The sequence below is a fragment of the Streptomyces sp. NBC_01283 genome, from assembly GCF_041435335.1.
Classification (GTDB): domain Bacteria; phylum Actinomycetota; class Actinomycetes; order Streptomycetales; family Streptomycetaceae; genus Streptomyces.
The window spans coordinates 8,979,699-9,036,850 of record NZ_CP108430.1 but is presented as its reverse complement, the minus strand read 5'-3'; the positions used below and the strand labels follow the sequence as shown (position 1 = coordinate 9,036,850).

Sequence of the window (57,152 nt, the reverse complement as noted above, 5' to 3'; positions counted from 1 at the left end):
TTCACCTCCGCCTGGCGGCAGCTGGTGGCCGTCGGCAACGGCACCGGGCTGCGTGCCCACACCCTGCTGCTCGGGACCACCGCTACCCTCTTCGCCCTGATCATCGGCAGCGGCAGCGGCCTGTTCGGTTCCGTGCCCGCGCCCAGCGCAGGGCCGATCGGAGTGGCGCTGCTCATCGGCGCGTTCCTCTTCGCCGTCGGCATGCAGCTCGGCGGCGCCTGCGCCTCGGGGACCCTCTTCGCCGTCGGCTCCGGCCAGGGCACCATCGTGCTCACCCTCTTCGGCTTCATCACCGGCTCCACCCTCGCCGCCTGGCAGTTCGGCCTCTGGAACAAGCTGCCCGCGCTCGACCCTTACGTGATGTCCGACCACATCGGCTGGTTCGGTTCCTGGGCGGTGACGATCGTGGCGCTCGCCGCGATCTGGTTCATCGCCCGTGCCGTGCAGGCTCGCCGCACTCCCCCGCCGGTCGGTAACCCGCCATCCGCGCGCGGCGCCCTGCGCCGTACGGTGCGGGGTTCTTGGCCGCTGGCCGCGGGAGCCGTCGTGCTGGCCCTGCTCGGCGCGGGTGTACTGCTCGTCTCGGGCGGCGCCTGGGGCATCACCAGCGCGTTCGCCCTGTGGGGCTCGAAGGTCGTGAGCGCGCTCGGCGGCTCGCCGGAGACCTGGGCGTTCTGGCAGCAGCCCGGCAGCGCCGCCCAGCTGTCGGGGCCGGTGCTTGCCGACAAGAACAGCCTCACCGACATCGGCATCATGGTCGGCGCGGCCGTCGCCGCGGCCGCCGGTGGCGTGTGGCAGCTGCACCGCAACATCCCCGCCCGCACGGCGCTCGCCGCTGTCATCGGCGGCATCCTGATGGGCGTCGGTGCCCGCCTCGCGGGCGGCTGCAACATCGGTGCCTACCTTGCCGGTATCGCCTCCGGGTCCCTTCACGGGTGGATCTGGGCCATCGTGGCCATCCTCGGCACCTGGGCCGGCTTGCGCCTTCGCCCGTTGTTCGGCCTGGGCAACCCGAAGCCGACGGACGGCGTCTGCTGACCTGACGACCTGCACCACCACCCCCAACTACCCGACGTCGGCGCGCTGTTCTTGCGCAGGCATCCGCCGATCCAGGCCGCAAGCGCGCCTCCAGGGGGCTCGGTGTCTGATTTCCGCCAGCACGTCGCCCCTCGGCACTCCTACGCTGCGGCTATGTCATCCCCCTTCGCCGGCATCATCGACCGCTATCTGCTCGCCAGTTCCGAGTTCACGCGCAGGTTGCACGCGGTAGGGCCCGAGGAATGGACGGCGCCGACCCCTTGCGCAGAGTGGGACGTACACCACCTCGTCAACCACATGACCCGGGGAAACCTCAACTACGTCTCCCTGCTGGACGGCGGCTCGGCCGCCGAATTCATCCGGCTCCGAGACAGCGACGCCCTGGGCGGCGATCCGCTGGGCGCCTACGTGCGGTCGGTGCGGGAGTGCGCCGCGGCGTTCCGCAGGCCCGGTGCCCTCGATCAGATCCTGGATTACCCCCTTGGCCCGGTGACCGGAAAACAGGCCCTCGCCGTCCGCACCACGGACGCGACCATTCACACGTGGGACCTGGCCCAGGCCATCAACGCCCCCGAGGAACTCGACCCCGGGCTCGTCGCCTGGATCGTGGACCACCTCACCGACATCTACGCCGGCTTGGCGGAGTCACCTGTCTCCGCCAACACCGCTCACCGCTTCTTCGCCGCCCCAGAGGCCCCGCCCCTTGCTCCGGAGTCCCGGCAGGCCCGCTTGTTGCGGCTCATGGGCCGCTGAGCGGCTCCGCCAGTCGTAAGTCACCCGACCCGTATTGCGTCTGCCGGAACCTCGAAGACGATTGTGAGTCCGTCGCGCTCGTTCCCCTGCTCTCCGACGCGCGTGAAGCCGAAGCCCTCGATGGAGGCCAGGGAGGCGATGTTGTCGGATCCGATCCTGGCGCGCACGGTCCTGACACAGGGGTCAGCGGCGGCCCTGACGAGCAGTTCCCTCAGCATGGCGCGGGCATAGCCCTGGCGCCGGTACCCGGGCACGACGGTGTAGCCGACCTCGACCAGGCCGGCCTCGTCCGGCGGCCCGTGAAACCCCGCGTCGCCGACGACGACCCCGTCCGGTACGGATACCGCGGCCCGCGTGATCCAGGGCGCGGCAGAGGGGTCCTTGGCCAGCTGGTCGGCGCGGTAACCGAAGATCCAGCGAGCCCGGTCACCAACGAAGTGTTCGTCGAGGGCGACCCCGGCCTCGGCGCTGCCGCCGGCGAGGTCACCGTCGGCGAGCGCCCGCAGCGCCTGTGCGCTGAGTTCGACGAAGCGGACGCGTTTGGGGAGGGAGAGAGGTTCGTTGTTCATCGCGGCGATGGTCACCCAGCACGGGAGGACTGTCCACTGCTTTACTGCTTCGGCGGACTTGGTGATCCGTGATCGGGGATCTGTGATCGGCGCGGCCAAGCCATGGCTCAAGGCTCCCGGCGGGCCCGGTCGCTGGGGTCAGGTTTCCTTCCGCCGGGCGCGGGCCGCTTCCATGCTGGCCATGGGCCCGCCCCCTTCCCCCGCCTCCGGCCCGTAGAAGCGGACGCCGCAGGCGCCCCCGCGCCGTCGGCGGCGTTCTCGCTCGGGGCGATGCGACGCAGCAGGAAGCCGGCGGTCAGGGCCATGGGGAACATCACCACCGCGTACACCGCCGAGGGAATCGCCATCCGGGTGCTGTCCAGCAGCGAGGGACTGAGGGCGATGGCCATCGACAGCGTGGTGTTGTGCATGCCGATCTCGAAACAGGTGGCGACCGACTGGCGGTGGTCGCCCCGGCCCAGCCGAGTCGCACCGTAGCCGAGGATCAGGGAGATCGCGCCGAAGAGGAACACGACGATCCCGATGTCGGCGAGATAGCCGAGCACGTTCTCCCGCTCGGCAGCGACCGCGGCGATGACAATGCCGACGAGCGCGGTGACCGCCGTCACCTTGACCACCTGAGTGGAACGCTCCGCAAGATCTGGATTGCGGTGTCGGACCCCCATTCCCGCAGCGACCGGAACCAGCACGACGAGGAAGACCTGCAGCGTCTTGTCGAAGCGCAGTCCTAGCGCGTCGTCCGTTCCGGTCATGAAGTGATCGAGCGAGAGATTCACGACGATCGGCAGCGTGACGACGGCAATCACCGAATTGATGGCGGTCAACGTGACGTTGAGGGCGACGTCACCGCCGAAGAGATGGCTGAAGATATTGGCCATCGTGCCGCCGGGAGAGGCCGCGAGCAGCATCATGCCGACGGCCAGCGCGGGGCCCAGGTCGAAGGCCATGACCAGGCCCAGACAGGCGGCGGGCAGCAGCACCAGCTGGCAGGTGAGCGCGACGGCCACAGTCCGCGGGTACGCCGCGACCCTGCGGAAGTCGACTACGGACAGGCCGAGTCCGAGACCGAACATGATCACGGCGAGGACGGCAGGCAGCAGATAGGTGGTCAGCGGCGAGTCCACGTGAACAGCCTCCGTGAGGCTGCTTGAAAAGTCCACGGCCGTGCAGCCGGTGCCCGCGCACCGCAGCGGGCGCGGTGCGCAGTGTGGTCAAGACGCCGCCTTGCGCCATTGGTCCTACGCGGATTCCAGCAGCCCCTTGAGCCGCGTCAGGTCGGCGACGACCGTGCTTGCGTCGAGCTCGAATTCCGCGTCGCTCGCCTCCGGCTGCCGGCGGATGGTGAACACCACCTCGCACGCCTTGCCATCAGCGATCACGCGGACCGGGTTGTACACCGTCTGCCCCGACGGCAGTGTCACATTGTGGTCGAGCACGCCCAGGTCGTTGCGGGGCACGAAGCTGACCACGACCCGACCCATCGGGGACGACTCCGCTACCCACTCACCTCCCCGCTGTTCGACGCTGTCTCCCAGGCCGTGGGCCCAGGCGGGGAGGTTGGCGGGGTCCGACGCGAAGGCGTAGACGTCCGCGGCGGTGCGGTCGATGCGGACACTGAGGTGCCGTGATTCCTTGTCGGTACTGATCATGACGATGACGTTAGCGGCCGGTGCCATCGCGGTCTTGAACGAATCGGACCGTGCGGTGCACCCTCCAGGCCCGCCCGATTTCATAGCGCCCGGTACCTGAAGTACCACGCCCCGGCGCCGTGTCGCGCCGCAGATCCTCATCCCTCCGCCTTGCGTTCGACGAGATACCGGCCGTCGCGGGTGAACCCGGTGACGGCCGCGCCCTCGGCGAGGAGCCCGCCGAGGGTACTGCGCAACGCCGCCCGCCATGCGTAGGCGGCCTCCGGTCGCTCCCCGCGCAGTGCCTCGATGTCGGAGGGGATTTTTACGGTGACGCAGGGGCCGCCGAGGGAACCAAGCACCGGCAGCCCCTCGGCATCCGCATCAAGGCCTAACGCAGCATCCGGAGGTACAGCCGCCTGGTCCCGCGGTCGGACGCAGGCCTCGGCGACGGCCGGGTCGGCCAGGTGCCAGGCGACGAGTAACCGGTCGGATCCCTGGCCCTTGTTCATGCCGTCGTCCATCACGCCGTAGAAATCCGGCAGGTACTGCCCGGCGACCGCGCCCAGCTTGGCGAGGTTGAAGTAGGCGTTGCGGCTGACCAACGGGTCGTACGTCCACGTCACTTTGGTGATGGAGCGTTCCAGCGCCCAGGCCCGCTGGTGGACCTTCAACGCGAACCCGATGTTCCGGCCACGGGCCCGCGCGTCGACGCCCGCGATGTGCGAGTGCAGCCCGGCCTCCGCGAGGAAGCCGACGCACACACCGGTCAGCCGGTCGGTCTCGTAGGCGCCTGCCACATAGCTGCCCGAGTGCTGGAAGGCCCGCAGCAGCGCCGTGGTGATCAGCGGGTTGCCCGCCGGAGGGCGCCAGACTCTGTCGAGCAGGACGCAGGCGGCCCGGAACTCCACCTCCTGCGACAGCTCCCTGATGACCACGCCGGACCGTCGCTGAGCCAGGTCGGACGCCGTCACGGACGCCTCGATGAGTTCACTCACGCCTGCTCTCCGATCAACTCTCCTACGAGAAAGGCGAGTAGCGTGGTCCGGCAGGTCTCGGACCGGGTCAGGGTGCGGAAGGTGTGCGAGCCGTGCTCGTCGCCGGCGGCGAGGGTTGTCTCCTGCCTGATGTGCTCAATCACGGTCGCCTCGCCGATGTTCGGTGGCGCGGGCGACGCTGGAACTCCCACGAACTCATCCCGTCGACTCCTCGGTGGTGGTGATCAGTGGTGGTGCTCCCGAACGCCGGCATCGGGAGCCGTTGCGTGCACGCCGCCCGCGCCCGACTCCGCCCGGGGCGATCCGATCTCCGGATGCTCCGGGCAGAGGCGGGGCGGGGGCTCACTGCGGGGCGGGTCAGAACAGTTGCAGGGGACGAGCCGTCGGGCGTGCGGTCGTGCCCTCGGGATCGCCACCGGAAGCGGAGCCAGAGTCGGGGCAGAAGACCGCCTGCATCACGTCGACCGAGATGCCGCCCTGGTCGACCCAGTCACCGTTCATGTGAGTGCTGGCGAACTTCGAGCCGTCGCGCAGGCCCATCGACCACGACAGCGAGCCGTGGATCGTGCCGCCGTGTCCCCATACCTGCACTCCGCATGACAGCTTCTGGGTGATCATGCCGAGGCCGTACCCGGTGTTCGGGATCCAGTTCACGGTCGGTACGGCGGTGAACATGGCCTTCTGTTCGGCGGGACGCAGCAACTTGCCGCTGAGCAGGGCCGTGTAGAACCGGGTGATGTCGCCGGACGTGGAGATCATGTCCCCGGCCGAGCCGGCCCACGAGGCGTTCAGTTCGGTCACGTCATGGACCGGGGCCGTGGGGTCGGGGAGCAGGAGCTTGGAGTAGGCCTTGCCGTGCGGCCCGTAGATGCTGGTGCTCTGACCCGGCAGATACGTGTTGGCCAGGCCGAGCGGCGCGATGATCCTCCGGGTCACCTCACTCGCGAGCGGGCGCCCCGTCACCTTCTCCGCGATCATCCCGGCGAGGATGAAGTTGGTGTTGGAGTAGGCCCACGAGGTGCCCGGTGCGAAGTCCGGCGCATGGCTCATCGCCGTCTTGACGAGTTGCTCGGGTCGGACGCTGTCGAAGCGGTGCTCGAGGAAACCCGGACCGACCAGTTTGGCCACGACCTCCGGATCGTTCGTGTAGTTGAAGATGCCGCTGGTGTGGTTGAGCAGCTGCCGTACGGTGATCTTGCTGCCGTCGTGCCCGTTGCCCTGCACCACGCCCGGCAGCCACTTCTCGACGCTGTCGTCGAGGCGAAGCCGTCCCTCCCCCACCAGCTGCAGCAGCACGGTGGCGGTGAACGTCTTGGTCGTGCTGCCGATCCGGAACCGGTTCACGGCCTGTGGCTTGCGGCCGGTCGCGGTGTCGGCGACGCCGGCGGATCCGAACCACTTGCTCTTGCCGTCCTGGACCTCGGCGAGAATGCCGGGAGCCCCTCCCTCGCGCACCGCTCGGTCGAGCGCACGCTGGACGGCGTCGTTCCCCTGGGCGGGCTCCGCGGACGCGGATGCGGACTCGGCCACTGACACAGCCGGTACAGCGGCCATGACCATTGCCGCGATGCTCGCGATGAGGACAGCTCTGGAACGACGGAACATGGGGGCTTCCTTTCGTAGCGAGGCTGGCAGATACGTACTCCCGGGCAATGCCTCCCGGGAGCCGACATCGTCCCCAGCTCCGGCACCCCCTGGCTAAGGGCTGCAGGCCCAAATCCCGTGCACCGAATGGTGCCGCAGCACAAACCAACCGGGGCACAGCCGCATCCGCACCCGCATCCGCACCCGCACCCGCACCCGCACCCGCCAAATGACCTTTGTCCGACGGCACATACGAGTGCACTCCCGTTCGTGCAGCGGTCCGAAGAGGCGTCCCCGCAGCTGCCCTACCGTTCGCTGTCACCCCGACACGACCTGCGCGACCCGCACTGCCTGCACTACCCCCACCCCCACGACCTCGACTGCCTCGCGCTGCCGTACGACCTGGAGGTCCATTCATGACGCCCCGCACGCATTTGACGGCCCTGCTGCTCGCGTCCGCATTCGCCCTGACCGCCTGCTCCGGCGGCGGATCGCGCACACCGGCCGCCGGTGACCGGACTCTGGTCATCGACACGTCCTTCGACCTCAAGACGGCCGACCCGGGACGGATGTACGAGGCGACCGGCCTCTTCATCGGGAAGGCGGTGTACGACACGCTGCTCACCTTCGAGGGCGGCGATGTGACGAAGCCGGTACCGGCTCTGGCCAGGTCGTTCAAGCTCTCGGACGACGGCAAGGTCCTGACACTCAAGCTCCGTTCGGGGGCCAAGTTCAGCGACGGCTCCCCGCTCACCGCCGACGACGTGGTCTTCTCGCTGACCCGCTTGCGCGACATGAAGGGCAACCCGTCGTTCCTCCTCGACGGGGTGAAGGTGGCCAAGACCGATGATTCCACCGTCACGCTGACGTCGAAGAAGCCCAACCCCGCACTGCCGTACATCCTGCCCAACCCCGTGCTCGGGATCCTCAACAGCAAGGTCGCCCAGGCGCACGGCGCGACGACCGATGCCAAGGACAAGGCGGAGCAGTACCTCAACTCCGCGTCGGCCGGGTCGGGCCCGTACGTGATCGACTCCTTCAACGTCAGCAACCAGGTGGTGCTGCGGGCCAACAAGAAGTACTACGGCTCCCCACCCGCGTACGACAAGGTCGTCATACGCAACGTCGAAGCAGCGACGCAGAAGCTCAACGTGCAGCGCGGTGACAGCCAGGTGGCCCTGAACCTCTCCGGCGACCAGGCCAAGAGCATGCCCGCCAATCTGCGGGTGACGCGGACCGCGTCGGCCAACGTGATCTTCCTGCTCGCCACGCGGAACAAGGCGATCAGCAAGACGACCTCGAATCCGAAGTTCGTCGAAGCGGTACGCAAGGGCGTCGACTACCAGGGGCTCCTCGAACTGGCCGGTGAGGGATCGGAGCAGGCGCCGGGCATCATCCCGTCGCAACTGCTCGGCGCATTCCCGCCGGAGCAGGCACCCGAGCGGGACGTGGCGGGCGCCAAGGCGGCGCTTGCGGCGAGCGGGCTGAAGAACCCGACGGTCAAGCTGGAGTATCCGAGCGAACTCACCGTCAACGGCCTGTCCCTCAAGCCACTGGCCGAGCGCGTCCAGGCCAACCTCAAGGAGGTCGGCATCACCGTCGACCTCGCGCCCGCTCCCCTCTCCACCGCGGCGGACAACTACCGCAACGGCAAGGAGGAGATGGGCCTTTGGTACTGGGGGCCCGATCACCCGGACCCCAGCGGCTACCTGGTGTTCCTGCCCGGCAAGCTCGTGGGTCTGCGCCTCGGCTGGAAGGCGGGTGCGGACAAGAAGCTTGAGGCAGCCGGCGAGAAGGCGGCCACCGAGATCGGCGATGACGCGCGCGAGAAGGCCTACGCCGACGTACAGAACAAGCTGAACGCATCGGGCCCGTACGTCCCGCTCCTTCAGCCCAGCCAGAACATCGTGACGGCCACCTCGGTGACCGGTCTCAAGTACCACCCGGTGTGGACCGTCGACGTCGCCGACCTGGGCGTGAAGTGACATGACCACCCTTCACGATCGCGTGCGGCGCCGAAACCGGCCGCTCGCCAGGTTCCTCGTCCGCAGGATCCTCATCGCGCTCCTGCTCGCCTGGGGCATCACGCTCGTGACGTTCGTGCTGACGAACATGGTTCCGGGCGACCCGGCCGCCGCGAATCTGGGGCAGCAGGCGCTCGGCGACCCGACAGCCGTGGCGCAGTGGCGGGCCGACCACGGACTCGACAAGTCACTCCCGCAGCAGTACTTGCTGTTCCTTCAGGGGCTGCTCCACGGCGACCTGGGCACGAGTCAGCAGTCCCACCGACCGGTCAGCGAGGACCTCGCGGAGTTCGTGCCCGCGACGCTGGAGCTGGCAGGCGCGGCCATCATGGTGTCGCTGGTGCTCGGCGTGGCCTTCGGCCTGATCGCGGCGCTGCGCCGGGACCGCACGGCGGATCACGTCCTGCGGATGCTGAGCCTGATCGGCGTCTCGGTACCGACCTTCTGGCTGGCACTCCTCGCGTTCTACGTCTTCTTCTACCGTCTGCGGCTCACCCCCGGCAGCGGCCGCGTCGATCCCGCTCTCGGCGCCCCGCAACACCTCACCGGCCTGCATACGCTGGACGCCGCCCTGTCCGGCCGATGGGACATCTTCGGCAGCGCACTCGGCCACCTGATCATGCCCGCACTGGTGCTCTCGCTCTACACCATCGGGCTGCTGACCCGCTTCACCCGCAGCGCCGTCCTGGAGGTGCTCGGCCAGGACTACGTGCGTGCGGGCCGGGCCAAGGGGCTGCCGGGGCGGGTGATCCTCTTCCGGTACGTACTGCGCTCCGCGCTGGTGCCGATCATCACGGTGGCGGGCCTCGCGTTCGGCAGCCTCCTGTCGGGCACCGTCCTGGTCGAGGCGATCTTCGCCTGGCAGGGGGTCGGCCAGTACGCCTACAAGAGCGCCACCGCCCTGGACCTGCCGGCCATCATGGGCGTCGGCCTGGTGGTGAGCGGCGTCTACCTGGCCATCAACCTGATCGTGGACGTCCTGTACGGCGTGATCGACCCCCGGGTGAGGCTGCGATGAGCCGACCGACCGCTGTACTGACTGCCGTACCGACCGCTGTACTGAGCACCCTCAGGCGACTGCCCGACGCGTGGCGGCGACCGCAGGCCGTCATAGGAGCCGCGGTGGTGCTCGCCTGGCTGGTGATCGCCGCCGCCGCGCCCCTCCTCGCACCGCACGACCCCCTCGCCCAGGAGCTGCCCCGCCTCACCGGACCGGGCCCCGGGCACTGGTTCGGCACCGACCAGCTCGGCCGCGACATCCTCAGCCGGGTCCTGTACGGCGCACGCGTGTCGATCACGCTCACCCTGCTCCTGGTCGCCCTCTCCGTCCTGATCGGCGGGTTCCTCGGTGCCGTCGCCGGCTATTTCGGCAGGTGGGCGGACGAAGCGATCATGCGCCTTGCCGACCTCGTCTTCGCCTTCCCGACGATCATCCTGGCCATGGTGGTGGCGGCCGCGCTCGGCGCCAGCCTCACCAACGCGGTCCTTGCCGTGCTCGTCGTGGCCTGGGCGACGTACGCACGCGTCAGCCGCGGCCTGGTGCTTGCCGTGCGCGAGCAGGAGTACGTGCTCAGCGGGCGGCTGCTCGGCTTCTCGGTGTGGCGCTCGCTGCGGGTGGACGTACTGCCCAACGTGGTCGGACCGGTCCTGGTGCTCGCCACGCTCGACATCGGTACGGCGCTGCTGCTGCTCTCCGGTCTGTCGTTCCTCGGCCTGGGCGCCAAGCCGCCGTCCGCGGAATGGGGGGCGATGGTGGCGTCGGGCGTGGAGGTGTTCGATAGCTGGTGGGTGGCAACGTTCCCGGGCCTCGCGATCCTGACGGTGGTCCTCGCGTTCAACTTCCTCGGTGACACGCTGCGCGACGCCCTGGACCCCCGAACTGCCCGCAAGGTCAAGGAGCGTGCCCTGTGACCCTCACGATCACCGAGCTGCGGGTGACGATCCGTGGGACACAGATCCTGTCCGGTGTCGACCTCGCCCTGCACAAGGGAAAGGTGCACGGCCTTGCGGGCGAGAGCGGGTCGGGCAAGACCATGACGGGCTTCGCCGTGCTGGGACTCCTGCCGCCCGGGGCTAGGGCGAGCGGCCGGATCGAGCTTGCGGGGCGCGACCTGCTCGGGCTCCCGGACAAGGAGCTCAACCGGGTACGCGGCAACGACATCGCGATGGTCTTCCAGGATCCGTCCACCAGCCTGCACCCCATGCTGAGCGTGGGCAGGCAACTGACCGAGCACATGCGCCTGCACCTGGGCATCGGCCGGGCCGAAGCTCGCGAGCGCGCCATGGAGCTCCTCGCCAAGGTCCGCATCCCCGCCCCCGAGCAGGCGTTCACGCGCTACCCGCACCAGTTCTCGGGCGGCATGCGCCAGCGCATCGCCGTCGCGGTGGCGCTGGCCTGCGATCCGCAGGTACTCATCGCCGACGAGCCCACCACCGCCCTCGACGTGACCGTGCAGGCCGGGATCCTGCGACTGCTGCGCGGTCTGTGCGACGAACTCGGCCTAGCCGTCCTGCTCATCACCCACGACCTCGGCGTCATGTCGGCGATCGCAGACGAGGTGAGCGTGCTGCGTGACGGCCTCGTCGTGGAATCGGGCCCGCGGGACTCCGTACTGCGCAAGCCCTCGCACCCCTACACCCGCTCCCTGCTGGAGGCCCTGCCGTGACCCTGCTCAGCATCACCGACCTCGTCGTCGAGCACCGCTCCCCCGGCCGGCCCGCCGTCCGAGCCGTCGCCGGGGCCGGCCTCACGGTCGCCAAGGGCGAAGTCGTGGGCCTGGTGGGCGAGTCGGGGTGCGGCAAGTCGACGCTGGCCCGCGCCGTCTGCGGGCTGCACGCGGCGGCGGGCGGCTCCATCACGTTCGACGGCCGGCCGGTCACCCCGCTCGGCCTGCGGCGCAGGGAGCTGACCGGCATCCAGATGGTCTTCCAGGATCCCTACGCCTCCCTGAACCCGCGGCGCCGTGCCGGAGACCAGATCGCCGACGGCCTGCGCGTCCGCGGCGACTCCGACACCCCGGCCGACCTGCTCGAACGCGTCGGCCTGCCCCGCTCGTTCGCCACCCGCCATCCGCACGAGCTCTCCGGCGGGCAACGCCAGCGCGTCGCCATCGCCCGTGCCCTGGCCGCCCGCCCCCGCCTGCTCATCGGCGACGAACCCATCTCCGCCCTCGACGCCTCCGCCCAGTCCCAGGTCGCCGCTCTCATGCGCGACCTGGCCGTGGAGGCGGGCGCCGGCCTGCTCTTCATCAGCCATGACCTGTCAGTGGTCCGGTTGATAGCCGACCGGATCGCGGTCATGTACCTCGGCAGGATCGTCGAGGTCGGCGAGACCGCCTCCGTCTGGAACTCCCCCCAACACCCCTACACTCAGGCCCTTTTGCGCGCCATTCCGCACCCCGATGGCCTCGGGACCCTGCCGGCCGAGCTCGCAGGCGACGTCCCCGACCCGGCCGACCCGCCTCCGGGGTGCCGCTTCCACCCCCGCTGCCCGCACGCGATGGACATCTGCCGGGTGCGGGAGCCTGACTTCGGCCCGGCCGCGTGCTGGCTGCATGCCGCCTCGTGAACCGGGCCGCTCGGCGGGCGGTCAAGCGGCGGGTCAAGCTCTCCTCGCCGCCGATACTCCCGCCAGCGCGCGCACCGACTTCTGCTGGCCCCGGGTTCCGTGATCGTGCAAGGGTGGATCACATGACAACAGAGCGATTCGAAGTGCAGCGCCAGATTGCCGCGTCCCCGGACAAAATCTTCGCCTTGCTGTGCGACCCGGCCGGACATGTGGCCATCGACAGCTCAGGAATGCTGCAGTCCGCCGAGGGCAAGCCTGCCCGCGGGGTCGGCGACACATTTGTCGTCCACATGGACCGTGAGGCGTTGAACGACTACCCGATGGGCAAGTACGACGTCACCGTGATCATCACGAAGTTTGAGCAGGACGCCCTGATCGAATGGACGATCTCCGGCCAGGTGCAGCCTCCCATCCGACACCTCTACGGATACCGGCTCCAGGCCCGCGAGGGCGGCACTCTGGCCACGTCGTACTACGACTGGAGCGAGGTCGAGGAACGGTACCGGGACGCGGGCATCTTCCCCGTGATCCCCGAGGCGGCCCTTCGCGCGACCCTCGGGATTCTGGCGCGGAACGTCGAGTAGCGAAAACACTCGGCGTCCTACTTCCTCGACCGTTCCCGCCCCCATCGCGTCACCCACCGCCGGATTGCGTACCGGCACCCTGGGCACGGGGTACTGACACGCAGGAACGTTCTGTCTGCGTACAGCCGACGGATCGGGGCGGGGTATGGGCACGGCGACGACGGTTCCACAGACGCGGGACATGAAGGGCGAGGAGCTCTCCGGCGATGAGGGTTTCGTGGCGTTGCGTCACTACGGAGGCTGGCGGCTGCTGCGCGACGCCTTCATGCGGTTCCGCTACGCCGACGGGTTCAGCCACTCTCGGGCGCTGGCCCTGCAGACGGTCCTCGCGGTCATCCCGCTCGCGATCGTGTTCGTCGGCCTGTCGAGCGTGCTGCACACGCAGGACGTCGGCCGTTTCGCGGAGGTGGTCATCCACCGTATGGCACGAGGGCCGAGCGCGGATGTCGTCGACGAGGCGCTGACCCGCAGCCGCCGGACAGCGGGCGGTGGCACGCAGGTCGCTCTCTGGTTCGGCCTCGCCTTCTCGCTGGCCAACGTCACGACGGCGATGTGCCAGATCGAACGCGGCGCCAACCGGATCTACGGCAACGAACGTGACCGCCCCTTCCACCGGAAGTACCTGCGTGGCCTGGCCATGGCCGTCACCGCGGGCCTGCCCCTGGGACTGGGCTTCGTCATCATGGTGGCGGGCCGTGACTTGGCGGCAGCGGCGGTGACGGTCTTCGGCGTCGGGCACCAGGTGAGCACCGTGTTCGGGGTGGTTCGCTGGCCTTTGGGCTTCGTGCTGGCACTCGTCTCGGCGAGCATCATCTTCCGGCGCGCGCCCCGACGGCGCCAGCCCGGTTACACATGGCTGGCTTTCGGTGCGGCGGTCTACCTCATCCTGTGGACGGGCCTGACCGGCCTCCTGAGCCTGTACCTCTCGGTCAGCGGCTCCTTCGACACTGTCTACGGCCCGCTCAGCGCCTTCATGTCCTTGCTGCTGTGGGCCTATCTGACCTCGATCGCCCTGTTCCTGGGTCTGTCCTTCGCGGCCCAGCTGGAGGCGGCGCGGGCCCTGAAGCCCGGGCCGGTCGAGGCGGATCCAGGGGTGTGACACCACATCAGGGCCACTTCCTCCCCGTGAAGGCCCAGCGCACCTGACGCCACTCGGGTCCCTGCTGCCGGTCGACGAAGCGGAGCCGAACACTACAAGTTTCACGAGGCGTTGAGTGGCAACACGGACTGCATGGCTGAAGAGAGAAGAAGATCTGATGACGGCGCCGGAAACTCTCGGCACAGCACGAGGACCACGGCCGCCAAGGGGCGGTCCACTACGAGTACAGGGGCGCGCAAGGTGAACACCACCGCACAGAAGGCCAAGCAGGAATCCGCTGAGGCTGCCGAGAAGGCGAAGGGGTCCGCCGGGGAGGCCGCCGACGCCGCCAGCTCTGGTGCGCATGCACTCGGCCACGCGACGCAGCGTGCGAAGCAGGTGGCAGCCGCGGGCATCGAGACTGGCAGCAAGACAGTCGCATCGGCCACCGGCAAGGTCACCTCGACGGCAGTCGCCGGCTGGACGCTGGTGAAGAACCGCAAGGCCATTGCCGCAGGTGCCGCCGCAGGTCTGGTCAGTGTGGTCGGTGTTTCCTTCACCGCCGGGCGCCGGACAGCGAAGATCCAGGGCGGACCGCTGACTCGGCTGACGCATGGACGCATCTGACTTCTTGCTCATAAACCAACCACTTCAGGCGTCAGGGTGGAGACGGCTCAGCCGTCTCCACCCTGACGCCTGAAACCGTATAAGGCACTACCTCTCATCACCTCCCATCGACCCGGGCGCCAGGTTGTCGTGAGGCGCATGTGTAAGCCGTGAAGAGTTCGCGCATGATTCTCAGGATTCAGTCACAGGCGCAGAAAACTCGGAGGCTTCACTCGGCGCTTCCGAACAACCCGGCGCCGACCACACGATGGGAGACCGATCAACGATGTTCACTCTGGTACGGAGCAGAGTGCGGGTGGCCGCGCTCGCGCTCTCGGCCGTCGCGGCCCTCGCCTTCGGCACGACCGCCACGACCGGCGCGGCAGCGGCCCCCGCTGCCACCCCCGCTCCCGCTCCCGCCGCGAAACAGGGGCCAACCTCGGTGGCGTACGTCGAGGTGAACAACAACAGCATGCGGAATGTCGGCAAGTACACCCTCGCCAACGGCGGTGGCAACGTCTTCGACGTCGCGGTGATCTTCGCGGCGAACATCAACTACGACACGAGCAAGAAGGCGGCGTATCTGCACTTCAACGAGAACGTGCAGCGCGTCCTCGACAACGCTGTCACGGAGATACGGCCCTTGCAGCAGAAGGGCATCAAGGTCGTCCTCTCGGTGCTCGGCAACCACCAGGGCGCCGGGTTCGCCAACTTCCCGTCCCAGCAGGCGTCCGCGGCGTTCGCGAAGCAGCTGTCGGACACCGTGACCAAGTACGGACTCGACGGCATCGACTTCGACGACGAATACGCCGAGTACGGCAACAACGGCACCGGCCAGCCCAACGCCAGCTCGTTCGTGTACCTGGTGACGGCACTGCGCGCGAACATGCCGAACAAGATCATCAGCCTCTACAACATCGGCCCGGCCGCGTCACGCCTTTCCTACGGCGGCGTCGACATCTCCTCCAAGTTCAACTACGCCTGGAACCCGTACTACGGCACCTGGCAGGTCCCCCGCATCGCACTGCCCAAGTCGAAGCTGTCGCCGGCGGCCGTCGAGATCGGCGGGACCTCGCAGAGCACGTCCGCCAGCCTCGCCCGTCGTACCGTCAGCGAGGGATACGGCGTCTATCTGACGTACAACCTCGACGGCACCGATCGCAGCGCCGACGTCTCCGCGTTCACCAGGGAGCTGTACGGCAGTGGCGCCGTCTACACGCCGTAAGGCAGCGGTAGGTCCCGTCGCACGCCGTTCCCCCGGGGTCTGCCGCATCCCGTAGGGCCGCGAACCGTGCAGGCCGCGCCTTCGACAACGATGTCGGAGGCGCGGTCGCGCGGGTGCCCGCACCATGACGCAGATGTGCGGGCACCGGCTGTCGATGACCTGCTTTCACTTCACGAGGACGGCACCGTGTCCTCGAAGGCGGTGCCCGCGCTGCGGTACGCGGCCAGCTTGGCGGCAACCTGCGCGGGGGTCAGGACCTGGTCCTTGACGTGCAGGACGTAGTCCACCTGCTGGTCGTACGCGCGCGGGCTGGTGCTGGTCTGTCCGGCGAGGTCGATCAGCCACTGGTTGAAGTTGATCGACATGGGCCGCTCCGGCAGATATGCGGCGTCGTGCGTGCCGAACTGCTGCCCGTCGACGTAGTAGCGGATGGAGTTGTTGTCGATCGTGACGATCAGGTCGTGCCATCCCGCGTAGCTCTGCCGGCTCTCGGTGTGCTGGTTGACAGCCTGCCAGGGGTCTGGGTTGTAGGTCTCCCAGGACGTCGTGTAGAGGATGTTCGACGGCTCGCCCCAGCCGCCGTTGGGCAGGTACTCGAAGTCGTACTCGGCGTAGTCGTCCGCCATCGGCGCCTTGAGGTCGTTGATGGTGAAGAACGTCTGCACCAGGTGGTCCCCGTCCGGTCCGCTCTTCGGGGCGTCGCTGAACTTCACGCGCGCCGCGTACGTCCCGTTCTTGAACTTCAGGGCCTTGGTGAGCACTTCGGTCTGCTTGGTGCTCTCGCCCGTGCCCGCTGTCGACGTCTCCAGGTTCATCACGGAGTTACCGCCGGAGGAGGAGAACGTCACGTTCTGCGGCGCCCAGGTCGCACCCGGCACTCCGGGACCGCCGGAGTTGGAGCGCACGTTCCAGCCGTGTGCGGAGATGGCCGGGTCGTCGTACTTGGTGTAGGTGAAGTCGTCGAAGAGGGTCCCGCCGGGGCCTGGCGGATCGGTCGGGTCGGTGGGATCGGTCGGATCTGTGGGGTCGTTGCCCTCGGGGGCGGTGCCCCAGACCGTCGCTCCGTCCAGTTGGGCGGTGACCTTCGACCAGTTCGCGTAGGAGCTCTGCGCGGCGCTGAAGGAGTAGTCGTCCCGCTGGTTCAGGGACTGCCAGTCGGAGCGGTAGAAGCGGAGCTGGAGGTCGCCGCTGTCGGCTCCGGCGGGGAGGGAACCGGCGCCCGAGGTGAAGCCGATCTCCAGGTAGCGGTCGGCGTTGGCGGTCGGGTGGGCGAGCGTGCCGAAGGTACCGGTGATGTTGCCGCAGCCCTTCACGGCCCATGAACAGGCGAAGCGGTAGGTGGCGCTCGCCGAGTCGGCCTTGAAGTAGTAGCGCAGCTTCACGCCGCTCAGTGCCACGGAGGACGTGCCGGTGTTCTTCACCTTCAGCCACGGTTCGGCCTGGTCGCTGCCGGTGGAGCCGGTGTGGTGCTGCACCGACACGCTACCCGCGGCGGCGCCGGCCTCGGTGGCGGGCAGCGCGGCCAGGCTGGTGCAGCCCATCAGGGCGACGAGGGCTAAGCGTGCCGATCTCGTGAGTGCGAGGCGGGAGGGCTTTCGTGCTGGACTCATGTCGATTCCTCTCCGAAACGGTGGGGGACGGGGACGTACGGGTCGAACGGTCCGTGCCGCACGCCAAGTGCGGCGAGTCTGTCGCCGTGCGCGATCAGGCGTGCGCGCGCCAGGGGCCAGGGGGAGGCGCCGTGCCAGGCCCGGTCGGCGAACGCGGCGAGCCGGGGGAAGGCCAGGTAGTCGATGTGGACCGCGGTGGGGGCGAACTCGGTCCACAACTGGGCCTGTACGCCGATGAGTTCACCTCCCGAGGCGGGGCTCTCGGGAGGGTCGTGGTCGTGAACGCTGCGGAGATCGACCACGATGCCGGGCTGGGCGGGTGGTTCGGCCGGGGAGGCGGACTGGGCGTAGTCGAGGTAGGCGGCGCTGTGCTGGCTGCTGACCACGTTGTGGCCGCGTTTGAGGGCGATGCGGGTGTGCTCGGGATCGCGCCAGGTCATGACGGTGAACTCGGGCGGCAGGCCCTCCCCCGTCTCGGCCCACGCGGTCGGGATCCGGCCGCGCCCAAGGAGGTGGTTGCCGACCTGGCCGAGGAACCATCCGCGTAACTCGCCCGGCCCTGACAGACCTTCGGCCTTGATGCGCTCGTGTGCGGCGGGGCTTGCGGCCCACTCGGTCGTGGGGCATTCGTCTCCGCCGACGTGCACGTGCGGGGAGGGAAAGATGTCCAGCACGGTGTCGAGGACGGCGCGGCAGAAGTCGAGGACGGGCTCGTGGACGCCGAGGACCGTGTCGCACACGCCCCAGCGGGTCCATACGTCGAGCCGGCGGCCCGGGACGGTGCCGAGTTCGGGATAGGCGGCCAGGGCCGCGCGGGCGTGGCCGGGCATCTCCACTTCGGGCACGATCGTGACGCCGCGGGCGGTGGCGTAGGTGACGAGGTCGCGCAATTCCCTTTCTGTGTAGGCCCCTTCGTGCGGTATGCCGTCGAGGACGTCGGACCCGGCGGGGCCCACCATCGACTGGGCACGCCGTCCGCCCACCTCGGTCAGCAGCGGATAGTCGGCGACCGGCAGCCGCCAGCCCTGGTCGTCGGTGAGGTGCAGATGCAGCACGTTCAGTTTGTGCAACGCGAGCAGATCGACGTAGCGGCGCAGGAATGCCACCGGCTGGAAGTGGCGTGCAACGTCGAGCATGAACCCACGCCACGCGTGCCGTGGTACGTCCGTGATCTCGACGCAGGGCAGGTGCCAGGGCACGCCCGGCCGGGCCCGGTTCGCCAGGGCTTGGGTGGGGAGCAGCTGACGTATCGTCTGGATGCCGCGCAGCAGACCGGTGAGGTGGGCGGCTCGCAGCAGCACGGCGTCGGACGAGATCGTCAGGCCGTAGCCTTCCGCGCCCAGTCCGCCGAGTCCTGGGTCGAGTGCGAGGACGAACGGACCGTCGGGGGCGGGGCTCAGCGGTAGTCCGGTGGCGGGTGCGATGAGGGTGCGCAGCAGGGTGGCGGCGGGTTCGGCGCCTGGCGTGACGCGCAGTGTGGTGTCGGGGTTGAGCGTGAAGTGGCCCGGTCGGTGGGTCAGTTGGGTGGGCGCGGGTACGAGTGCGGGGCGGGACGCGGGCACGGCGGACCTCCGGTGCGGGCGGGAGGGATGCGGGACGGGCGCTGTAGCGGGTCACACACGGTGGAGGGGCGGGCGCGGTGGAGGGGTCAGCCCTTGACGGCGCCGGCGGCGAACCCGGATGTCACGTGTCGCTGCAACAGCAGGAAGATCGCCAGCGCGGGCAGCGCGAACAGGGTCGAGGCGGCCATGGTGGCGCCCCAGTCGGTGCCGAAGGTGTTGTGGAACGAGGACAGCCACACCGGCAGCGTCCGGTGGTCCTGCTGCTTGATGATCAGGAAGTTGGCGTAGGCGAATTCGTTCCACGCCGTGATGTAGCCGAACAGCGACGTGGCCATCAGGCCGGGCGCGAGCAGCGGGAGCGCCACGTGCCGGAACGCGCCGAGCCGGGTGCAGCCGTCGACCTGCGCCGACTCCTCGAGCTCCGCCGGGATCGTCGCGATGAATCCGCGCAGCACGACGACGGTGAAGGGCAGCGTCATCATGAAGTAGACGAGGGTCAGTGTCGGCAGCCGGTCGAGCATCCCGGTGTCCCGGGAGATGATGTAGACGGGGATGATCAGGGACTCCCACGGTGCCATCTGCGCGATGAACACCATGAGCATGAACTGGCGGCGTCCGCGCCAGCGCATCCGGGCCACGGCGAACGAGGCTCCGAGCGCGACGAGCAGGGCGAGGGCGACGGCGCCCAGGGTGACGAGCACGCTGTTGCGCCAGAACAGGCCGAATCCGTCCGCGTCGATGGCCCGGTGGAAGTGGTCGAAGGTCCAGCTCTGCGGGAGCAGTTGAGGGCTGTCGGACTGGATGTCGCGTGCCGGTTTGAAGGCGGTGGTGACCATCCAGTAGACGGGGAAGAGGCAGACGACGACCGTCACGGTCGCGGCGATGTCGAGCGGCAGGCGGCGCAGTGCGCGCGAGGTCGTCACAGCTCGTTCTCCTGTCGGAACATCTGGCGGAAGTACGCGATCAGTACGCCGGACATGAGCAGCACGGTCAGCATCGACGCGGCCGATCCCAGGTCGTAGCGCTGCTGGGCCAGTGCGGTCTGCACGGCGTAGACCGGCAGGATCGTCGTGGCGTCGCCGGGGCCGCCGCGGGTCATCACCCAGATCTGCACGAACGCCTTGAACGTCCAGATGACTTCGAGGGAGAGGACCAGCATGAAGATCGGCCGTACGATCGGCAGGGTGACGGAGCGGAAGATGCGGAACCCGGATGCGCCGTCGATGCGCGCGGCCTCGTAGAGCTCGGTGGGCACGGTGGTGAGTGCCGAGTACAGCGTGATCGCGGCGAACGGCACCGACTGCCACACGACCAGGGTGACCAGGATGGCGAACGCCGCCGGTCCGTGCGCCAGCCACGGATAGCCTTCGAAACTGCTGAAACCGAGGCCGGTGAGGGCGTGGTTGACGATCCCGAACTCGGAGTGGAAGAGCCACTGGAACACGGTGGTCGCCGCGACCACGGGCATCGCCCAGGTGAGCACGAGCGCGCTGAGCACGGCCGTGCGGCCGAACCGCCCGAGCCGCTCCACCATCAGGGCCACGAGTGTCGACAGGACCATGATCAGCACGACGTTGACGGCCATGAAGAGGAAGGTGCGGCGCACCACGGTCCAGAACCGGGGGTCGGACAGCAGTTGCGTGTAGTTGTCGAATCCGGTGTAGTGCGCGTCACCGAGGATGAGCTGGCGCAGACCGAAGTCCTGGAAGGAGATCAGGACGGCCCGCGCCAGCGGGTAGACGAGCAGGTACAGCATTCCGAGGACCGCGGGCGTCACGAGCAGGTACGGCCAGATTCCGGATGTCGTGGCGCGGCGGCTGGTGATCGGCGTACGCCGAGGCTGTCGGGACACTACCGGGTCCATCGGGTCACGGACGATCGTCACGGCGCACTCCTCTCGGTGCGGGGGCGGCACGTCAGTGCGGGAGGCAGGCACTTCAGCGCGGAGGCAGTCGCTTCAGCGCGAGGGCGGTCGACGGGCGGGGGCAGTCAACGGGCGGGTCAGGAGCCGGACTTCATGGCGTTGGTGATGGCGTCGGACGCCTCGGCGGCCTTGTGCTTCGGATCGCCTCCCGTGAGGACGGCGGTCAGGTAGTCCTTGATGGGGTTCTTGGCCTCGACGGCGGCCCAGCCCGGCGTGTTCGGCGTCGCGTGCCCCACGGCCGCTCCCTGCGCCATGGCGGAGGCGCCCGGGTCGGAGGCGACCGCGCCGGCGAGCGTGGTCTTGTTGGGGACGTAGCTCATGGCGACGGCGAGCTTCTTCTGCCAGGCGTCGCCGGTCAGCTCCTTGACGAAGGTGTACGCGGCGTCGTGGTGCTGCGACACCGTCGGGATCACCAGGTCGGAGCCGCCGGTGAAGACGGCGCCCGGTTCGTCGGCCGTCTTGCCAGGGATCGGGAAGAAGCCCAGCTTGTCCTTGAGTTCGGGGTTGTTCTGCGTGACGACGTTGGCTCCGCCCGGCGTGCTGATGATCTGCGCGACCTGGCCCTTGGCCATGACCTCGGCCTGCGGCGGCTGCGCCTCGTCGGAGTCCTTGGGCCCCTTGCCCAGGGCCTGCAGCTTCTTGTAGAAGGTCATGGCGCGCAGCGCCTGGGGGCTGTCCAGCGAGCCCTTCCAGGTGCCGCCCGACTCGGTGGCGAGGTCGCCGCCCTCGTCCCAGACGAAGCCTGCGTAGGTGTACCAGTTCTGCCCGGGCAGGTAAATGCCTTGCTGCGAGCCCTTGTTGAGCTTCTTCGTCGCGGCCGTCCACTGGTCGCGGGTCTTGATGGAGAAGGCGTCGACGCCGGCCTTCTCGAAGAGGTCCTTGCGGTAGATGACGACGCGGTTCGCCGCGTAGTACGGGACGCCATACTGCTTGCCCTCCCAGGCTCCCGGCTCGGCGAGTCCCTTGAGCCAGGCGTCGCCGCCGAGGTCGTCGACCTTGTCGCTCAGGTCCAGCAGGCCGCCGCTCTGCGCGAACTGGGCGACCTGGGTGTTGCCCGTCTCGATGACGTCGGGGGCGTCGTTGCTGGCCAGCGCGGCGGTGACCTTCTCGCCGATACCGTCCCACTCCTGGATCTGGATGCGGACGTCGATGTCCGGGTGCGCGGCTTCGAAGCCCTTCTCGAAGTCCTTCTGGAAGGCGGACGAGACGCTGTCGCGCATCAGCCACACATCGATCGCGCTCTTCCCGCCGCCGGCGGAGTCCCCGTCACCGGAGCCGGACGAGCAGGCGCTGAGCCCGGCGACCGCGACGAGCGCGGACACACCGGCAAGGAAACGGAACTTCACGGTTCACCTCTGGGGTGCCGGGCCTGACCAGCTTCTAACTGGTCAGGTGACCTCTGGTGAGGGAGAAAGCTGGCATAGACCATTGGATGCGTCAACCCCCGCTGCAACCACGGGAGTTAATGATTTGGTTGTCGATCTCCATGCATTCGTGGTGCACTGGTCAGACAGCTGGTCGTACGGCAAGAGGGGGCGGAAGGTGACCACCGACGCGAACGACGCGGACGGGACGGCAAAGGCGGGGGTCGGGCGGCGCTCCTCGGGAGCGGTGCTCAAACGGGAGCGGGTCCGTGACCACCTCCTGCAACTCGTCGAGTCACAGCGCCCCGGCGATCCCATCCCCTCCGAGCGTGCGCTCTGCGCGGACCTGGGCGTCTCGCGCCCCACCCTGCGCGCGGCCGTGGATGAACTGGTCGCGGCGGGTGTTCTCGTCCGCGAACACGGGCGTGGCATGTTCGTCGCGCCGGAGAAGATCACCCAGGAGCTGATCTCACCTGCGCATGGGTTGAAGGTGCCGCGCGCTGGGGGCGCCTGGTCCAGCCGGCTCCTGGAGTTCACCACCATCCAGGCCGGCGCCCGCGTCGGCCGCAAGCTGCGCCTCTCCCCCGCCGCCCGGATCGTCTACGTGGCCCGGCTGCGGCTCGTCGACGGCGCCCCGATGGCCATCGAGCACCTGCACATCCGTGCCGATCTGGTGCCCGGCCTCTCCGCGCAGGAACTGGAGAACGGCGATCTGTACGAGCACTTGAGCGAGCATCATGACGTTCACGTCCGCGAAGCGATCCAGACCATCGAGCCGACGGTGGTGACCCGGGCCGAGGCCGACGTGCTCGATGTGCCCGAGCTCTCCCCCGCCCTGCTGGTCGAGCGGCTCACCTCGGACCATTCCGACTGCCCGGTCGAGTACGTCCACTCGCTGTACCGCGGCGACCGCTACCGCATCGTCTCCCGGCTCACCCTCGGCCCGGCCGCGACCGCACCGGAACCACGGCCCAGCCACCACCCCGGCATCCCACCCGGCGACTTCGCCCATCGCGACACGGTCGCTTCCTCGACCCATGGCGATGTGCAGGCGATCTGAAGCGGGTTGGGTGCCGGGGCTGACGGGACACGCGTCCGGTCGACCCCGGTTGGCGAGCGCTCGGATGCTGCGGGCGGCCCCACCAAGGCACTGGACTGCTGGTCAGGGAGCCTGCCGGGCTACGCCTCGTGCAGCTACTTGATGTCCTGACCGGCATGGCCAGGGCGGGCCGTCTGGGCCCGGTGTTCAGCGGAGCCGACTGGAACGATGTGACCGAAGCGCTCGGCGAACGCTGGGAAATCGGAACGACGAGCCGGAACAGAAAGCGGCCCCGGCTCTACGCCTACGGAGACCTTGAGCTGAGTGTCTGCCACTGCCGCAAGGTCGCTCTCATCTACCTCCAGACTTGGCGTGACGCCGTCGACCTCCCACCGTCGATTGTCGGGGGACGGGGACGTTCCCCGCACGGATCACGCATGCGGATGTGGTGTCCGCCCTGGACTAGGCCGCCTGCCCCTGGCAGCCCCACGCCCGGCTGACCTTCGGCGACCAGTGCTCCCTCGCGGCAATCCCCTCTGGAGCGAACTTCACTTTCCGGATCCCCGAAGGCGAAGAGCCCGTGCTGCACGTCGCGGGACTGCCCGGCGGCGGACACGACTGCTCCGCACGGGCCGAAGGCCAAGGTCACCAGCACGACGCTCCGTCAGAACGGGCTGATCCCCGCAGAGGCAGGAACGGGCGGCGGCCGATCCGCTGACAGCGGCCCATCGAGACGCGGGTCAGGCCTGCTCGAGCAGCGTCTTCAGGTGCGACATCATCATGGTCCAGCCGCCGCTGACGCCCTCGAGCATCTTGGAGTCGGCCGAGGTGAAGCCGTCGTGGGTGAGGGTCAGCTTCACGCCCAACTCCGGCTCCTCGGCCGGCTCGATGTCGAAGGTGACCTTCGAGCGCTCCTTGGCAGCCTCGGCGAACTCCTCGTCGCTCATGCCGAACATCTCCGCATGCATCGGCTGGAGCGTGTGCCAGGTGTAGGCGAGCCGCTTGCCGGGCTCCGACTCGGTGACGACCTGGCCGAGGTCCTGCGGCTCGCCGCCGTCCTCGACCGGCCACAGCACCTTCGAGCCGACCTTCCAGTCGGAGGAGGGTGCATAGCCTCCGTGGTACTGCTTCAGGAACTCCGGGCTGGTCAGTCCCTCCCAGAGCTTCTCGGGCGTGGTGCGGATGTAGATCGTGTAGACGAACTCGGGCTTGGTCATGGCCGTTCCCTCCAGGGCGTGCTTCAGGTTGCTGAGCGCGGCCATCCGGCCCCGCTCGTACTGGCCGATCCAGCGGTCGGCAATGTCGTGGATGGGGACGGGGTTGAGGTAGTGCAGCCGCTCCCGGCCATGCCGGACCACTGTGACCAGGCCCGCGCCCTCCAGCACCGACAGGTGCTTGGACACCGCCTGCCTGCTCATGTCCAGCTCCGCGCACAGCTCGCGCAGGCTCTGCCCGGTCCGTTCGTTCAGCCGGTCAAGCAGTTGCCTGCGACTGGCGTCCGCGAGTGCCTTGAACACCTCGTCCATGTCATCCAACCCCCTCCCCACCAAATTGGCAACCATTTGGTTGCATGTCAAGCGGGGGGGCGCTGGGACGACACCGCGAGGGGGCCGCGGCACCTCGGCATTACCCTGCGGTCGCAGCTGCGCGCCCGCCCGTCATCCACTCCACTACCTCGACCGCCCGGTAGGGCCCGCCGTCCGGACTCAGGTCCGAGAGGAAGTCCAGGTCCTGCCCCAAGGTGAGGACCGGCGGCTCGTCCTGCCCGCGGGGGTGGCGCTGGCCGAGCCCGACGGTGGCGAGCAGGCCGTTGCACAGGCACAGGCGGTCCTCGGTGTCGGCGTCCGAGCCACCCTTGCGGCGATAGGCGGCCTCGGGTTCGGCGGAGCAGCGATAGCCGATCGCACCGCCGGCGGTGCGATAGGGAGCGCGTAGGTAGCCGAGGTCGCAGACACGGCGACGGGCTGTGCGCACGGCGGGGTCGGAGAGGGTGCCCGGCAGCTCGGCGACCTTGAAGGGGAATGCGGTGGGCGATGCCAACGGATCGTTGCGCACCTTCAGCTCTTTGGCGTGGGCCCGGGCCCTCAGCGCCAGGCGCAGGCCGGGCTCCAGGCCGGACTCCTCGCAGAGCGCGAACGCGCTGCCGACCTGTACACCGGCCGCGCCCAGGGCTCGGGCCGCCGCGAGCCGTTCGGGGTGGGCGGCGCCGCCCGCGAGCCAGAAGGGAATGCCGATCTTCGCCATCTTTGCCAGGTCGGGGTGATCCCGCGGTCCGTACACGGGTTCGCCCTCCGCATCGAGCTGCAGAGCACCGCGGGGCGGGGCGCTGTGACCGCCCGCGCCATGGGTCTCGATCACGAACCCATCGGGCGTGGTGGCTTCGTCGCGGGCCAGGTACGAGGCCAGGAGAGGCAGCGAGACGATGGCGAGGACGTGAGGGCACCGCAGCGGTCCGGCGAGACCCATGGCTCGGGTGGCAGGGGGATTGGGGGTGGTGGACGAACGTACGGCGGGAACGAGGGACTCGATCCGCACGTCCTGCACCTGCCGCTGCCCGTCCGCAGGCAGCTTTCGGCGGCATCCGGCCTCCTCACCCCCTCCCCCGTCCTCGCCCTCGCACTGGCAGCCCTGCTCCGCCCCGAGGGCCGTACGGCCCAGCAGGGCGGCCGGGTCGAAGGAGTGGACGTAGTCCTCCTGGGCCCCGTCGAGCCGGATGTGCGTGCTCACCGGCTGCATCCGCGCCAGTCGGCGCGTCATTTCGGGGACGTGCCCCGGAACGCCCGCGCCCACCAGGACGCAGTCCACCCCCGCGAGGATCGCTCCGAACAGGCCCGGAGCGAGGCCCAGTTGTATCTTCTCTAGGTAGTTGATCCCGACCGGAGCCCGGTGCCCCTCCTTGGCGAGCCACACCTCGACGAAGTTCCCGAGCACGGTGAGCAGTTCGGCCAGCTCCCCGCGCTCGGCCCGCAGCATCGGCTGAGCACGAAAACGCTCTCCCGCCGCGACACCGCCTTCGACATAGAAGCGGTCCAGGACCGCGGTCGCCAACTCCGGTACGGGGAAGGCCGCGAGGGCGCGGCGCACGTCTCCGCCCGGGTCGCCGATCTGGAGCCGGCGCGTCAGGAGGGCATCGAGAGCCGTGCCCGACACGACGCCGAGCTGCCCGGCACGGCCGACGGCTCGGGCCAGGCGCCAGCCGGAGACACCCACGCCCATCCCTCCCTGGATGACCTTGGGCAGTTCCCCGCTCGTCGTGGCCATCGACATGCCCCACCTCGTTCCTCGCGCTCCGCAACCTACGGAACCGTAGGTTGAGCCAGGAACCCAGTCTTCGCCACCGTCCTCCACAGACCCCACGCCGAAGGACCCGACTGCTGGTGACCAAAGGCCTCCGGGCGGTGGCTGTTGGACCCGGCCCTGCGAGCCACCGCCAGGGGGGAACAGTGGCGTAGAGGTGCTTGGGGGCGCCTCTCCCCCTATTCGAGCTATTCGAGACGGCCGAAGATGTGGACGGCAGGCGAGTCGGGATCGTCTCCATAGAAGAACTCGGACGCGGCTTGGTGATACTCGGCCCGCGACAGGGCTCCAGAGGCGTCGAGGTCGAGCGCGTGGAACACCTCGGCGCACTCCGCGTTGGCGGCCCGTCCCGTGCTTCCGAAGATGTGGGTGAACTCGGCGAGACTGATGGCGCCATCGCCGTCGCTGTCGGCCAGGTCGAAGAAGCGGTCGGCTACCGGCGCGAGCTCCTCGGGATAGCGAGCGCGATCGGTAAAGGTGGCGGCGAACGCCTGAGCCAGCTCCGCTGAGCTCACCCTGTCGTTCTTGTCGGCGTCGGCGGGGGCGATCACGGACTCCCAGAATCCGTGCATGGTGTCGTACATCTGCCGCGCCTGCGGGGAGTCGGAGGGAATGCCCCTGGCCTGGACGTAGCGTTCGCCCATCATGACGACATCCCGCCGCGATATCGCACCGTCACCGTCGACGTCCGCGGCGCGGAACCATCGCTCGTACTTGCGTTTGCGCAGCTCATTCATAGGCGCAAGGTAAATCCACATGAGCGGCTCGGCCAGGGCGATTCCCGGTCGCCGTTGTGGACCGGGGGTGGCCCCCGAAGCGGTGCCGACATCGGTTGTTGCCGAGACATCCCGTTGTCGTCACGGTTGAGCGGCGCACCCAGCGTGCAAGCGGGGTCGATCCCTCTACATCGCCGTCATGCACTCCGCCATCACTCTTGCGCCCACCGCCGGACGACTCATCGCCGACGAACTCGTGACCGGCGGACCAGCCCCCGAGCTACAGCGCTGCCGCCCGCGCATCCATCCGTGACGGCAAAGCCCTCTGGCACTCCTGCACACCTCTCGGCCTGGACCTGTTCGCAGCCGCCACACACGCCCGTGGCCCCGCCACAGGTATGACCGATCACTGATGCCCGTCCCGGTTGAACCCGGCGCGGATGGGCACCCAGTACGAGGTGGAAGGGGAGGGCTGTGACGCCTGGGGAGGTAGAAGGACCTCCAGCGGAGTGTTGAGTCAAGAGGCGTCGGTGTAGGCGAGGTGGGTGGCGCAGACGGTGCAGCGGAAGAGCATGACGGTTGCCGCTTCGCCAAGGTGTGTCAGGAAGCGCTCGAGTTGGGCGGCGTCGTGCCAGCCGCTCATGCGCAGGTCGAGCCGGAGTTGCTCGAGTGCCTCGGGGTGCGTTGCCAGCTCGGTGTAGCCGACCTCGCCGATGAAGGCGGCCGCGTCGTGGCAGTGGACGAGCCAGTGCGGATCTTGCCAGGCGTGGAATCCGGGGGTGCGGCGGGTGACCTCGTGCAGGGTCGCTTCGCTGACGCCGTCGAGCCCGTACGAATCGGAGAACTCGCCTTCGAATCGTTCAGCGGCGCTGCCGTCAGCGATGCACCAGGGGCAGAGGTTCCCGTTGATCTCTTGGGCGGTGTAGAAGCTCGCGGTGTAGATCCACCCGGTGCTGCGGTCGCAGCAGACGCACTTATCGGCGCTCGCGCGGATGGATCCGCTGGCGAGAGGGTCGGGGTGATAGCGGAAGAAGGGCAGGCCGACGCTCACGAATGCTGCCCCGTCCGTGAGCCGATGCCCATGCCCATGCCTGTCAGTCTCATGGGCTGCAGTCTCCCCTAACGCTGTTCTGACAGGCGCACAGCACTCCATTTACGCGGGGCAGAGCGTGCCTTGAGGTACGCCACGCTGTCAGTTCTCCATTGCGGGAAGGCCGGCCAGGCCGGTGTCGAGCATGATGCGGTCAACTGTGTCGGTGAGGGTGCTGTCGGCCTCGACGACCGTCTCGACCCCGCAGGACAGCAGATCCAGCTCCCGGTACCAGTCCCTCAGTTGTGGCTCACCGACCTCGTGCGCGATGGGCTTGGTGGCGTGGCGCGCCAGTGTCTGCTCGAACGGCACATGCAGGTAGTAGCCGTGCGACGGGCCGCGGTGGTCCGCGCGCAGCCGGGCGAGCATTTCGCCGTAATGGTCGGCGTACAAGATCCCTTCGACCACCACGTGATACCCGGCGTCCAGGGCGTAGCGGGCGGTCAGATCGATCAGGCCGATGTTCGCCGCGCCGGGCCGGTCCCGCTCGCGGAGCACGATCCTGCGCAGGTTGTCCTGCTCCACCCAGGCCAAGCCGCGGCCGAAGCGGTCACGGATACCGGCCGCGACGGACGACTTGCCCGAGGCGCTATTGCCCCGCAGGACGACGAGTCTCGTGTTCTCAGTGCCCACCATCACCCGCCGCAGGCTACCGGCAGCCACGGGCCATCGCCGGGCCTCATCCCCCCGGTCCGCGGCCAGTTGGATCCGCCTGACGCGGGCAGCCGTCGGATCGTTAGCTCGTGCCGTGAGAGGGCGGGGTGGCCCGTGGGGCAGAATCGGAATCGCCGGAAGCGCCTCGATCCGCCCAGCTGGGGTGGTGACCGCTTCCGTCCATCCAGAGTCCCACGGCGCCCGTGCCTGCGCCGAGTTCGGAGTTTCGGCAGTGCTTTTCGACGTCACCCGCAGCGAACTCGCGGACATCTTCGGCGAGGACCGGCTCGCGACCCTGCCCGCCAGCGCCTTTCCGCCCTCCGCAGCGGACACCGAGGGCGCCCGTCTCCTGCAGACCATCGGCGTCCCCACCGGGACGCTCTGGCTCCGCGAGGTCGACGCAGACGCCGGTGTGCTGCCCCTCGTCCAGGACGTCGTCGACGCCGAAGACTTCGAGGACGCCCCTGCGGATGCGGGCCAGTGGCCCGTCATCGGCTGGCTGCTCAACGCCCATCTAGCCCTCGACCCGCGTTCCGGCAAGGTGCACGCCTTCGACGCCGACGAGGAGACCGTGCAGGAACTCCACGCGGACGTCTCCTCCCTCGTCCAGGTCACCCTCCGATTCCAGCGCCTGCTCGAGGAGTTCACCTTCAGCGGCAGCAACGGTGACGACGGCGACGAGGAAGCCGACTTCGAACGGCTGGATCGCGAGGTCGAGCGTATCCGTCAGGAGACGAGCAGCCTTGACCCGCTGCCCTTCCAGGACGACGAATCCGTCTGGGCAATGGTCGGCGAGGAGATCGCCGCGGGCCAGCGCTTCAAGGGCGACAGCCCCGGAGCCCGCTCGCTCTGTGGGTGATCACCTGCCTGCCGATGTTCAAACCTCCGCGGCCGACCCGAGAAGCTCGTCATCGGGAAATTCTGCGCGCTGGGCAGCGGGGTGCGGTTCCTCATGAACGGTGCCAACCGCCGGATGGACGGGCCGTCTCTCCCCCTCTTCCCCACCATGGGCGGCTCGTGGGCCGAGTACTGGCCCATCGCCTGCACCACCGAGCACCTGCGAACCATCATGTCCGGCAGCGTCGAGGACCTGGAGAGCGCGGCGCCAGGGCACTCAGTCAGGCCGTCTCACAACCCGGCGACTCACCCTGCCACGGCGGTGGTTGAGTAATTCCAGCAGACAATGGTTGGCTCCAAGGCAGCCGCCCCGCACCCAGGACCGAGAGACGAGAGACGAGTACTCAGCAATGCCCACTTCGCCCCATCACAGCCCCTTCGCCGACTGGCTTCGCGCTCACTCCGTACCGCTCACCCACCTCGACCCCGAAGCGTCTATCGACGACCTGAAGCCACTGGAAGCCCTCATCGGCGACGCGCGCGTCGTCGCGATCGGCGAGAACTCTCACTTCATCAACGAGTTCGCGCACCTTCGACAGCGCATCCTGCGCTACCTCGTCGAACGCTGCGGCTTCACCATCCTGGCCTTCGAGTACGGCCTCAGCGAAGGCTTCCCCCTCGACGCATGGGCCCAGGGCGAAGGCCCCGAAAGCGAGCTCTCGGCCCACCTCGCCGCAACGATCCCCGTGGGAGTCGACGAGCCGCTGCGCTGGATACGCCGACACAACCGCACGGCATCACCACCGGTGCGTTTCGCCGGCATCGACATCCCGGCGGCCGGCGGGTCGCTGCTTCCCGCCCTGACTCCGGTCACCGACTACCTGCGCCGCGTCGACCCCGAAACCCTGCCGGCGATCGAGACGGCGACACGCATCTCCAAGTCGTTCGCCGGAGGCTCCGCAGCCGACGCCGCGCCCGCGTGGGCCCGCCTGCCCACCGCGGAACAGGACGCCCTCACCGCCACCCTGGCGCGCCTGCTCACCCGCTTCCACGCCGTCCGGCCGCTGTACGTCTCCCGCAGTGATCAGCACAGCTACGACATCGCCTTGCGACGTCTTCAGGCCGCCTGCCAGGGCGACCACACCTTCCGTGCCATGGCCGGTCTCTTCGCCGGGAATGGGCTCACCGCCGACACCTCCGCCAGGGACGCCTACATGGCCGAGTCGGTTCTGTGGCATCTGCAGCGCACCGAGGCCGGCGCTCGCTGCGTGCTGATGGCCCACAACGCCCACATCCAGACGACACCGGTGTCCTTCAACGGCAATCTCACCGGGTTCCCCATGGGCCAGTACCTGCGCAACGCCCTGGGTGACGACTACTTCGCGCTCGGCCTGACGAGCACCAGTGGGCACACCGCTGACATGCGCCCCGACGAGGACGCACCCTTCGGTTTCACCGTCGTCCCGACCGCGCTGCAGCCGCCCGAGCCGGGAAGCGTCGAAGCGGCCTTCGCCGAGGCAGGGCCCGGCCTCGCCATCGCCCCTCTCCGCCAGGCACGCGCGGATGCCGGTGACAGTACGGGCCTCACCACGGCCCCCGACCGCACCCGGATACAAGGCGCCTATCTGCACGTCCCCGTCGTCGAGGCGTTCGACGCGATCCTCAACGTCCCGACCTCGACGGTGGCTGACGGATTCACCACGGCCTGAGCACGCCAGAAGCCGAGGGGGAAGAGAGGAAGGGAAGAGGAGGAAGACACGCTTCGACGACAGCCCTGCGCTGCGCCGTGCTCGGAGGATGCCGAGGTGTCGGTGTCTTCTGGGTACGCCGATTTCCGGGGGGTGCGTACTGCGTTTGTCGGCGTTTTGCGGGTAGACGGTCCGCATGACGGGTGGCATTACGGATACCGGGGCGGACTGTATGGACCACGCGGGGGCCGATGGCCGACAGTCGCTGTTCGGCGGATCGGAGTCGGTTTCCGCTGCGTTCGAGGGCAGCGAAGAGATCGCGGAAGCCCGTGACCTGGCCCGTTCCTTCCTGACCGAAGTGCAGGCCCTCCATGGGCTGCCGGTGTCCAGGCGGGCGATGGACATGGTGCAACTGGTGGTCAGCGAACTGGTGACCAACGCCCGCAAGTACGCCCCCGGTCCGTGTCTGCTGACGCTGGAGATCCAAGGTGGCGCCGTCCAGGTGAGCGTGTGGGACAGCAACACGACCCTTCCGGCCGTCCTGACGGCCGACCCGGGCCGGATCGGGCAGCACGGCTTGGAGATCGTCATGGCCGTCTGCCAGAGCTTCGCCGTTCACCGGGAGCCGGTGGGCAAGCAGATCACGGCGTCCGTCGTGCTGGCCGACGACCCCGGCGGGGACGCGGCCGGCCGCCAGATGTGACCGCTGTTGGTCTCATCCTTTGGCGCCTGCATCACCTCGACGTAAGGAACGCAGACCAGAACAGAGCAGAACAGGCCGCCGGTCTGCGTCCGCCGGGTCGGTGAGGTGGCGGATTCGGTCGCTCTCGTGGCCTTGAGGTGCTTCTCTGACCGCGGCTCCCCCGCTGTGAAGTTCCGCCAAGTCCGGCCGCAATCCCGAGTTCCAGGCGATCCTGCCGATCCGCGGCAAGATCCTGAGCGTCGAGAAGGCACGCATCGACAAGATCCTGCACAACCAGGAGATCCAGGCCCTCATCTCGGCCTTCGGCACCGGCCTCCACGAGGACTTCGACCTCGCCAAGCTCCGCTATCACAAGGGCATTCTGATGGCGGACGCCGACGTCGACGGCCAGCACATCAACACCCTGCTCCTGACGTTCCTGTTCCGCTCCATGCGGCCGCTGATCGAGCACGGTCACGTCTACCTCTCCCGGCCGCCGCTGTACAAGGTCAAGTGGAGCCGGGAGCACGCCGAGTACGCCTTCTCCGACCGGGAACGCGACGCCCTCATATAACAGGGCCGCCGACAGGGGCGGCGCGCATCAAGGACGACTCCATCCAGCGCTTCCAGGGCTTGGGCGAGATGAACGCCGAGGAACTGCGCATCACCACCATGGACATCGACCACCGCGTCCTGGGCCAGGTGAGCCTGGACGACGCCGCCGTCGCCGACGACCTCTTCTCCGTTCTCATGGGTGAAGAGGTCGTCGAAGCGCGCCGCTCCATCCAACGCAACGCCAAGGACGTCCGCTTCCTCGACATCTGAGCCCCAGCCGGGCGGCGAATCCACTACCTCGGCGACGGGGCGATCGCGACCATAGACCGTGGCGACTTGGCTGATCCGCTCAAGAGGTACCGGCGCGTACGGCGGTCGTTGCCAAGGTGGTGTAGTTCATCGTGAAGCGTCCGCCCAGGGAATCGATGGCTCCCCCCACCGCGTCCAGCACCTCGGCCAGCTGATCGGGACGGAGTTGGGTGAGGCCGCCGGTGGTGGGGAGCAGGTCCAGCCATTGGTCACGCGTGTAGGACTGTTCCCAGTCGAATCGCCACTGTTCGGGCTCGTCGAACTGTTCGGTCTCGCGGATCTTGTCGGCGATCTTCGCGTAGGCCGCCTTGTAGAGGTCGAGTGGACGTCGGGCCGGTTGGCCGTTGAGCGGGGAGTCGGGCGCCACCCGCCGGTAGGCAGCGGCGAACGGTTCGGCCACCTCGGCAGGCGGCTCGTACACGTGCCCGAAGATCGCCAACCGACCGCCCGGCCGCAGCACATGCGCCGCCTTCACGGCACCGATGGCGGGATCCACCCAGTGCCACGACTGGGCGGCAATGACCGCGTCGAATGTCCGCCCGCCCGACTCCCAGGCTTCAAAGTCCGCCACCTCGACCTGCACGCCACGAGCTCGGGCGAAGTCGGCCATCCGCGCATCAGGCTCCACGCCGAGCACGGCGCAGCCGACGGCCTGGAACTGGCGGGCTGCGATACCGGTGCCACAGCCGACGTCGAGCACGTCAACTCCCGGGCTTCCGGCGACGATTCGGGCCACCAACTCATCAGGGTAGTTGGGCCGGGCCTGGTCGTAGCGTTGCGCGTCAGCGCCGAATGACTCGGCCATCCGACGGGCCTTGTGCGGTTCCGACCGGGATGGATCTGGTTGCTCTCGCGGTAAGGTGGGCATGCGCCCACCTTAGTGGGCGCATGCCCACTACGCCATCGTTGGCAGCGAGTTGACGCACGAGAGGACCTGTGGATGCCGACTGGGGTACACCTTCGCGACGCTCGTCAGCATCTGTTCGACGCTGCCGAACGCGTGCTCCTGCGGGACGGACCCAACGGGATGACCAGCCGGGCCGTCACCGAAGAGGCGGGCTGCGCCAAGGGCGTACTGCACCGGCACTTCACCGACTTCGACGCCTTGCTCACCGACCTCGTGCTCGACCGGGCCGCGCAGCTCGAGACGCAGGCGATCGCGCTGCGCGAGTCCGCCGGAACCGGCACAGTGGCCGGCAACCTCACCAGCGCGCTGACCACCCTGTTCGGGCCGGTACCGGTGGCGATCATCCCGCTCATCACCTTCCGGGACGAGCTGCGCGCGCGACTGCGGCAAGCCAGGCCCGGAGGCGGGATCGCGATCCTCGCCGAGGCCACGACCGCGGTCTCCGCATATCTGGCCGACGAGCGTGAACTCGGTCGCATAGCGGCCGACGCCGACATCGACTCACTCACCCTGTCCCTGGTGGGGGGCGGGCATCTCCTGTTCGCGGACCGCGACCCCGGCCCGCCGACCTCGGCGGCCGTCAACAAGCTCGTGACAGCGGTTGTCGCCGACGCCGTGCGACGGCGACCGACGTAGCGCTTCGGCCTTGCCGGGCGGGCGGGCGGGCGGGCGGGCGGCACGAGCCAATACCCTGAGCCCCGTCCGCACTATCTGGGAGTGACATGACAAGCAGGTTCACCGAGTTGGCCGTTGACTGCCACGATCCGGAGAGGCTCGCGGCCTTCTGGTGCCAGGTCCTGGACTTCAAGGTGATCGACCGGAGCGAGGGCAAGGTCGAGATCGGCTCGTGGGTACCGACCATCGAGGATGTCCGGGCACGCCAGATGCCGCCCACCCTGCTGTTCATCCGGGTGCCCGAGGCCAGGACTGTAAAGAACCGGCTTCACTTCGACATCAGCCCGATCGACAACAGCACCGACGACGAAGTGACCAGACTGCTCGGCCTCGGCGCCGCCAGGACCGATGTGGGTCAGGGCCCGCACTGCGGCTGGGTGGTCATGGCCGACCCCGAGGGCAACGAGTTCTGCGTCCTGCGCACCCTGGCACCGCAGGGCCGGCAAGTAGTCGAGTCGTAGTTCGGGTCGAGCGCCACCCCGATCGGCCGGTACCGGTGATGGCAGGTACCGCCGCGATCGAGGCGGCTTGTGGATCTGCCGGCCACCGCCATCGAGGAGGGTTGGGGCCCGTCCTTGATGAGCGGGTACCGGCCGACGCCGTCTAACGTCGACTACTGCTGGTCAGACGGACCGGCCTCACTTCAGGTGCCGGTCGAAGAACCGGCCCCCGTCCTCCACCTCGAACCACGGGGTACCGGTGTGCCCGCCCAGATTGGCATGCAGCGTCTTCTCCTTGGTGCCGAAGGCGTCGAACAGGTCCAGGGCCCGCTGCCGAGGGTTTCCCTCGTCATCCCACTGCAGCAGGAACAGCAGCGGAACCGTGACCTGCCGAGCCTCCTCGCGCTGAGCGCTGGGCACGAAACCCCCGGCGAAGAAGCCGACGGCCGCGATGCGCGGTTCGACCACCGCCAGGCGGATGCCGAGGGCGGTCCACCCCGAGTACCCGACCGGGCCGCCGATCTCGGGCAGCGCAAGGAGGGTGTCCAGGGTGGTCCGCCATTCCGGGACCGCCTTTTCGACCAGCGGGCCGATGAAGGACTCGAAGATCTCGTCGACCGGCTCGCCGGCCTGCATCGCCCGGCGGAGGTCGGCGCGTGCCTGCTCATCGGCGGCGGAACGGGGCCGGCCACCGCATCCGGCGGCGTCGATGGTGGCCACCGCGTAGCCGCGCGCCGCGGTGTGCCGGGCCCGGGCCACCAGCCGGGGTTCCGCCTTGGGCAGGCCGTTGTTGTGAGCCATCAGGATCAGCGGGGCCGGTGCGGCTGGTGCGGCGGATTCCGGCGTCCACAGGGTGCCGGGGATCTCGCCGAGGGTGAACTCGCGCTCGAGGACTCCGTCGTCGAGACGCTGTTCAGAAGTGAAATGCATGGTCGTGCCTTTCGGGAGAGCACTGGAACGGCGCTCCCGGACGACCTATCGCCCGACCGTGACCCCGGAGGGGAGCACCCATGTCGATACTGCGTTCACGGGTACCACCTCCTCGTTCTCTCGCACGGCCTCCGGCAAAGTAGCAGTGGCCACCGTGGCTCGCCAACGGGTTTTCGCGGAGGCTCCGCGGCCGGATGCCACGGAGCCTCTCGCCCAAAGGCCAAGGCCCCGGCACAACGCAGAAGCTCGTATGCCGGGTAAGGGGGCACGAACACCGATGGACATTTCTTCTAGAAGTAGTGTTTACGTCCACCCACCGCACGCCCGCTCGCGCCCAGGACCCACAGGACGGCGCCGACCACGACGAGTATGCCGCCGACCGTCGTCAGCAACGAGACACCGACCAGCAGGCCGATGATGAGCAAGATGACACCAAGGACAATCATGATTCTTCCTAACGTCTAGTCTCGGTGGTACGCGCGGCCTTCTGTCCGACCTGCAGTTCCCGCCCTCTGCACAGCCCTGAACAGGTGGGAACCTGTCACCCGCGAACTGTGCGGCTGCTGGGTCGTTGCCGTGCTAGCTCCGTGTGCCCCTCTGCCGCCGACCCATGCGCGGGCGGGGCACCACTTCGCTCGGGGCACCTTGTTGATGGAGGCCGGTGGGACGGCCGCCGCGAGCGTGTGGGAGGTGGAGAGGTCCCGTGCCTGCGTCACTGATGTGCAGGAAGTGTCTTTCTCTCGAGACGGGATTCGTCTACGTATGGGAGTCTGCGGCAGGTGCTACCGGAAACGTCCTGATCGACCCGGAGGGATCAGTCGCCCGGCCCTGCACACCGGAGGGCACACCCCTCGGCCACATGCTTCTCGACAAGAACGTCGCGACTGTGGAAAACCCCGACCCGGACCCGAAAGTCCGCCACGCCTTCCTGCTTGCGGCATCAGTGATCTTCCAGGAGGCGAAGCGGCAGGGGCAGGGGCAGCTGCCTGACAAGATCACGCGTACGTACTGGTAGGTACGGCGGCCCCGAGCCCAACGTCGACCTCGCCCAACTCGGCAGGGCACTGCACGGGAGCACGCATACGGACAGACACCGTTGAGCCGTTTTGATGGAACGTGAGGATGGCCGTGCCTAGCGGCTCACCGGCTCAGTACCCCCTCAATACCCGGTTCGGGCCGAATCCGTACCTGGTTCAGGCAGGCTCAGTACCTGATTCGGGCTGGCTCGATCGGGCGGGTCGGTGCATCACGTAGCCGTGGGCGACGTCACGGCGTGCGGTCGAACGTGAGCGGCGAGTAAAGCAGACGCTCCCCCTAGCCGGCGGTCCAACTAGCCGGCCTGGCAACCAGACTGCAGACCGTTCACTGTTCGTCGAGGTCAGCGCCCCTCTCCTCACCGGCCGACCCGCCGAATCCCCCGGGCCCGCTCGGTCTGCCGCGCCGCGTCGCCCGCCGGCTCCGTGGCTTTTCCCGGATGCCCGCCTCCCCCTGCGAGGCTTCTCCATGGACCAGAAGGCGTGTGCTTCATGCGCGTCCTGAGTGATGAGTGACCGGAGCGAACGGCAAGAATGTGCGGGACCTGATGTACGGGACCGGGCCGTCATCGGCCGGCCTGCCCGGCTGTCAGCCGATCGCGCTCTTCCTGTTACGGAAGCGCCACTGCAACTCACGTACCTCGTCGGCGAGTTCAGGTACCGGCCCGGCCACCTCCAGAGCGGGCACCACGTCCTGGATGGTCAGCGGGCTCAAGGGTGACGTGTTGGGCACGCCCCACTCGGCCTTCCAGTCCCGGGCCTGGCGGGAGGAACTCGCGTACACGATGCGACCGAGGCCGACCCACCCGTGAGCGGCGGCGCACATCGGGCAGTGCTCGCCCGAGGTGTACACGGTCGCCGTGGCCCGTTCCTCGGGGGCCATGTGAGCCGCGGCCCACTGGGCCAGTGCCAGCTCCGGGTGTGATGTCGGGTCCTTGGTGGTCGACTCGCGGTTGCGGTCCTCCGCCCTGACCTTGCCGTCCGCGTCGACGAGCACGGACCCGAACGGCAGGTCACCGGCGTCGAGCGCCTCGGCCGCCAGTGCCACGCAGCGCCGCAGATGGACCAGGTCGGTCTCGGTGACGGCGGCGGGAGCGGCGCCGGTCCCAGAAAGGTCGTGATCGTGAGGTGCCACTGCTGCTTCATCCCTCAATCTGTCGCGTCTTGACTTGGCTCGGCTCGGCTTGCCTTGGCTTGCTCACCAGGGTGGCCGGCGAGATGCGGGCTAGGTTCGGTGTGCGGCCACGGTGGCCAGGGCGTGCCAGGCCGTCTCGGGCCGCAGGGTCTCATCGGGATCCCCGTGGTACGGATCGAGAAGCACGGTGTCGGCACCGGCCAGGCGCAGTTCCTCGACGTCCTCCAGGAACTGTTCGATGGTTCCCTCTCCTGCTCGGCGATCCGGGTGGTCCACCGGTTCTTCCGTGAGTCGGAGACGGATCCGCGGCGCCAGACCCGGCGTGGGCTGACCGAGTTGCGCGGAAATCCCCTTCAGCCGCACGAGCGCGTCCCTGAACCAAGGCATCGTGAACCGCAGCGGATGCCAGGGAGCTCCGAAACGCAGGGCACGGCGTATCGCCGCGTCGCTGTTGCCACCGATCCAGATCGGCACCTGTCCGGATCGGTAGTCGGCGTCGTTGTCCCATGCGGCGCGCATCGTCCGCAGGTGTTCGTCGGTCAGCACGCCACGGCGTTCGAAGGGGACGCCGAGTGCCTCGAACTCCTCCCGGGCCCAGCCGACCCCGACGCCCAGCACCAGTCGGCCGCCGCTGAGCTGTTGCAGGTTGGCGGCCATGCGGGCGACGAGCAGCGGGTGCCGGTAGGGGGTGATGAGAACGGTCGTCCCCAGGTGGATCCCGGTCGTGATTCCGGCCATCCAGGCGAGCGTGGTGAAAGGCTCGTAGAAGGGTGCGGGATATTGCTCGGCCACATCCGGCGTGATCGCCACGTGATCGGACATCATCAGCAGATCGAAGCCGAGCCCCTCCACGGTCGCGGCCCACCGGGCTAGGTGATCCGGATTCGCCCCGGGCCCGAAGTTGGGGACGTTCACGCCTATCCGCATGGGCGTCATCCTAGCAATGGGCGCCACCCAACCCCCCTGAGGTGTCAGGCAGTTGGGCTGCACGTTCCGGGTTCCCTGCCGGGGCCGACAGGAGCGCTGCCCGCCCCGGCCGGTGCCGGCTTTCGAACGTGTCAGCGGGCGCGGCGGATGCGGATCGGACCGCGGGCCTTCGTCGGATCGACGGGGCGGCCGCCCTGGGTGATCTCCACTTCGCCGGCCGCGACCAGGCGCCGGGCCGCGCGGCGGGCCGGTTCCATGAGCTCGCGCCAGCCGTCGCCGTCCCCCTCGTATACCGCCCGCGCGGCGTCGGAGGGGCAGATCGTCGAGGTCGGGCCACGCTGCTCCAGCAGATCCAGGATGGCTCGCTCCAGGCGCCGGTCCGCTGTCCGTTCACTGTCCGTCACCGCGCAAGTGTCGCACCGGCGATGGCGGGAACCAGGGCCCTGCAGGAGTGTGTCGGCTGTGTCGGCTCAGAGGTGACGCCGACGCCGCGCCCGGCCCGCCAGGTCTCGCGGAGGGTCAGCAGCCGCCGCAGTTGTAGTAGAGGACGTCCCAGTGGTTGCCCTCGTCCGCGTAGATGTTGCCGGAGCCGGACTTGTACTGCGGGGCACCGTCACCGCGCAGGCCGATGTAGGTGAAGGTGTTCTTGACGTAGCTCGTGACGCAGGTGTTCTTGCCGTAGTCGAGCTTGTATCCGTTCCAGTGCGAGTACGTGCCGCTCGCGTGGCCGGTCTCCGTGCCACCCGTGATGTTGAGGGCGCACCCGCTGGCGCGCTTGAGGGTCTGGGCACCCTGCGCGGTGGCAAGGTTGAGTTGCTCGAAGGACGTACACGTCGGGTTGTTACGGTCCGAGCAGCCGCCGGAGGACGACCAGGTGATGCCGACCTCACGGAACATCGAGGTTGCGGTGGCATGGCTGATCTTGGTGGCGGCGAAGGCGTCGGTGGCCGTGGTCAGGACGCCGAAGCCGGGGGCGATCAGGGCGCCGGTGGTGAGCGCGAGCGCGGTGAGAGCGGAGCGGATGCGCATGGTGGTTCCTTCCTGCTGATGACCGTGCTGACGATGGGACGGCTGTGGTGCAGGTGGAGTAAGAAGATGGTGCCCGGATCCACGCGCCTGAGCCAGAGGACAAAGCGGAAAGCACGGTCGAGCTCCTGGATGGCACGCCCACCGGCGTGGCAGGTCCCGAGGTCGGAGCTGCTTGCCGGAGTGGCCTCCTGACAGCCCGTCACGACCGGTGAAGGGTCCGTGTTCACGGTGCGGACGTTGGCTTCCCGTTCGCTTCTCGCGCAGGGCGGGCGACCGTATCGGACGCGTCCGCGAGGACGCAGTGTGTGCCGGTGAAAATGGTCGGCATGCACTTGTCGCAGTGCACGCACAGGGAGCGCGTGCCCCGGCCAGCCTGCCGACCGGGCAACTCCCCAACGTCTCCGCACAGTTCCTGCCCGCCCCGTTCGAGGTCATGATCGGCTGGTCGCTGCCCGATCTGTCGGTCCAGGAAGTCGCGGAACGCTGCGGTCTGGCGTTCAGCCTCGTCGCTTCTGTCGCCGCCCGGTTGACCGCGCCCCCTGTACCACGCCGACGCGGGGACAGACACCGTCAACCGCGAGGCAGCCGATGGACGCTGACGGCATAGCCGCCGCCCTCGTAGGGGCGGCCGTCCCACGTCGCGAAGCGGTCGGCGAAGGTGAGGCCGGCCGCGGCGCAGCAGGCGTCGTACTCCGGCAGGGTGATGCCGGGCGGGACCGGCAGATGGGCTGCGTCCAGGCCGAATCCGGCGACCATGAGGCCGCCCGGGCGCAGAGCCCCCGCCAAGCGGCTTGCCACCGCCGCCTCGGTACCAGCGGCAAGGAGCGGGAAGATGTTGCCGGCAGCGACCACGAGGTCGAAGCCCGCCCCATCATGCAGCTCGGCCGGGTCGAACGTGGCCAGGTCGGCCTGGATCCATGGCAGTTCCGGCGCCTGCCTGCGCGCCACGGCCAGCATGGAGGCGTCCCGGTCGACCCCGACACAGTCATACCCGAGCTCCGCCAACCGGATCATGACCCGGCCGGTACCGCACCCGGCATCCAGCACCCGCGCCCCGGCGGGCACCAGCGCGGCACACAACCCCGCCTCACCGTGCATGTCTTTGCCACTGTCGGCCAGGGCCGCGAACCGGGCGGCGTAATCCTCCCCGGACGTCCCACCGGTCAGCTCTTCCCAACGACTCATGACCCACAGGGTAGGCGAGCGGTAGCAGTGGCCCGATTCACCACTCTGGTCGTGAGTGGGCGCGCACGCCCCGCGCGTACCTGGCACGTCCACGCCGGAGGCGGTCATTGAAGCCGGCGTCGGGCACCCCCGGGGCTCAGTGCGCCACCGCGCACTTCGTAGATCGTCAGTACGTCAGCGTCCAGAAGTGCGCCGCGGTAAGCGTGTGACCGATGGGCAGGGTATGGAAGTCCATCGCAGACCTCTCTCATCAAGGAGGACACGTGGCTGCCGAGCACTACCTGATGACGGGTGCCACAGGGTTCGTCGGGGGAGCCACCGTCCTGGAACTCCTGGAGCGGACCGACGCGGTCCTCTCGTGCGTGGTCAGAGCGCGAGGGGATGAGATGGCCACCGAGCGGCTCAAGGGAGCGCTTCATCGTGCCGCTCAGGTGTACGGGCGAGCGGATCTGGTGGGCGAGATCGACGCACGTTGCCGCGGCATCGCCGGTGACCTCACCCTGCCCGACCTGGGAGTCACTGCAAGCCTTGGCCCCGTCGACCAGATCTGGCACGTGGCCGCGTCCCTCGCCTTCGAGGACTCGGGCAAGGACGAGATCCTCAACCAGAACGTGCAGGGCACCCGGCACGCGGTCACGCTGGCGAAACGGTTCGGCGTCTGCGTCTTCAACCATGTCAGCACCGCCTACGTGTCGGGCAGCAGAACAGGCCGGATCGCTCCCGACCCCGTCTCCCACGACGATGACTGCAACAACTGGTACGAGCGCAGCAAGGTGGCGGCCGAACACGTCGTCACCACAGCGGGGTTCGACTGTTTGCGGATCTTCCGGCCGAGCGTCGTGATCGGGCACAGCGAGAGCGCGGGCACGACCAGCAGCAGCGGACTCTACGGATTCATCTCCGCACTCACGCAGTACCGCGCCGAACTCACGGAATCACTCGGCGACGTGATGGCGACCCGGCCGCTGCGCCTCCGGATGACCGCGGACTCGCTCACCAACTACATCCCGGTGGACCGGGTCGCCGCGGCCGCGGTAGGTGTGGCCCGCGCGAGCGACCGGTCCGGTATCTACCATCTGGCCAACGCCGAGCAACTCCCCGTGCACGCCATGCTCAAGGCGGTCTTCGATGCCCTCGGCCTGCCCGGCCCGACCTGTGTCGCGGACGAGTCCGACCTGGCCCTGGTCGACCTCAAGGCCGACCGGCTCTGCACGTTCTACCGCCACTACACCAACGGCACCCGCGAGTTCGACCTGGACTCCGTCGAGCAGCTCATCGGCCGCGACATCCTCAACGTATCGATGTCCCGGGAGCGCCTGGCCGACTTCATCGATGCGTTCGTCCAAGGGACCTAGAAGACCCAGGAGATCCAGGAGATCCAGGGCGCTGGCGAGCGAGAGACAGAGGCCTCACATGAACCACATCGATCTTGACACCCGTCCGCTGAACGCTGACACGCGACCGGGCGGTCCACGCGGTCAGCGCATCCCGGATGAGCTCGCCCAGTGCCGCCAGGACGCAGTCGTCCAGGCGATCGCTCGGCTCGACGAGCCTCTCCACGTCATCGAGTCCGACGCCGGTTTCACCCTGGGGAAGAACTCGCCGGCGCGGGGCGTCGCAGGAGTCCTTCCCCCGTTTCCCCCGGAGCGCCTTGGCGACCGGTCCTTCTGCACGGCACACGGAGCGCGTCTCCCCTACGTCGCCGGGGAGATGGCGGGCGGTATCGCCACGCCTCGCATGGTCATCGCCATGGCCCGGGCCGGCATGATGGGCTTCTTCGGCGCGGGTGGACTGCCCCGTGAACGGGTCGCCGCGGCCGTGGCCGAGCTCACGGCCGCCCTGCCCGGCCACCGGAACTGGGGCGTCAACCTGCTGCACGCGCCCTCGGAGCCCGCCGCCGAGGAGCGCACGGCGGAGTTGCTGCTGGCCCACCGTGTGCCCGCCGTCTCCGCCTCGGCGTTCATGCAGCTGACGCCGGCCGTGGTCCGGGTGGCCGCTCATGGTCTGACCCGGGACGTCCAGGGCGCGGTGCGGCGCACGACACACCTCTTCGCCAAGGTCTCCCGGCCCGAGGTGGCCGCCCAGTTCATGGCGCCCGCCCCGGCCGAACTCCTGCGCCCGCTCGTCGAAAGGGGACTACTCACCCCGGGCGAGGCCGAACTGGCCGCCACGGTGCCGGTCGCCGAGGACATCACCGTGGAGGCCGACAGCGGCGGCCACACGGACAACCGCCCCCTGACGGTGCTCCTCCCGGTGATGCTGGCCCTGCGTGACACCCTGACCGAACGGCACGGCTACAGCCGTCCGATCCGGATCGGCGCCGCAGGGGGCATCGGCACCCCGGGCGCCACGGCCGCGGCGTTCGCTCTCGGTGCGTCGTACGTGGTCACCGGCTCGGTCAACCAGGCCTCCGTGGAGTCCGGGTTGTCCGCCGACGCCAAGGCCATGCTCTCCCAGGCCGGCCTCGCGGACGTGGCCATGGCTCCGGCCGGCGACATGTTCGAGCTCGGTGTCCGCCTTCAAGTGCTCCGCAGAGGAACCATGTTCGCCGGGCGGGCCGAGCACCTCTACCAGGTCTACAGCGCATACCCGTCATGGAGTGCCGTACCGGAAGCCGACCGCGCAAAGATCGAACGAGACGTTCTGCGGGCCCCGTACGAGCAGGTGTGGGCCGGGGCGCGTACGTACTGGATGGAGCGCGAGCCCGGCCAGGTGGAGCGGGCCGAGCGCGATCCGCGGCACCGGATGGCGCTGGTCTTCCGCTGGTACCTGGGCATGTCCAGCCGCTGGGCCGTCCAGGGCGAGACCGCCCGGCGCACCGACTACCAGATCTGGTGCGGCCCGGCGATGGGCGCCTTCAACGAGTGGGCCGCCGACGGATTCCTGGCCGACCCGGCCAACCGCTCGGTGGTGCAGATCGCCCGGAACCTGCTCACCGGCGCCGCCGCCGTCACCCGCGCTCACCAGCTGCGCGGCTGCGGGGTCGAGGTACCCGCCGCGGCCTTCGCGTTCCCCGCCCGACCGCTGGCCTAGGCACTGCCGCGCGGACCGCGAGAGGAGCGAAAGGAACGAAAGGAGCGAGACCATGAACGACCACGCCCAGTCCGTGCCCATCGCCGTGGTGGGTATCGGAGCCCTGCTGCCCGGGGCGCGAGACGCCGAGCAGAGCTGGCGGATGATCGTGGGCCGCCAGGACCTCATCACCGAGGTGCCCGCCGACCGCTGGCTGGCACAGGATCTCCTCGCCGACGACCAGCCGGACGGGGCGTACGTCTCACGGGGTGGCTTCCTGCCCCGCGTCGACTTCGATCCCGTGGCCTACGGAATGCCGCCGCGGTCGCTGCCCGCCACCGACTCCGCCCAACTGCTCTCCCTGCTCGTCGCGGACCAGGTCCTCTGCGATGCCACCCATGGGAAGCTCGATGTCCTCGACCGCGACAAGGTGAGCGTCATCCTCGGGGTGACGGGCTATCTGCCGCTGGCCGCGCACATGGCCATGCGTACGGGCCGGCCGATCTGGCTGAAGGCGTTCCGGGAGGCCGGGCTGCCCGAGAGCCGGGCGCAGGAGCTGTGTGAGCGCATCCTGGAGCACATGGTGCCCTGGCAGGAGGCCACCTTCCCCGGGCTGCTGCCCAATGTGGCGGCAGGCCGGATCGCCAACCGGTTCGACCTGCACGGCACCAACCACACCACCGACGCCGCCTGCGCCAGCTCGTTCGCGGCACTGACGACCGCGATCGACGCGCTGACGCTCAGGCGGTGCGATCTGGCCGTGACCGGCGGGACGGACACGGTCAACGACGAGCTGATGTTCACCTGCTTCAGCCAGACTCCGGCGCTGTCGCCCACCGGGGACTGCCGGCCCTTCTCCGACCACGCCGACGGCACACTCCTCGGTGAGGGCGTGGTGATGTTCGCCCTCAAACGCCTGGCAGACGCGGAGCGCGACGCCGACCAGGTCTACGCGGTGATCCGGGGTGTCGGTGCCTCGTCCGACGGCAAGGGCAACGCCATCTACGCCCCACTGCCCGCCGGTCAGGAACGGGCACTGCGCCGGGCGTACGAAGCGGCGGGCTACGGCCCCGATACCGTAGAACTGGTCGAGGCGCACGGGACTGGGACCAAGGCAGGCGACCGCGCCGAATTCGAGGCACTGGCCTCGGTGTTCGGCTCCGCGGGGCGCACCGGGGCTCCCTGGTGCGCGCTCGGGTCGATCAAGTCGCAGATCGGCCATACCAAGGGGGCAGCGGGCGCGGCGGGCCTCTTGAAGACGGTCCTTGCCCTGCACCACCGAGTTCTTCCGCCGACCATCAAGGTGGAGCGTCCCAACCCGGATCTCGCGTTCGCGACCAGCCCCTTCTACGTGAACACCCGCGCACGACCGTGGGTGGGCGCGGACCGGCCACGGCGCGCGTCGGTCTCCAGCTTCGGTTTCGGCGGCACCAACTTCCATGTCGCGGTGGAGGAGTTCGTCCCCTCCGCGGAGGGATCGGCGCGGCCCGCCCGTCGGCTGCGTTCGGCGGCGGCCGAGCTGCTGCTGTTCAGCGGGGCCACTCTCGACGAGATGCGCGACGGGGTCGGCAGGGCCGAAGACTCGCCCCTCCCCCTCCCAGAACTGGCCCGCACCTCGCAGACACGGTTCGAGGCCGGGGCAGAACACCGGCTCGCCCTGGTGGTCGAGCACCCCGATGAGCTCGCGACCAGGCTCGCCCAGGCAGTGGACCTGCTCGACAGGGCGGGGGAAGACGGCTTTTCCACGCCGAACGGCACCTACTACGCTCGCGGAGCCACCGAAGAGGGGCCCCTGGCGTTCCTCTTCCCTGGGCAGGGCGCCCAGTACGTGGGCATGGGCTCGGAGCTGGCGACCCAACACCCTCCGGCGCAGCGCGTATGGGATCAGGTGGGCGCCCTGGACTTCGGCGTACAGCCGTTGCACCAGGTGGTTTTCCCTCCTCCCGTCTTCACCGAGGAGGAGCGGACCGCTCAGCAGGACCGTCTGACGGTGACCGAGTGGGCTCAGCCGGCACTCGCGGCGCACAGCCTGGCCGTCCTCGCGATGCTGACCGAGCTGGGCCTCGAACCCGCATGCGTGGCGGGTCACAGCTTCGGCGAGCTGATCGCGTTGCACGCCGCTGGTTCCTTCGGGGCGGATACGTTGATGCGCCTTGCCCGGCGGCGCGGCGAACTCATGCGGGACGCGGCGTCCACGCCCAGTGGCATGCTCGCCGTCAGCGCCTCCCGGGCCTGGGCCGAGGCGTTCCTGGAGTCCGAGGGGCAGGACCAAGTCTGGGTGGCGAACGACAACGCGCCCGAGCAGACCGTCCTCTCCGGCACGGCCGAAGCACTGGACGCTCTGGCCGACCGCCTTCGCGCCTCAGGAATCACGGCCAAGCGACTGCAGGCCTCGGCGGCGTTCCACAGCCCCCTTGTCTCCTCCGCCTGCCGCCCCTTGGCGGACTTTCTCGCCGAATGCCCCATCGAGCCCCCGGCCATCGAGGTCTACGGAAACGCGGACGCTGCGCGCTATCCCCGTTCGGCCGATCCCGACGTGGTACGCAACCGGATCAGTGAGCACCTCTCGACACCAGTGCGGTTCGTCGAGGAGATCGAGGCCATGTACGAGGCGGGGGTGCGCACGTTCATGGAGGTGGGCCCGGCGGGAACCCTCACCGGCCTGGTGGATCGCGTCCTGGAGGGGCGCCCGCATCTGGCGGTCGCGACCGACGGGCGAGGCAAGGACGGAACCGTCGCCCTCTTCGAGGCACTGGGACAACTGGCCGTACGCGGTGTGGAGATGGAATGGCCGGCGCATTGGCTGCCGTACGGGCCGCCCCGTCAGGCTGCCACTGAACCCGGTTTCTCGATCGGCGTCGACGGCAGCAATCAGGGCCGCCCCTACCCGCCCGAGGGCGGCGCCGCGGCGTTGCCCGCACCCAATCCGGAAAGCCCCGCCATGGGGCGGCAAGAGATCGTGGAGAGTGATGACATGCCCGCGGGGCCCGCTCAGCAACACGTGCACGACGAAGTACAGCGCCGGGCAGCCGAGGCCCACGCCGACTACCAGCGGTACATGGCCGAGGCACATCTGGCCTTCCTGCGCCTCACCCGGGAGTCGTTGGTGGGCCTGCGGGAACGGTCTGGCGGTGGCGCCTACTCCGAGGAACTCCCGGTGGCCGTGCCGACTTCCGTTCCGCCGCCGCAGGCGCAGGCCGCGCCTGCGGAGCCTTTCCCTGTCCCGTCACCGGCCCAGCCTGCGGACTCGACCGCCCCCACCGCAATTCCCGCCGACGCTTCTGCGGGTGCGCCCGCAGGCGGCACCCCGGTGGAAGAGGCACTCCTGAGCGCGGTGTCCGAACGTACCGGCTATCCGAAGGAACTCCTCAACCTCGACATGGAGTTGGAGAAGGAACTCGGAATCGACTCGATCAAACGGGTCGAGATCATGTCGATGCTCCGCAGGACCCTCGGTGAACTGGGCGTGCCCGCAGAGGAGTTGGCTTCGTGCCGAACACTGCAGCAGATCACTGACAGGCTCCAGGGAAATTTCCGCTAGGCCCGGCCACCCGGACCAGGGCGGCCGGGCCACCTCCCGAACCCCATCTCGTACGAATGGAACTCACCGTTCTTCCCGCACCGGCGACGGGCCTCGCCATGGCCGGGCTGTGGGACGGACCCCTGTACATCGTCGACGACGGCGCACACCTGGCCGAACCGCTCGCCGACCGGCTCGGCCACCACGGAGTCGACGCACGGTGGGTCGCCACCGGCACTGAACTTCCCCCCGACGCCCAGAACGTCGTCCTGCTCACCGGGCTCGCACCGGTGGAAGACGCACAAGGCGCACAAGGCACACAGGGCGTCCAGAGGGCCCTGGATCTGCAGTATGAGGCCTTCCGCGTTGCGCGGCGGTTGGCACGACGGCTCACGGACAACGACGGTGTGAATGGTCGCGGGGAGAAGGGCTGCGGTGTGTTCGTGACCGTCCAGGACACCGGCGGCGACTTCGGACTGAGCGGTCGGCAAGGCGAGCGGGCCTGGCTCGGTGGCCTGGCCGCTTTGGCCCGTACCGTGGCCAAGGAGTGGCCCAGCGCCTCGGTCAAGGCGATGGACTGCGAACTAACGGGCCGTGGGCCGCGCGAGCAGGTGGACACGATCGCCGAGGAACTCCTGTCCGGTGGCCCCCTGTTGGACGTCGGACTGCGAGCGGACCGCACCAGGGTCACACCACACCCTTGCGCCGTGCCCCCAATCCGCGACGGCGCGGGCACCCGCATCGGGCCCGACTCCGTTGTCGTCGTGACGGGTGGCGCTCGTGGTGTCACCGCTGCCGGGCTGGTCGCCCTGGCGCGGGCCCGGCGCCCCCGGCTCGCACTGTTGGGGCGGACCCGCCTGACCGAGGAGCCGCCGGGCCTGCCGACTGGCAGCGCAGAAGAGGTGACGCGCGCGCTCGCCTCACTGCGGGGACGGGGCGCCGGGTCAAGCCCCTCCGAACTCGCCGCCGACGTACGGCAGATCATGGCCGTCCGCGAGGTGCGGGCGACCCTTGCCGCGATCGAGGAAGCCGGATCTCAGGTGCGCTACGAGACGGTGGACGTGGGCGACATGGCAGCCCTCCCCCGCTGCCTGGAGCGGATCCGCGACGACTGGGGGCCGGTCACCGCCATCGTGCACGCCGCCGGCGTACTGGCCGACAGGCTCGTCGCCGACAAGACCGACGAGCAGTTCACCCAGGTCATGCGTACCAAGGCCACCGGACTGCGTGCCTTGCTGGACGCGACCGCCGAGGATCCACTGAAGCTGATCAGTGTGTTCTCGTCCGTCGCGGCGACGTTCGGCAATCCCGGCCAGTGCGACTACGCCATGGCGAACGAGACCCTCACCCAGGTGATGGCCGCCGAGTCCGCGCGGCGTCCCGACTGCCGGGTGAAATCACTGATCTGGGGGCCCTGGCGCGGCGGAATGGTCACGCCCGAACTCGCCGCCCACTTCGACCGCCACGGCACACCGTTGCTCCCCCTCGACACCGGCGCCGAGGCCTTCGTGGCCGAGCTGGAATCGCGCGCACCCCACGCCGTCATCACCGGCTCACCCGGCGCCGCCGCGGCCCCGTGGCCACTGGCCGCCGTGTCCGAACCCGCTGCGGCACAGGTCACGGTGACCGCACGGAGCCATCCGCAGCTGGCCGACCACGTCATCGCGGGCGACCCGGTGCTTCCTCTCGCCCAGACCCTGGAATGGTTCACCGCCGCCGCACGCTCCTGGCGCCCGACGTCGCCGAGGGTTCTTCTACGAGACGTACGCGTCCTGAGGCGGGCCGTCCCGGACCAACTCGACACGGACGGCGCCCGGTTCACCTTGCGGGCCGACCGGAGCGACATGCACGCGCTGAGCGTCGAGTTGCACGGCGCCGGGAGCACACCCCACTGCAGGGCACGAATCGCCGCGGCCCCTCACGAGATCACCGGCATCGTGCCGCCCGTCGAACTCGAACCCTCCCGTCGAAACCCCCTCTACGACGGTCACACGCTCTTCCACGGGCCGCTGTTCCAGTCGCTGGCCACGATCGAAGGCATCTCCCTCACCGGCGCTCGGGCAACACTCACCGGGCTGCGGGAGATGGGCTGGTCCGGCGAGACCTGGCAGACCGACCCGGCAGCGGTCGACGGCGCACTGCAGCTCGCCGTGGCCTGGGCGGAGGACCTCTTCGGGGACGCGACCCTGCCGATGGCCATCGGAGAGTTCCACGCCCCGCGCCTGGGTCCCGCGCGGGGCCCGGTCACCTGCGTACTGCGAGCCGTGCCCCCGCAAACCTCCCACGCCCAGTGCCATTTGACGCTGACCGACGACGAGGGGCTGCTCGCCGACATCCGGGATCTCGAACTCGTCCTGAGGCCTTGATGACCACCCCCGACCGCGTCTTCGCCAGGGACCAGCTCGAAGAGCTCTCCCACGCCCCGGTCTCCCAGGTGTTCGGCCCCCGCTATGCAATCCAGGACGACAGGGCACGCCAGACCCGTCCGCCCAAGCCCCCGCTGCTCCTCATCGACGAGGTCACCGGCCTTGAGGGCACCCCGGGCACGCTGGGGACGTCCGGGACACCGTGTCGGGGCTCGATCCGGACCCGGACCTTCGTGCGGCCGGACCGCAGCTTCGTCGACCACACGGCCCGCATGTACCCCGGCCTGACGATCGAGAGCACACAGTCTCTGCTCGTACTGCTCAGCTGGCTGGGCGCGGACCTGGACAACGACGCACAGCGGGTCTTCCGGCTCCTGGGGTACGAGGCGACCTTCCACGGTGCCGGTGCCCCTGTGGCAGGCGAGACCTCGGTCGCGGAAGTCCGCATCCTCGACCACGCCCGGCAGGACCAGTCCCTGATCGTCTTCTTCGAGGCGGACTGCCGGGTAGCCGACGAGCTGCGGCTCACCATCCGCAACGCCCAGGCCGGTTACTTCTCCTATCAGGAGCTCTCTGCCGCCCCCGGAGTGCGGTGGACCCCGAGCCGGTCCGCCCCGCCCCCGGGGCGAGCGGCTCCCAGCGCCGTCAGCCCCCGCTCGCGCGCGTTCGGCCCCACCCTGGTCCGGGCGTTCGCGGACGGCAGGGCCGCCCACTGCTTCGGCCCCGAATGGCCACCGTCCGGCTCACCGCGGCTGCCGTCCGGTGACATGCTGCTCCTCGGCGACGTCACGGAATTCGCCCCCTCCGGAGGCCCCTGGGCACGCGGCTATCTCCGGGCCGAGACCCTCGTCCACCCGAACGCCTGGTATTTCGCCGCCCACTTCCATCACGACCCGGTCATGCCCGGCAACCTGACACTGGACGGCTGCCTGCAGGCCATGAGCTTCCACCTGGCCGCTTCGGGCTTCACCATCGGCAAGGACCACTGGCGCTTCGAAGCGGTCCCGGGCCACCCGTTCGTGGTGCGCTTCCGGGGCCAAGTGACCCCGGCCTCGAACCGGGTGACGTACGAGGTCTTCGCCTCGCACCTGGTCACGCACCCGTACCCGACACTCATCGCGGACGTCCTGGTCACCGTCGACGGCCTCAAGGCACTGCACGCCGAACGCCTGGCTGTGCGTCTCGCTCCCTGCGGTTGACTCGAACCTGCCCCATCATTTCTAAGCGGCGGGCTTCTCCAGTGACTCCTACGCCTTTGCGGACCTGGAATGAGACCTTGGAAAGCTCCTCGGGGCCGGCCAGTGCCACGCCCAGGTGCAGGTCGTAGACCTGCGGGGTCATCCCTTTCACCTCTTCCGCCACTGCTGTCAAGACGGGCCAGTCATAGACGGGATCTTCACCCTGGCTGCTCGGGACCAGCAGGTGCGCGGCCCGTTGGACGGGCGAATCCGCTCAATGAGTCCGAGCCCCTCCCTCGTTGGAGTTTCTTCCGGTGTGCCGCCTTCTTCGGCATGACCGACTTCCCCGGTCTTCGCGGCGATCGCCGCCGGAACCTTCACCCGTGGCGAGGCCCCGGACGCCGGGACGATCACCGACACAACCCGGGCCCGGCAGAACGAGAACGCGTCGCGCCGATCTAGCGTGTGGCGAGCCGCTCCAGCAGGGCCGCGCTCCGCCCGAGCAACTCCCGCTCCTCATCAGTGAGTTCGGCCTCGATGGCCTGCGCGAGCCAGCCGACCCTGCGGCCGCGCTCCGCCTCCAGCGCGGCCCGGCCCGCGTCCGACAGTTCGACCAGTGACTTGCGGCCGTCCGTGGGGTGCGCCCGACGCGTGATCAGGTTCTGTTCCATGAGCAGCCCGACCGCCCGGGCCATCGACTGGGGACGTACGCGCTGATCGGTGGCGAGGTCGCTGGTGGTCATGGCGCCGTCGCGGTCGAGTGCACCGAGCACGGCGACCTGACCCAGCGGGATGCGGTCCTCGTGCTTGACGCGTCGGGTGAGCTTGCCCATCGCAGTGCGCAGTTCGGCGGCGATGGCGGCGGCTTCCGAGGTGGGCATAGGGCACTTTACCCCGTTGATCAGCATTGCTGCGCACCCGACCTGCACAGCAATGCTGTACAGCAAAACTGAGCAGCATTGCTGTAGTGTTTGGCCTTGCCGGGCTCAGCGCCAGCGCTGTCGCAGCCGGGGCCACGGCACATGACAAAGGGAAGGACCTCCCATGTCCGCAAAGGCAGTCGGAACCGTCGACGCCACCATCGAGACCGTCACCGCCCGCCGGATCATCGACAGCCGCGGGAACCCCACGGTGGAGGTCGACGTCGTCCTGACGGACGGGTCCCTGGGGCGTGCGGCTGTCCCCTCCGGCGCCTCCACCGGCGCCCGTGAGGCCGTGGAGCTGCGCGACGGAGACGCCGCACGCTGGCACGGCAAGGGCGTCGACCGCGCGGTGGCCCACGTCAACGGGGAGATCGCGGCATGCGTGCGCGGCCGGGACGCGGCGGACCAGGCGGGTCTCGACGCCTCCCTGGTCGGCCTCGACGGCACCGCCACGAAGTCCAGGCTCGGTGCCAACGCGATCCTCGGCGTCTCCCTCGCCGCCGCCAAGGCCGCCGCGGCGGCCCACCGCCAGCCTCTCTATCGCTACCTCGGCGGCGCCGACGCCCACCTCCTGCCGCTGCCGATGATGAACATCGTCAACGGCGGCGCCCACGCCGACAATCCGCTGGACTTCCAGGAGTTCATGATCGCTCCCGTCGGCGCGGACACCTTCGCCGAAGCCGTACGCATGGGCAGCGAGGTCTTCCACACCCTGCGCCGCGATCTGCTGGCCGCCGGGCACTCCACAGGCGTCGGCGACGAGGGCGGCTTCGCGCCCGCGCTGCGTACCGCCGAGGAGGCGCTCGACTTCGTGACGGCCGCCGTCGAGCGCACCGGCTACCGCCCCGGCACGGACATCGGCCTGGTCATGGACCCGGCGTCGTCGGAGTTCTTCCGCGACGGCATGTACGACTACACGGGCGAGGGGGTGCGCCGCACCCCGTCCGAGCACGCCGACTACCTGGCCAAGCTCATCGACTCGTACCCGGTCGTCTCCATCGAGGACCCGATGGCGGAGAACGACCTGGACGGCTGGCGCGAGCTGACCGCCCGCGTCGGCGACCGCTGTCAGCTCACCGGCGACGACGTGTTCTGCACCAACGAGACGCTGCTGCGCGAGGGCATCCGCACGGGCGTCGGCAACTCGATCCTGGTCAAGGTCAATCAGATCGGGACCCTGACCGAGGCACTGACCGCGGTGGCCACGGCCCACCAGGCGGGCTGGACGGCCGTCATGTCGCACCGCTCGGGCGAGACGGAGGACACCACCATCGCGGACCTTGCGGTGGCGACCCACTGCGGTCAGATCAAGACGGGCTCGCTCTCCCGCTCCGACCGCACGGCGAAGTACAACCAACTCATCCGGATCGAGGAGGAGTTGGGCGACATGGCGCGCTTCGCGGGCCGCTCCGCACTGCGTCGGGCGTGACCAGCAGGCAGAGGTAGCAGTAGGGGCAGAGGCAAGGATGGGCCCCAGGTCGTCCTGGGGCTCATCCTTGCCGAGCAGGCCGGTAACGGCCCTTTGCGGCAGCCGCGCTAGGGGATCACCGTTCCGGAGCCGTTGTCGCCGCTCAGGTTCTCGCCGAACAGCGCCTTCGGCGCCGGTGCCCCGATGTCCACGGGGTTCTCCGCGACCGACTGCGAGGCCGTCAGGCCGGAGGCGCTGCCGCGCAGCAGCCACACCGCGCCGCCGTTCACTACGGTGCCCAGGTTCTCGCCCGGCGCGCCCGCGATCAGGTCCGCCTTGCCGTCACCCGTCGCGTCGAGCAGTCGTACCGACCCGCCGAACACGTCGCCGGACTCCGCGGCACCCGGCACGCCCGCCGTGTCCTGGTGGAACGCCTGCGCGCCCTTGCCGGTGAGCCCGTCCTTGCCACCCTTGAGCAGCACCACGGCGCCGGCCTTCGCCTTCGAGCCGATCGCCTCGCCGGGGACGCCGACGGCCAGGTCCGGGTATCCGTCGCCGTTCGCGTCGCCCGCGTTGAGCCGTCCGCCGAACTGGTCACCCTTCTCGTTCGCCCCGGGCACGCCCGCCGTGTTCTGGGTGACCGTCTGCGTACGGGTCTGGCTGGGGCCGGACGCCGAACCGTAGTAGATCTTGACGGTGCCCGGGTCCTCCTCGGTGCCCTCGGTGTCGCCGCCGGGGAAGATCCGGGTGGCGAGGTCGGCGTAGCCGTCCTGGTCGAAGTCGGCGACGGCGGTGCTGGAGGCGGAGCTCAGCCGCTGCGGGACGGTGGACAGGCCGGACTTGGTGCCGAGCCACAGCTTGCCGCCCTCGGCATGGTTCTCGTAGACGTAGAAGGTCGCGAGATCCTCGATGCCGTCGCCGTTGAAGTCGCCCGTGGCGGTGGAGTTGATGGAGTTGTCGGTGCTGTACACCTGCACCTGCTGCTCGCGGGCGGGGGCGCCGGCCCGGCTGAAGGGGCCGTAGAGCACGTCGTGGTAGTCGTAGTCGTCGCCGTTGCGCATGAACAGATCCGTGTGCCCGTCACCGTCGAAGTCGCCCGCGGTGAGGTCGTCGCCGACCTGGGCGTTCGCCGGTGCGGCGATGCGGACGGCGTCCTGGCCGGTCATGCCGGTCTTGCGGCCCCACAGGACGATCACTGATCCGTTGGCGTTCTCCTCCGGCCGGTAGTCCCGGGTGACCACGGCCAGGTCGGTCAGGCCGTCGCCGTCCAGGTCGCGGGAGACCATCGCGTAGCCGAACACCCCGTTGTCACGGGAGTCTCCGGGCACGCCGGGGGTGTCCTGGCTGATGACCGTGGTGCGCTCGGGGTCGATGCCGTGCGCCGAGCCGTAGCTGATCGTGATGTATCCGGCCGAGGTGTGGCCGCCGATCTTCGCACCGGGGGCGGCGACGGCGACGTCCTGGTACCCGTCGCCGTCGAAGTCCTCTCGGACGGTGGTGGCGCCGTCCTGCGCGGATGCGGTGCTCGCGACGATCGGCACGCCGAGCGACCCGATCAGAGCGGCGGCCACGGCGGTCGATATGGCGGGTCTGCGGATGCCCACGGTTCCTCCTCAAGGCGCGAGCGGTGTCGAGACGCGTGCGCGTGGATGTGATTCATCTGCCAGACACGCGGAAACGGCTGATGGTTGTGCGCTGAACGGCATTTGAACGGGAGCGGGCCGTCTGCGCGCCTGGCAAGTAGGCCCTACAGGCGGCTGACCCGGCTCCACGCACCTGAGTAGGCGGCCCGAAGGCGGGCCAGGACGGCGGCTTCACGGACGCGACGCCGGTCATCCTGGAGTGTCCTGGCGAGCCGCCGTCGCCTGCCATGCGCCAGGGCGCATGCCCGTGGCGTTCCGGAAGAACACCGAGAAGTTGGACGCGTCGGGGAAGCCGAGAGTGCCGGCGCATTGGGCCGCGGTGAGGTGGTCGTGTGCGAGGAGCCGTTTGGCTTCCAGGACGAGCCGATCGACGATGTACGCCTTCGCGGTGCGGCCGGTGACCTGCTGCACCGCTCTGGAGAGGGTGCGGGGCGCGTATCCCAGTGCCCGGGCGTAGTGGCCGGCGTCGTGGTGTGCCCGGAAGTGCGCTTCGACGCTGGACCGGAACAGCCGGAACACCGGATTCGTCGACCGCGCTTCGGTGTGCGGTGGGCGGAGCCGGGCGATGAGCGCCGAGAGCAGGATCTCGGGCAGCTCCGTCGAGGTGTCCGCGGCTGGGGCGGACGCTTCGAGGAGGAGATGGTTGCGCGCGGCGTCGACGAACGGCCAGTCCGCGTCGGGAATGCTCCGGTGCGCGACCAGGTCAGGGGACGCGACGAGCTCCCGGGTGGCGTGGGTGACCGGCGCGGTCGGCACGAACAGCACGACATGCCCCCCCCACATCGGCGATGTCGTCCCACCGGTGCACCGCTCCGGGAGCGACCCACACCGCGGACCGCTTCCGGATCGGGTGTCGGAGGAAGTCCACGGTGACGGCCCCGTGGCCGGCATCGACGACGGCGAGGACGTGGAAGTCGGCACGCTGCGTCCCGCCGTCGTTCAGCTCGCGAAGGCGGTCGAACGTCATTGTTTCGACGGCGGCGGCGCCGTGTCCGAGAGGCCCGACAGGCTGGTAGGTCATCTGCCGGATCGCGGTCATGTGTCCAGTTTCCACCATCGGGCGACCAGTCACGCCGATGCCTCACCACGGCGCGAAAGTTTCAATGGACGCACAGGGAAACCGCCCCGCATTGATTTTGGAGAGAGCCACGATGAACGCCACCCGGCAGCCGCACCTGCCCGCTTACGACCATCGGCCGGGAGCCGGGCCGACCCTGGTGTTCCTGCACTACTGGGGTGGTTCCGCCCGCACCTGGGACCTGGTCGTGGACCGCCTCGCGGGGCGCGACATGCTCACGGTCGACTTCCGCGGGTGGAGCCGCTCGATCGGCATGTCCGGCCCGTACACCCTCCGCCAACTCGCCGACGACACGCTCGCCTTGATCGCCGACGCGGGCGTCACCGACTACGTCCTCGTCGGACACTCCATGGGCGGCAAGGTCGCGCAACTGGTCGCGGCGACCAGGCCCGTCGGCCTCCGCGGGATCGTCCTCGTCGGTTCCGGTCCGGCGAAGCCCGCCGCGGAGATCACCGCCGAGTACCGAGAGGGCCTCTCCCACGCCTACGACTCCGACGAGTCCGTCGCCGGCGCACGGGACAACGTTCTCACCGCGACCGCGCTGCCCGAATCCATCAAGACGCAGATCGTGTCCGATTCGCGGTCCGGCGCCGACGCCGCCCGCACGCAGTGGCCGCTGCGCGGTATCGCGGAGGACGTCTCCGAGCACACCCGCATGATCAGCGTCCCCGCCCTTGTCGTCGCCGGCGAGAACGACCATGTCGAGCCGGTCGACGTGCTCGTGAACAACCTGGTGCCCTACCTTTCCGGAGCCGACTTCGTGGTGATCCCGGGCACGGG

52 protein-coding genes and 3 pseudogenes (2 of these 55 cut by a window edge) are annotated in these 57,152 nt (G+C 69.2%); 28 read left to right on the top strand and 27 right to left on the bottom strand.

All coding sequences use genetic code 11. The annotated features are described in order from the left end of the window. Together OG302_RS40845 and OG302_RS40840 are read left to right on the top strand one after the other, a co-directional pair. A protein-coding gene (locus tag OG302_RS40845; protein ID WP_371749807.1) for a YeeE/YedE family protein crosses the window boundary here: on the top strand, nt 1-1,038 show its 3' portion. The gene continues 243 nt to the left of window position 1, outside the view; only the last 1,038 of its 1,281 coding nucleotides appear in the window; its start codon lies off the left edge, out of view; its stop codon occupies nt 1,036-1,038. Between the two features lie 153 nt (nt 1,039-1,191). Then, a complete protein-coding gene (locus OG302_RS40840; protein ID WP_371749806.1) occupies nt 1,192-1,791 on the top strand; it encodes a TIGR03086 family metal-binding protein in 600 nt (199 codons plus the stop codon). A 20-nt stretch (nt 1,792-1,811) separates the two neighbouring features. Here the strand turns inward: OG302_RS40840 and OG302_RS40835 are convergent, their stop codons facing one another. The 6 genes from OG302_RS40835 to OG302_RS40810 form a co-directional block, all read right to left on the bottom strand. Further along, complete coding sequence (locus OG302_RS40835; protein ID WP_371749805.1) at nt 1,812-2,360, bottom strand: GNAT family N-acetyltransferase; 549 nt, start codon at nt 2,358-2,360, stop codon at nt 1,812-1,814. A gap of 107 nt (nt 2,361-2,467) precedes the next feature. Then, nucleotides 2,468-3,484 carry a bile acid:sodium symporter family protein gene (locus tag OG302_RS40830; protein ID WP_371749804.1) on the bottom strand — a complete coding sequence of 339 codons (1,017 nt, stop codon included), beginning with the start codon at nt 3,482-3,484 and terminating at the stop codon, nt 2,468-2,470. Between the two features lie 114 nt (nt 3,485-3,598). Next, nucleotides 3,599-4,009 (bottom strand): SRPBCC family protein, encoded by a 411-nt coding sequence (locus OG302_RS40825; protein ID WP_371749803.1) that lies wholly within the window; start codon nt 4,007-4,009, stop codon nt 3,599-3,601. Nucleotides 4,010-4,146: 137 nt separating this feature from the next. Further along, nucleotides 4,147-4,986, bottom strand: coding sequence for a GNAT family N-acetyltransferase (locus OG302_RS40820; protein WP_371749802.1), 840 nt, complete (start codon nt 4,984-4,986; stop codon nt 4,147-4,149). Next, on the bottom strand, nt 4,983-5,177 hold the full coding sequence (locus OG302_RS40815; RefSeq protein ID WP_371749801.1) for a hypothetical protein: 195 nt from the start codon (nt 5,175-5,177) through the stop codon (nt 4,983-4,985). The genes OG302_RS40820 and OG302_RS40815 overlap by 4 nt, the downstream gene beginning before the upstream one ends. Nucleotides 5,178-5,343: 166 nt before the next feature. Beyond that, a complete protein-coding gene (locus OG302_RS40810) occupies nt 5,344-6,591 on the bottom strand; it encodes a serine hydrolase domain-containing protein (protein ID WP_371749800.1) in 1,248 nt (415 codons plus the stop codon). 249 nt (nt 6,592-6,840) lie between these two features. Between OG302_RS40810 and OG302_RS40805 the strand changes: the two genes are divergently transcribed. From OG302_RS40805 to OG302_RS40760, 10 genes are all read left to right on the top strand, one after another. Beyond that, a complete protein-coding gene (locus OG302_RS40805) occupies nt 6,841-6,990 on the top strand; it encodes a hypothetical protein (protein WP_371749799.1) in 150 nt (49 codons plus the stop codon). Further along, nucleotides 6,987-8,555 carry an ABC transporter substrate-binding protein gene (locus OG302_RS40800; RefSeq protein ID WP_371749798.1) on the top strand — a complete coding sequence of 523 codons (1,569 nt, stop codon included), beginning with the start codon at nt 6,987-6,989 and terminating at the stop codon, nt 8,553-8,555. The genes OG302_RS40805 and OG302_RS40800 overlap by 4 nt, the downstream gene beginning before the upstream one ends. Nucleotide 8,556: 1 nt before the next feature. Next, entirely contained in the window at nt 8,557-9,612 is a 1,056-nt protein-coding gene (locus OG302_RS40795) for an ABC transporter permease (protein WP_371749797.1), read from the top strand. Further along, nucleotides 9,609-10,505 carry an ABC transporter permease gene (locus OG302_RS40790; protein ID WP_371749796.1) on the top strand — a complete coding sequence of 299 codons (897 nt, stop codon included), beginning with the start codon at nt 9,609-9,611 and terminating at the stop codon, nt 10,503-10,505. The genes OG302_RS40795 and OG302_RS40790 overlap by 4 nt, the downstream gene beginning before the upstream one ends. Next, nucleotides 10,502-11,260, top strand: coding sequence for an ABC transporter ATP-binding protein (locus OG302_RS40785; RefSeq protein WP_371749795.1), 759 nt, complete (start codon nt 10,502-10,504; stop codon nt 11,258-11,260). Before OG302_RS40790 ends, OG302_RS40785 begins: the two co-directional genes overlap by 4 nt. Then, entirely contained in the window at nt 11,257-12,162 is a 906-nt protein-coding gene (locus OG302_RS40780) for an ABC transporter ATP-binding protein (RefSeq protein ID WP_371749794.1), read from the top strand. Before OG302_RS40785 ends, OG302_RS40780 begins: the two co-directional genes overlap by 4 nt. A 122-nt stretch (nt 12,163-12,284) precedes the next feature. After that, nucleotides 12,285-12,746 carry a polyketide cyclase gene (locus OG302_RS40775; protein ID WP_371749793.1) on the top strand — a complete coding sequence of 154 codons (462 nt, stop codon included), beginning with the start codon at nt 12,285-12,287 and terminating at the stop codon, nt 12,744-12,746. 145 nt (nt 12,747-12,891) lie between these two features. Continuing rightward, on the top strand, nt 12,892-13,845 hold the full coding sequence (locus tag OG302_RS40770; RefSeq protein ID WP_371749792.1) for a YihY/virulence factor BrkB family protein: 954 nt from the start codon (nt 12,892-12,894) through the stop codon (nt 13,843-13,845). A gap of 240 nt (nt 13,846-14,085) precedes the next feature. After that, entirely contained in the window at nt 14,086-14,451 is a 366-nt protein-coding gene (locus tag OG302_RS40765; protein WP_371749791.1) for a hypothetical protein, read from the top strand. 265 nt (nt 14,452-14,716) lie between these two features. After that, a complete protein-coding gene (locus OG302_RS40760; RefSeq protein WP_371749790.1) occupies nt 14,717-15,655 on the top strand; it encodes an endo-beta-N-acetylglucosaminidase H in 939 nt (312 codons plus the stop codon). A gap of 170 nt (nt 15,656-15,825) precedes the next feature. Here OG302_RS40760 and OG302_RS40755 read toward each other — a convergent pair whose 3' ends face one another. The 5 genes from OG302_RS40755 to OG302_RS40735 all read right to left on the bottom strand — a co-directional run bounded on the left by OG302_RS40755 (nt 15,826) and on the right by OG302_RS40735 (nt 22,097). Then, on the bottom strand, nt 15,826-17,196 hold the full coding sequence (locus OG302_RS40755; RefSeq protein ID WP_371750382.1) for a cellulose binding domain-containing protein: 1,371 nt from the start codon (nt 17,194-17,196) through the stop codon (nt 15,826-15,828). Between the two features lie 65 nt (nt 17,197-17,261). After that, nucleotides 17,262-18,827 carry a beta-N-acetylhexosaminidase gene (locus OG302_RS40750; protein ID WP_371749789.1) on the bottom strand — a complete coding sequence of 522 codons (1,566 nt, stop codon included), beginning with the start codon at nt 18,825-18,827 and terminating at the stop codon, nt 17,262-17,264. Nucleotides 18,828-18,913: 86 nt separating this feature from the next. After that, nucleotides 18,914-19,750 (bottom strand): carbohydrate ABC transporter permease, encoded by an 837-nt coding sequence (locus OG302_RS40745; RefSeq protein ID WP_371749788.1) that lies wholly within the window; start codon nt 19,748-19,750, stop codon nt 18,914-18,916. Further along, nucleotides 19,747-20,691, bottom strand: coding sequence for a carbohydrate ABC transporter permease (locus OG302_RS40740; RefSeq protein ID WP_371750381.1), 945 nt, complete (start codon nt 20,689-20,691; stop codon nt 19,747-19,749). Before OG302_RS40740 ends, OG302_RS40745 begins: the two co-directional genes overlap by 4 nt. Before the next feature lie 137 nt (nt 20,692-20,828). Beyond that, complete coding sequence (locus OG302_RS40735) at nt 20,829-22,097, bottom strand: extracellular solute-binding protein (RefSeq protein ID WP_371749787.1); 1,269 nt, start codon at nt 22,095-22,097, stop codon at nt 20,829-20,831. Between the two features lie 265 nt (nt 22,098-22,362). Here OG302_RS40735 and OG302_RS40730 point away from each other — a divergent pair, with 265 nt between their 5' ends. Continuing rightward, entirely contained in the window at nt 22,363-23,175 is an 813-nt protein-coding gene (locus OG302_RS40730; RefSeq protein WP_371750380.1) for a GntR family transcriptional regulator, read from the top strand. A gap of 719 nt (nt 23,176-23,894) precedes the next feature. On the opposite strand, the gene OG302_RS40725 is transcribed toward OG302_RS40730, so the two are convergent. The 5 genes from OG302_RS40725 to OG302_RS40705 form a co-directional block, all read right to left on the bottom strand. After that, a complete protein-coding gene (locus OG302_RS40725; RefSeq protein WP_371749786.1) occupies nt 23,895-24,680 on the bottom strand; it encodes an ArsR/SmtB family transcription factor in 786 nt (261 codons plus the stop codon). A gap of 100 nt (nt 24,681-24,780) precedes the next feature. After that, the gene (locus tag OG302_RS40720) at nt 24,781-26,415 is read right to left on the bottom strand and encodes a nitronate monooxygenase (protein ID WP_371749785.1); all 1,635 of its coding nucleotides are present in this window, start codon (nt 26,413-26,415) and stop codon (nt 24,781-24,783) included. Nucleotides 26,416-26,639: 224 nt separating this feature from the next. Beyond that, a complete protein-coding gene (locus OG302_RS40715) occupies nt 26,640-27,188 on the bottom strand; it encodes an EF-hand domain-containing protein (protein WP_371749784.1) in 549 nt (182 codons plus the stop codon). A 496-nt stretch (nt 27,189-27,684) separates the two neighbouring features. Next, nucleotides 27,685-28,218: a CbrC family protein gene (locus OG302_RS40710; RefSeq protein WP_371749783.1), complete on the bottom strand. Its 534-nt coding sequence runs from the start codon at nt 28,216-28,218 to the stop codon at nt 27,685-27,687. 141 nt (nt 28,219-28,359) lie between these two features. Then, complete coding sequence (locus OG302_RS40705) at nt 28,360-28,893, bottom strand: kinase (RefSeq protein ID WP_371750379.1); 534 nt, start codon at nt 28,891-28,893, stop codon at nt 28,360-28,362. 250 nt (nt 28,894-29,143) lie between these two features. Between OG302_RS40705 and OG302_RS40700 the strand changes: the two genes are divergently transcribed. The 5 genes and pseudogenes from OG302_RS40700 to OG302_RS40680 all read left to right on the top strand — a co-directional run. Next, the gene (locus tag OG302_RS40700; protein ID WP_371749782.1) at nt 29,144-29,770 is read left to right on the top strand and encodes an SUKH-4 family immunity protein; all 627 of its coding nucleotides are present in this window, start codon (nt 29,144-29,146) and stop codon (nt 29,768-29,770) included. A gap of 39 nt (nt 29,771-29,809) precedes the next feature. Then, nucleotides 29,810-29,900: pseudogene (locus tag OG302_RS40695) on the top strand (antibiotic acetyltransferase); the annotation flags it as partial. A gap of 258 nt (nt 29,901-30,158) precedes the next feature. After that, nucleotides 30,159-31,457: an erythromycin esterase family protein gene (locus OG302_RS40690; RefSeq protein WP_371749781.1), complete on the top strand. Its 1,299-nt coding sequence runs from the start codon at nt 30,159-30,161 to the stop codon at nt 31,455-31,457. Nucleotides 31,458-31,668: 211 nt separating this feature from the next. Continuing rightward, nucleotides 31,669-32,139: an ATP-binding protein gene (locus OG302_RS40685; RefSeq protein ID WP_371749780.1), complete on the top strand. Its 471-nt coding sequence runs from the start codon at nt 31,669-31,671 to the stop codon at nt 32,137-32,139. A gap of 172 nt (nt 32,140-32,311) precedes the next feature. Beyond that, a pseudogene (locus OG302_RS40680) lies at nt 32,312-32,943 on the top strand (toprim domain-containing protein); the annotation flags it as partial. A 79-nt stretch (nt 32,944-33,022) separates the two neighbouring features. Here OG302_RS40680 and OG302_RS40675 read toward each other — a convergent pair. Beyond that, entirely contained in the window at nt 33,023-33,850 is an 828-nt protein-coding gene (locus OG302_RS40675) for a class I SAM-dependent methyltransferase (protein WP_371749779.1), read from the bottom strand. Between the two features lie 72 nt (nt 33,851-33,922). Here OG302_RS40675 and OG302_RS40670 point away from each other — a divergent pair, with 72 nt between their 5' ends. Together OG302_RS40670 and OG302_RS40665 are read left to right on the top strand one after the other, a co-directional pair. After that, entirely contained in the window at nt 33,923-34,525 is a 603-nt protein-coding gene (locus tag OG302_RS40670) for a TetR/AcrR family transcriptional regulator (RefSeq protein ID WP_371749778.1), read from the top strand. A gap of 86 nt (nt 34,526-34,611) precedes the next feature. After that, nucleotides 34,612-35,025 carry a VOC family protein gene (locus OG302_RS40665; protein WP_371749777.1) on the top strand — a complete coding sequence of 138 codons (414 nt, stop codon included), beginning with the start codon at nt 34,612-34,614 and terminating at the stop codon, nt 35,023-35,025. A 177-nt stretch (nt 35,026-35,202) separates the two neighbouring features. On the opposite strand, the gene OG302_RS40660 is transcribed toward OG302_RS40665, so the two are convergent. Both OG302_RS40660 and OG302_RS40655 read right to left on the bottom strand, forming a co-directional pair. After that, a complete protein-coding gene (locus OG302_RS40660) occupies nt 35,203-35,934 on the bottom strand; it encodes a dienelactone hydrolase family protein (RefSeq protein WP_371749776.1) in 732 nt (243 codons plus the stop codon). Nucleotides 35,935-36,224: 290 nt separating this feature from the next. Continuing rightward, nucleotides 36,225-36,380: a DUF6131 family protein gene (locus OG302_RS40655; protein ID WP_361841925.1), complete on the bottom strand. Its 156-nt coding sequence runs from the start codon at nt 36,378-36,380 to the stop codon at nt 36,225-36,227. Between the two features lie 413 nt (nt 36,381-36,793). On the opposite strand from OG302_RS40655, the gene OG302_RS40650 reads away from it, so the two are divergent. After that, nucleotides 36,794-36,949, top strand: a complete 156-nt coding sequence (locus OG302_RS40650; RefSeq protein WP_371749775.1) for a hypothetical protein — start codon at nt 36,794-36,796, stop codon at nt 36,947-36,949. A 608-nt stretch (nt 36,950-37,557) separates the two neighbouring features. Here OG302_RS40650 and OG302_RS40645 read toward each other — a convergent pair. The 5 genes from OG302_RS40645 to OG302_RS40625 all read right to left on the bottom strand — a co-directional run bounded on the left by OG302_RS40645 (nt 37,558) and on the right by OG302_RS40625 (nt 41,244). Beyond that, the gene (locus OG302_RS40645; RefSeq protein WP_371749774.1) at nt 37,558-38,103 is read right to left on the bottom strand and encodes a nucleoside deaminase; all 546 of its coding nucleotides are present in this window, start codon (nt 38,101-38,103) and stop codon (nt 37,558-37,560) included. A gap of 90 nt (nt 38,104-38,193) precedes the next feature. After that, on the bottom strand, nt 38,194-39,030 hold the full coding sequence (locus OG302_RS40640; RefSeq protein WP_371749773.1) for an LLM class flavin-dependent oxidoreductase: 837 nt from the start codon (nt 39,028-39,030) through the stop codon (nt 38,194-38,196). A gap of 131 nt (nt 39,031-39,161) precedes the next feature. Further along, nucleotides 39,162-39,434, bottom strand: coding sequence for a DUF3253 domain-containing protein (locus OG302_RS40635; protein ID WP_371749772.1), 273 nt, complete (start codon nt 39,432-39,434; stop codon nt 39,162-39,164). 115 nt (nt 39,435-39,549) lie between these two features. Further along, entirely contained in the window at nt 39,550-40,059 is a 510-nt protein-coding gene (locus OG302_RS40630) for a hypothetical protein (protein WP_371749771.1), read from the bottom strand. 570 nt (nt 40,060-40,629) lie between these two features. Next, complete coding sequence (locus OG302_RS40625) at nt 40,630-41,244, bottom strand: class I SAM-dependent methyltransferase (protein ID WP_371749770.1); 615 nt, start codon at nt 41,242-41,244, stop codon at nt 40,630-40,632. A 263-nt stretch (nt 41,245-41,507) separates the two neighbouring features. On the opposite strand from OG302_RS40625, the gene OG302_RS40620 reads away from it, so the two are divergent. From OG302_RS40620 to OG302_RS40600, 5 genes are read left to right on the top strand one after another with little or no spacing between them, the layout of a single operon-like run. Continuing rightward, the gene (locus tag OG302_RS40620; protein ID WP_371749769.1) at nt 41,508-42,599 is read left to right on the top strand and encodes an SDR family oxidoreductase; all 1,092 of its coding nucleotides are present in this window, start codon (nt 41,508-41,510) and stop codon (nt 42,597-42,599) included. 58 nt (nt 42,600-42,657) lie between these two features. Then, entirely contained in the window at nt 42,658-44,277 is a 1,620-nt protein-coding gene (locus tag OG302_RS40615; protein WP_371749768.1) for a PfaD family polyunsaturated fatty acid/polyketide biosynthesis protein, read from the top strand. Between the two features lie 52 nt (nt 44,278-44,329). Further along, nucleotides 44,330-47,797, top strand: a complete 3,468-nt coding sequence (locus OG302_RS40610; protein ID WP_371749767.1) for a beta-ketoacyl synthase N-terminal-like domain-containing protein — start codon at nt 44,330-44,332, stop codon at nt 47,795-47,797. Nucleotides 47,798-47,853: 56 nt separating this feature from the next. Next, entirely contained in the window at nt 47,854-50,142 is a 2,289-nt protein-coding gene (locus OG302_RS40605) for an SDR family NAD(P)-dependent oxidoreductase (RefSeq protein ID WP_371749766.1), read from the top strand. After that, on the top strand, nt 50,142-51,341 hold the full coding sequence (locus OG302_RS40600) for a beta-hydroxydecanoyl-ACP dehydratase (protein WP_371749765.1): 1,200 nt from the start codon (nt 50,142-50,144) through the stop codon (nt 51,339-51,341). Before OG302_RS40605 ends, OG302_RS40600 begins: the two co-directional genes overlap by 1 nt. 437 nt (nt 51,342-51,778) lie before the next feature. Here OG302_RS40600 and OG302_RS40595 read toward each other — a convergent pair whose 3' ends face one another. Next, nucleotides 51,779-52,201: a MarR family winged helix-turn-helix transcriptional regulator gene (locus OG302_RS40595; RefSeq protein WP_371749764.1), complete on the bottom strand. Its 423-nt coding sequence runs from the start codon at nt 52,199-52,201 to the stop codon at nt 51,779-51,781. A 163-nt stretch (nt 52,202-52,364) separates the two neighbouring features. On the opposite strand from OG302_RS40595, the gene eno reads away from it, so the two are divergent. Continuing rightward, entirely contained in the window at nt 52,365-53,672 is a 1,308-nt protein-coding gene (gene eno / locus OG302_RS40590; protein ID WP_371749763.1) for a phosphopyruvate hydratase, read from the top strand. A 107-nt stretch (nt 53,673-53,779) separates the two neighbouring features. Here eno and OG302_RS40585 read toward each other — a convergent pair whose 3' ends face one another. Continuing rightward, nucleotides 53,780-55,255 carry an FG-GAP-like repeat-containing protein gene (locus OG302_RS40585; RefSeq protein ID WP_371749762.1) on the bottom strand — a complete coding sequence of 492 codons (1,476 nt, stop codon included), beginning with the start codon at nt 55,253-55,255 and terminating at the stop codon, nt 53,780-53,782. Nucleotides 55,256-55,483: 228 nt separating this feature from the next. Then, nucleotides 55,484-56,333 (bottom strand): annotated as a pseudogene (locus OG302_RS40580) (helix-turn-helix domain-containing protein). 112 nt (nt 56,334-56,445) lie between these two features. Between OG302_RS40580 and OG302_RS40575 the strand changes: the two are divergent. Beyond that, nucleotides 56,446-57,152 carry the 5' portion of an alpha/beta fold hydrolase gene (locus tag OG302_RS40575; RefSeq protein ID WP_371749761.1) on the top strand. The gene runs 82 nt beyond the window's last position, so 707 of the gene's 789 nt are visible here — the first part of the coding sequence; the start codon lies at nt 56,446-56,448; the stop codon falls past the right edge of the window.

Bases quoted from the DNA above. Each gene is read 5' to 3' on its own strand.
- OG302_RS40800 (WP_371749798.1), top strand. From the start codon at position 6,987: ATGACGCCCCGCACGCATTTGACGGCCCTGCTGCTCGCGTCCGCATTC.
- OG302_RS40810 (WP_371749800.1), bottom strand. From the start codon at position 6,591: ATGTTCCGTCGTTCCAGAGCTGTCCTCATCGCGAGCATCGCGGCAATG.
- eno (WP_371749763.1), top strand. From the start codon at position 52,365: ATGTCCGCAAAGGCAGTCGGAACCGTCGACGCCACCATCGAGACCGTC.
- OG302_RS40740 (WP_371750381.1), bottom strand. From the start codon at position 20,691: ATGGACCCGGTAGTGTCCCGACAGCCTCGGCGTACGCCGATCACCAGC.
- OG302_RS40715 (WP_371749784.1), bottom strand. From the start codon at position 27,188: ATGAATGAGCTGCGCAAACGCAAGTACGAGCGATGGTTCCGCGCCGCG.
- OG302_RS40665 (WP_371749777.1), top strand. From the start codon at position 34,612: ATGACAAGCAGGTTCACCGAGTTGGCCGTTGACTGCCACGATCCGGAG.
- OG302_RS40610 (WP_371749767.1), top strand. From the start codon at position 44,330: ATGAACGACCACGCCCAGTCCGTGCCCATCGCCGTGGTGGGTATCGGA.
- OG302_RS40670 (WP_371749778.1), top strand. From the start codon at position 33,923: ATGCCGACTGGGGTACACCTTCGCGACGCTCGTCAGCATCTGTTCGAC.
- OG302_RS40825 (WP_371749803.1), bottom strand. From the start codon at position 4,009: ATGATCAGTACCGACAAGGAATCACGGCACCTCAGTGTCCGCATCGAC.
- OG302_RS40705 (WP_371750379.1), bottom strand. From the start codon at position 28,893: ATGGTGGGCACTGAGAACACGAGACTCGTCGTCCTGCGGGGCAATAGC.
- OG302_RS40690 (WP_371749781.1), top strand. From the start codon at position 30,159: ATGCCCACTTCGCCCCATCACAGCCCCTTCGCCGACTGGCTTCGCGCT.
- OG302_RS40725 (WP_371749786.1), bottom strand. From the start codon at position 24,680: ATGGACGAGGTGTTCAAGGCACTCGCGGACGCCAGTCGCAGGCAACTG.
- OG302_RS40720 (WP_371749785.1), bottom strand. From the start codon at position 26,415: ATGGCCACGACGAGCGGGGAACTGCCCAAGGTCATCCAGGGAGGGATG.
- OG302_RS40770 (WP_371749792.1), top strand. From the start codon at position 12,892: ATGGGCACGGCGACGACGGTTCCACAGACGCGGGACATGAAGGGCGAG.
- OG302_RS40685 (WP_371749780.1), top strand. From the start codon at position 31,669: ATGGACCACGCGGGGGCCGATGGCCGACAGTCGCTGTTCGGCGGATCG.
- OG302_RS40605 (WP_371749766.1), top strand. From the start codon at position 47,854: ATGGAACTCACCGTTCTTCCCGCACCGGCGACGGGCCTCGCCATGGCC.
- OG302_RS40755 (WP_371750382.1), bottom strand. From the start codon at position 17,196: ATGGGCTGCACCAGCCTGGCCGCGCTGCCCGCCACCGAGGCCGGCGCC.
- OG302_RS40630 (WP_371749771.1), bottom strand. From the start codon at position 40,059: ATGCGCATCCGCTCCGCTCTCACCGCGCTCGCGCTCACCACCGGCGCC.
- OG302_RS40790 (WP_371749796.1), top strand. From the start codon at position 9,609: ATGAGCCGACCGACCGCTGTACTGACTGCCGTACCGACCGCTGTACTG.
- OG302_RS40760 (WP_371749790.1), top strand. From the start codon at position 14,717: ATGTTCACTCTGGTACGGAGCAGAGTGCGGGTGGCCGCGCTCGCGCTC.
- OG302_RS40835 (WP_371749805.1), bottom strand. From the start codon at position 2,360: ATGAACAACGAACCTCTCTCCCTCCCCAAACGCGTCCGCTTCGTCGAA.
- OG302_RS40675 (WP_371749779.1), bottom strand. From the start codon at position 33,850: ATGCCCACCTTACCGCGAGAGCAACCAGATCCATCCCGGTCGGAACCG.
- OG302_RS40775 (WP_371749793.1), top strand. From the start codon at position 12,285: ATGACAACAGAGCGATTCGAAGTGCAGCGCCAGATTGCCGCGTCCCCG.
- OG302_RS40640 (WP_371749773.1), bottom strand. From the start codon at position 39,030: ATGCGGATAGGCGTGAACGTCCCCAACTTCGGGCCCGGGGCGAATCCG.
- OG302_RS40655 (WP_361841925.1), bottom strand. From the start codon at position 36,380: ATGATTGTCCTTGGTGTCATCTTGCTCATCATCGGCCTGCTGGTCGGT.
- OG302_RS40615 (WP_371749768.1), top strand. From the start codon at position 42,658: ATGAACCACATCGATCTTGACACCCGTCCGCTGAACGCTGACACGCGA.
- OG302_RS40600 (WP_371749765.1), top strand. From the start codon at position 50,142: ATGACCACCCCCGACCGCGTCTTCGCCAGGGACCAGCTCGAAGAGCTC.
- OG302_RS40660 (WP_371749776.1), bottom strand. From the start codon at position 35,934: ATGCATTTCACTTCTGAACAGCGTCTCGACGACGGAGTCCTCGAGCGC.
- OG302_RS40650 (WP_371749775.1), top strand. From the start codon at position 36,794: ATGCTTCTCGACAAGAACGTCGCGACTGTGGAAAACCCCGACCCGGAC.
- OG302_RS40795 (WP_371749797.1), top strand. From the start codon at position 8,557: ATGACCACCCTTCACGATCGCGTGCGGCGCCGAAACCGGCCGCTCGCC.
- OG302_RS40595 (WP_371749764.1), bottom strand. From the start codon at position 52,201: ATGCCCACCTCGGAAGCCGCCGCCATCGCCGCCGAACTGCGCACTGCG.
- OG302_RS40625 (WP_371749770.1), bottom strand. From the start codon at position 41,244: ATGAGTCGTTGGGAAGAGCTGACCGGTGGGACGTCCGGGGAGGATTAC.
- OG302_RS40840 (WP_371749806.1), top strand. From the start codon at position 1,192: ATGTCATCCCCCTTCGCCGGCATCATCGACCGCTATCTGCTCGCCAGT.